Raw genomic sequence first — 56,784 nt, 5'->3', positions numbered from 1 at the left:
GAACCCGTCGGTCACGATGACGTCGAAGTTGCCCGCAAGGATGTCGGTGCCCTCGGCATTGCCAACGAACCAACCCTCGGAGGCCGCAGCCTCGGCTAGGACGCCATGCAGCTCGACGACGGCCTCGGAGCCCTTGGTCTCCTCGGAGCCGTTGGAGAGAAGCGCGACCTTGGGGTCGTCGACTCCCAGCGTAACGCGCGAGTATGCGCGGCCCATACGCGCGAACTGGACGATCATCTCGGGACGGACGTCGGCATTGGCACCCATGTCACAGAAGACGGTGCGGCGGCCGCTGGTGCCGGGAACGGAGCTGGCAATGCAGGGGCGTTTGATGCCGCGGATGCGACCGATGCCCAGCGTGGCGGCAGCGAAGATAGCTCCAGTTGAGCCGGCCGAGAAGAAGCCGTCGGCCTCACCGGCGCGCACGGCGGCGCAACCCCTCACGATGGAGGAGTCCTTCTTGCTGCGTACAGCATCGACGGGGTGCTCCTCCATACCGATGACCTCGGTGGTCAACAGCGCACGCGCGCGCTCGTGCTGCGCGCAGAAAGGCTCGACCACCTCGGAGTTGCCGGCGACGAGCACCTCGAGCTCGACGTCGGCGGCCAGGGCCTGGGCGATACCCTCGAGCACGACCTCGGAGGGCCTGTCCCCTCCCATGGCGTCAACGCAAATGGTTGTCATTTCTTCTCCCCTTGCTCAGTTTCCCCGTCTGGGCTGCACGAAGGCACGCAATGCCCCAGCGCAACAAAAAAGAGACCGACCCCCAGAGGGACCGGCCTCCTAGGCCACTTGATGCGAGATGACTACTCGGTGACAACGACCTCGCGGTCCTTGTAGTAGCCACAGTTGGGGCACACGTGATGCGGAAGCTTAGGAGCACCGCACTGGGGGCAAACGGAGCGTGCCGAAGCGGCGAGCTTGCTGTTGGCCGAGCGACGAGTGTGCGTAGCGCCGCGACCCTTTTTCTGCTTAGGAACTGCCATCTTGAACCTCTCTTAGACTCACTTATTGCCAGGCTACAGGCCTGAGCGGTCTTTCCATAAACACACAAGAAGAGACTATACCACGCAAGGGGACGCACTGGCACGAAATGGTGCCTCTTCACGCCAAGTTCTTTTTTTGAACCTCACGTAAGCTCCGCAAACGCAACTGCAGAGAAGTGCCTGCAACCTGATCCCAAGGCACCCCGTCCGGCCAAGCACCCGATCGGGCTAGTCGCCCAGCTCGAGATTCTTAAGCACGGCAAACGGGCTCGCATCGAGCCTGTCCTGCTCGCACCTGGCCTCGATCTGCGCGGCGTGACCGCAGTCCTCCTTGTTCAGGTTGGCGCCACAGACCGGGCAGAGGCCCGCGCAGTCCTCCCGACAGAGCACCACGTAGGGCGTCTCCATCAAGAGTGCCGAAGCGAGCGCCTCGGTCAGGTCGATCGTGTGGTCGTCCCCAACCAAAGCGTAGTCGACCTCGTCCTCGTCGTCGCCAAGCTCAATCGGCTGGTCAGGCTCCTTGAACAGGAAGTACTCATCCACCTCGCCACTGATGTCGAACTCAGCGGGATCGAGGCAGCGGTCGCAGGTGCCCACCACGTGGCCCGAAATCATGCCCGTTGCCAAGATGCCCTCGCCCGCATTCGTGAGGACCAGATCGTAGTCGAGCCCCTCGGGCAGGTCAAAGTGGTGACCACCGAGGTCGTAGCCTTTCTCGTCCAGATGGCCAGCTAGGGGCAGCGTGTCGCCGGCGTTCGCCAGACGCTCGTCCAGTATCGCAATTACGCTCTGCATGGCCGCTACCAGGGGACGTTGTTGGTCTGGTTGCGAGGACCGGAGTTCTCGTCCAGCGTCTGGCGCACGCGCGAGACCGAGTTGGTCAGGCTCTTGAGGTTGTCCTCGAGGTGAGCGAGCACCGTGTCAGCATACTCCTCGGCGTTGTAGCGGGTGTCGCGCTCGTACTGGGCGGCCTTGTCGCGAATGTCATCGGCCTGCTGCTGGGCAAGGCGCACGACCTCCTGGTCGCCGGCCAGGATCATGGCCTGCTGCTGGGCGTCCGCGATGATGGCGTCAGCCTGCATCTGGGCACGCTCGAGCGTCTCGTTCTCCTCCTTCACGATGCGACGGGCATCCGCGAACTCCTGCGGAAAGACGCGACGAATCTCGTCGAGAATCTCGTAGATCTCCTGTGCGTCGACGATCTTCTTCTGGGCACCACCCGTGAACGGGGTCTTGCCCTCGCTCACGATCTGCTCGAGTTCGCCGACCAGGCTCTCGATTTCCTCACCCGGCTGCATACGGGGCTCCTTTCATGTAAAGCTTGCGGGCCTTGCCGCGACTATGCTTTGTTTTCAGACCGCATTGCCAGCGTACGCACGGTATTAAGCCAGCATCTAGCTAATACTATCAGTTTATCTAGATAAAACCATACGCTGCGCACAACGCCTACGACGCATGCGCCAACGGTAACAATCCGGTGACTGGCCGCAGCCTTTTCCACGTCAAGCCGAGAAGTGCCTGGCAAGCTCGGCCGCAACGTTCTTGGGGACCAGAAAGGAGACGTCGGAGCCCAGGGATGCAAGCTCGCGTACGATCGAGGACGAGACGTAGCCGTACTTGGGGTTCGACATGACGAAGATCGACTCCATCTGCGGCGCGAGCTGGCTGTTGAGGTCGGCCTGCTGGAGCTCGTACTCGAAGTCCGTCATGGCACGCAGGCCCTTGACCACACCACCAGCCCCCACCTCTTGGCAGAAGGCTACCAGAAGGCCGCTGAACGGGCGTACGTCCACGCGCTCGGAGATGCCCTCGAGCTCGAGCGCCTCGAGCAGCATGCGCACGCGCTCGTCGAGCGAGAAGGTCGGCCCCACGCCGTTCTTTCCCACCGAGGCCGCTACGCCCACGGTCACGCGCGGGAACAGCCTGCGCGCCCTGCGAATGACATCCAGGTGTCCGAAGGTCACCGGGTCAAAGGTTCCCGGAACCACCACGTGCTCGATAACGCTATCGGCCATTCTCGGCCTCCCCTTCCACTTGGCCAGCGACAACGTCCTTGCCGTCAACGGCGGCGTCCTCGGCAGCGAACGCATCGGCCTCGGCCAAGGCGGCATTGCGCCTCAGGAGCTCGACGGTGGTGATGCCGTGGCTCTTCTCCTTGATCTGGGTGAAGTCGGCGACGTCCAGCCCCGGCGCGTGAGAGTCGTGCTCGTAGAGGACGAGCGCGCCCTCCCGGAGCATGCCGCGCTCAGCCAGGCTCGCGACGAGCGAGCTCACGCGTTCGGCATCAACGGCATAGGGCGGGTCGAGCACCACAAGCCGGAAGGGTGCGCCGGCAAGCGAGCCGCGCTCGGCCAGGCCGAACACGTCGCCGGACATGACGTGCGCCTCGGCGACGCTCGCGCCCAAAGACTTCGCGTTCCTGCGCACGCGCGCGACGGCGCCGCGGTCGCGGTCGACGAAGGTCGCCGAGGCCGCCCCGCGCGACAGGAGCTCAAGGCCGATAGCACCTGAGCCGGCGAAGGCGTCGAGGAGCGATACGTCCGAAAGGTCCAGCCCGAAGGCCGAGAGTACCATCGACGCGATGGACTCGCGCGTCCTGTCGGTCGTCGGCCGCGTCACGTCGCGGCCCTCGGGAGCCTCGAGGGGATGGCCCCTCCACTTGCCGCCTACTATCCTCACGTGCGCTCTACCTCCTCGAAATAAGCGCCAAACCTGTCTTGCACCTCGCGTGCCAGCGGACGCAGCTCTGCCGAGGCGAGCTCGGGGTCGCGTCGCGCGAGCTCGAGAGCATCCTCATGTGCGAGCTCGACCAGGTCGGCGTCGCCCACCAGGTCAGATATCTTCAGCTCAGGACCGCCGCCATGCTGCCGGTAGCCAAGCACTTCTCCCTCGTGGCGCAGTCTGAGGTCCAGCTCGGCGAGCTCGAACCCATCCGACGTGCGCTCGAGGGCCGCAAGGCGCTCACGGGCGGGCGAGCCCTTCTTGGCGGCGCAGGACAGGAACACCTGCCCCTCGCAGTCGCCACGACCGACGCGGCCGCGCAGCTGGTGAAGCGTGGCGAGGCCGAAGCGGTCGGCATCATACACTAGCATGACCGTCGCGTTGGGGACGTCGACGCCCACCTCGATCACGGTCGTGCTCACCAGGACGTCGACCTTACCGGAGCGGAACCGCTCCATCACCTCGTCCTTATGGGCAGCGGGCATGCGACCGGTGAGCAGCTCGAGGCGAAGCCCCCTGAGCGCGCCCCTCGACAGCTCGCGCAGGCTTGAGGCGGCGGAGCGCACGTTCTGGGAGCGCGATACCTCGGCCTCGGGCACGTCGTCCAGCTCTTCTCCCTCGTCGGCGTCGTCCGCCAGGGGGCAGACGACGTAGGCCTGCCGCCCGGCGTCGACCGCCTCGCGAATGGCCCCGTAGGCAAGGTCGAGCCGCTCGATCGGGAGGCAGGTGGTCCGCACGCCGGCGCCGGGATGGGGACGATGGCGGATGACGGAGCGCTGGACGTCGCCGTAGAGCGAGAGCGCCAGAGTGCGCGGGATGGGCGTCGCGGTCATTGCAAGAAGGTCGGCGCCGGGCCCCTTGCGCCGCAGCGCCGCGCGCTGGTCGACGCCGAAGCGGTGCTGCTCGTCGATCACGACGACGCTCAGCTTGTCGAAGGCGACGTCGTCCGAGAGGACCGCCGTGGTGCCAAAGACGACGGTCGTCTGGCCCAAAGCCAGGGCCGTGCAGGACGCCTCGCGCTCGGCGGGTGCGGTGGCACCTGTGATGAGCGCCCAGCTGACGCCGGCCTCGTCCAGCAGCGGGCCCAGCTTCTGGGCGTACTGGCGCGCCAGGACGGAGGTCGGGGCCATCATCGCGGCCTGGCTGCCGCTGTCTGCAGCCGCGGCCAGGGCGAAGGCCGCAACGGCCGTCTTGCCCGTGCCGACGTCACCCAGCAGCAGACGGTTCATGACCTGGTCAGACGCCATGTCGCGCAAAATCTCCTCGACCGCGCGTCCCTGCTCGTCGGTGAGCGAGAAGGGCAAGGCCGCGCGAAGGGCGGCGACATGCGGGCCGTTCACAACATGGACCCGCGGCTCGACGCCAGCGAGCTGGATGTTCTGGCGGCAGCGCAGGGCAAGCTGCAGGCAGAGCAGCTCGTCGAAGGCCAAGCGGCGGCGGGCGCGCTCCTTTGCGGCAAGCGACGAGGGGAAGTGCACCTCGCGCAGGGCGCGACCGAGCGACATGAGGCCGCGCTCGCACACGAGCGAGGCAGGCAGAAAGTCGCAGACGTCGCCCGCGTCCTCGAGTGCGGACGACACGATGCGGCGCACCCATGCGACGGAGAGTCCCTCGCACACGTGATAGACGGGCAGGATGCGCGCATAATCAGTGCTCTCGCCCGCCGAGGCGAGCCGCTCGTGGAACGGCGCCTTCATGCGCTTGAAGCCGTACTCGAAGGTAACCTTGCCCGAGACGGCCAGGGTGTCGCCCCGCTTGATCTGCTCGGCGAGCCAAGGCTGGCGGAAGAACGTGACCTCGATCACGCCGGTGTCATCCAGCAGGAAGATCTCGACGATGGCCATGCGCGGCCGCGGGCGCTTAAGGGTCACCTTGTCGACCGTGCCGACCACTGTGACCTCGCTGCCCACGTCGGCGTGGGCGATGTCCACGCGCGACGTATAGTCGAGGTAGCGACTGGGAACGTGGAGAAGGACATCGCGCACCCGGTCGAGGCCGAGCCTGCCCAAAGAAACGCGTCTCGCGCCCGAGGCATAGCGCAGGCGCGAGACGTCATCAGTAAGAGAAACGGTGCGCGAGAGACGCTCGCCCACCTCTGTTACGGTAGGGGTTTCGCCCACGAGCGCGAAGGCCTCCTACTCGATGGAGAAGACAACCGGGTAGAGGGGCTGCTCGCCGCGGTGGGAGTCGATCTCGAGGTCAGGCTGGGCCTCCTCGATGGCATCGACCAGTTTCTGGAAGGCATCGTCGTCCAAGTCAGAGCCGGCGAGGATGGTGAGCGTGTCGCCCTCCTCTTCCTCCTGCATGCGGTTGATCACCTCGAGGGTGACATCCTGGACGCTGGAGCCGACGACCTCGATGGAGCCGCCCATAATGCCCATGACGTCACCAGAGTGGATGGGCGTTCCGTCGGCCGCGGCGGAGTCGCGGACCGCAGAGGTGACCTCGCCGTCGCGAATCTCGCCGATGGCGTCGGTCATCTCCTCGACGTTGGCGTCGAGGTCGCCCTCGGGGTCGGCGACGAACATCGCGGCGAAGGCCTGCAGAACCGTCTTGGTGGGAACGACGGCGCAGTCGCAGCTGTCGCACGCGTTGGCAGCGGCCTCGGCGGCCATGCGGATGTTGCCGTTGTTGGGAAGGACGATAACGGACTCGGCGTTGCACTTCTCGATGGCATCGAGAATGTCGGCGGTCGAGGGGTTCATGGTCTGGCCACCAGAGACGATGACGTCGACGCCCAGAGACTTCAGGATGTCTGCCTGGCCGGAGCCGGCCGCCACGGCGACGAAGCCCAGGGGCTTCTTCTGACCCGCAACCGCCTCGGCCTTGTCCTCGCGGATGGACTCGGTGCGCTCCTCGGCCTCGAGGTCCATGTTGTGGACGTAGACCTTAAAGATCTGGCCGCGGTGCAGCATGTGGCGCAGGACGCGGTCGGGCCTGTTGGTGTGGACATGGATCTTGTAGTCGGGGTTGGAGCCGACCAGGAGCTCGCAGTCTCCCATGGTGGACAGGTACTTGAGGTTGGCCTCCTCGTCGAAGTTGGGATCCTCGGCGTGGAAGAGGAACTCGGTGCAGTAGCGGAACTCGGAGCCCTCCCAGTCGTCGTTAAGCTCGATGTCGACGACGTCGGAGACGTGGGCCTTGGCACCCTCGGAGTCGACGGTCGTCTTGAACTCGGAGACCTCGCCAGCCTTGCCGTTGTAGGCGTTCACGAAGGCCTCGATGAAGGTGGCCAGACCGAAGGCTCCCGAGTCGACGACGCCGTTCTCCTTCAGAACGGGAAGGAGGTCGGGCGTGCGGGCCACGGACTCGTAGGCCTCGACGACGATGGCGTCGAGCGCCTCCTTGGCGGAGACATTGGCCTTCTCGAGCTGGTCCGCCTTGGCCGAGATGTCCTTCAGGACGGTGAGGATAGTGCCCTCGACGGGCTTTCGGACGGCCTTGAAGGCCACCTTGACGCCGTTGCGCAGCGCAAAGGCAATGTCGGCGGCGGTGGCGGAGTCGCCCTTGGCGGCGGTCAGACCCTCGGCGACGCCGCGCAGGATCTGGCTGGTTATGACGCCAGAGTTGCCGCGCGCGCCCATGAGGGAGCCGTGGGTGATGGCCTTGGCGATGTCGTCCATGGAGGCGTTGGCGGGAAGCGCCTGGACCTCCTTGACGACGGTGCCCAGGGTGAGCGACATGTTGGTGCCCGTGTCTCCGTCGGGGACGGGGAAGACGTTGAGCTTGTTGATCTCATCGGCCTTGTCAGCGACGACCTGGGCCGCAACGGGGAAACAGTTTCGAACGACGTTGGCGATCATTTCTGGAGAACCTCGGTTCCTACTCTATATATGGAAGCGTTCAGTTGTGCCAGCAGACGCTAGCGGGTGCGGATGCCCTCGATATGGACGCGCACCTCGACGTCGTCCAGCTCGGCAATCTGCTTGAGGATAAACTTGACGGAGCTGACAAGGTTATCAGAGACGGAGGACATGTTGACCCCCTGCTCGACGACGACGTGGAGGTCGACCTTGACGCCCCCATCCACGGCCGTGACGCCGATTCCCTTCCTCAGGCGACGGGCGGGAAGCAGAACAGTGACGCCATCCTGCTCGTCGGTGACGGCCATGCCCACAACGCCGTAACACTCGAGCGCGGCATAACCGGCAAGGTCCGCGATGCAGTCGTTGGATACCCGGAGTTCGCCGGGAACGACAGATGCCATATCTTCTCCTCTCGCTTGCCCCCAAGGACTCGGGGACTCAGCATGAATATGCCAACTATAGCGCAGAGAAGTGCCGCAAGAGCCCGCATCGTGGCGCGCAGCCACATGACAAACGAAATTCCCCATACGTCAGGGCGCGCAGGCAAGCGTGCCCAAGGCGTCCCCGCGCAGGAATAGGCAAGGGGGCGCCGCCGCGCCAAGCGGTCAAAAGCATCCAGAAAGATGCAAATCGCACGTATCTGACTACAAAACCACCACAAGAACGCACTTCTGGGGCTTGCGCAACACATCGGCTGTGCTATATTTGGACGGCTTTGGAAATTGCGGGGCATCCGCGCCGCCCTTTGGAGGTCGTAACAATGTCGAAGGTTTGTGATATCTGCGGTAAGCACGCCGTTGCTGGTCGCTCCATCAGCCACTCCCACCGCACCGTCAACCGTACGTTTAAGCCCAACATCCAGCGCGTCACCGTCTTCGAGGACGGCAAGGCAGTCAAGAAGAACGTCTGCACGCGCTGCCTCAAGAGCGGCAAGGTTGCTCGCTCTGCTGAGCAGGCATAAGTATCAGCACGCATAGCGCTTAAGCAAGGGAGCCCCTCGGGGCTCCTTTTCTTATACTCCAGCCCCTTCCAACGCAGGCAACCGCCGGAGGCGACTGCAGAGGTGGTGGTCCACCCCGTGCGAAAAGATTTACGTTATAGCAGAAACGCCATGACGGCGCCCTCGTGACAGTGGATGTGCGCTCCCCCTTCGGCAACGACGTTGGACACGCCCTCGTCAGAAAGGGCCGGAAGGGTGCGGCGATCCAGGTTCCAGCGCATGCCCGACTCCGAGACGATCGAGTCGCGCAGGGCAATGAGCGAGAAGGTCCTCCCCTTGGCGTCGCCGCCCAGACCCCACTCGTCAGCGCCCTCGGGACAGAGAACCCGGGCCTCGAAGCCGTCCTCAACCAGACGGGGCCTAGCGTCGGCGGCGCCGAGCAGCTGGCCCATCACGGCAAGCGCGTGGTCGGGACGGCCTCCCGTGGCGCAGGTGACGTCGAGTGCGAGCGGACGGCCCTGGCGAGCGGCCTCGTTTCGGGCGCAGGCGATGGCGTAGGCGAGGTCGGTCGCGTACTTCTCGCGGGGAAGCTCGTAGCTAACGCGAGACACGGAGCGAGCCCAGTCGCCGGCAGTAGGCTCGACCGAGTCGCAGTCCCCGCAGAACGCGTCGGGCACGACACCGGCCTCCCTTAGGACCATGGCGCCCGCGTCGGCTGCGATCACGTAGTCGGCATCCCGTGCCAGGGAACGAACCAGCCCGGCAGAGCTCGGTTCTGGGGATCCATCGACGACGAGCGCCCGTAGGGGCGCGGCGTCGGGAGACGGATCGGAGCCGGACCCGAAGCCGGGAACCGGAAGCGCATAGTCTTCGAGCAGGGCGAACGAGAGCTCTGGGTAGCCATGGGCGAGGATGTCGCCGAGGCGGGAGCACTCGTCGATGTCGCGGTCCCCGTGGGGGCTGAACAGACAGACGGTGTGAAGGCCCGCCTGGCGGGCGCTTCTCATGCCAAAGGGCGCATCCTCGAAGACCCAGGTCTCTCCCGCTGCGGTCCCCAACGAGGCGAGGCCCTTCTCCCAGACGTCGGGATACTCCTTGCTGCGGACGGAACCACCCGTCGAGATGACGTCCTGGAAGAACCCGCGAATGCCCTGGGCCTCGAGCGCGAGCTCGACCTCGGGGACGGAAGTGGACGAGCAGACCGCCATGCGAACGCCGTGGGCGGAAAGGTCCCCCAGGAACTCCCGACAGCCCGGAAGGAGCTCGACGCGGTGCGCATAGGCGTCGCGAACGCGAACCATGAGCTCCTCGAAAAGGGCGTCCTCGGTTGAGTCGACGCCGAAGTCGTCGCAGAAGCTCGCACACATCTCGTGCAGAGGGAGCGGTTCGGTCTTGGCGAAGACGTTCTCGGGGTCGTCGACGTCATGCGCGGCGAGAAGCTCGACCGTCACCCGATGCCACATGGGCATGGAGTCGATCAGGGTTCCGTCACAGTCAAAGAGCGCGCCGCGAATTGCCATGCTTCCTCCCAAGAGCCGCAGCCGTCGCCGCGGGCACAGTGCCAAAGAGCAGATTCCATGATAACAGGGGCATTCCCGAAAGCTCGTGGTAGATTCGTACGTCGAAGGGTAAGAACGAAGACGGCCAGGGGCGAGGACGCCCCGCACAGCCGAAAGGTTAGTTTCGTCCGGAGGTTCCAACAATGGCTCGTTATGACTACAAGTGCCCCGAGTGCGACAACACGTTTGAGGTCGAGCACCCCATGAACGCGCACCCCGAGGTTGACTGCCCCAAGTGCGGTGCCCAGGCGTGCCGCGTCTTCTCCGCGTCTGGCATCGTCTTCTCGGGCTCGGGCTTCTACAACACCGACCAGAAGGGCAAGAAATAGGCTCCGGAAGAGGTGCCGTGGGGCCGAAAGGCCGCCTTCAGGAATAATTAGACAGGCAGACGGGCCCGAAAGGGCCCGTTATTTTATATCTATCTCAAGCTCCTGTAAGGCTAAACTCAAGGCTTACTATAGGGTAAGACTAGCAGCATAAAGCGTTACTTTATGGTTATGAAATACCTGCTAGATACCTATAAAATGAACAAAGGCTGAACCAGAGGCGTCAATCAAAAAAATGGTCCCTGGCAGAGCCGGGGACCGGAATCCAGGAACTCGTATAGGCGAGGACGCACATTATCAAGGTTCCGTGCCTCCGGTACGAACCAGACGGGCAAGGAAGTGTCCGTCGCAGTCGATGCCGAAGAGCGTGCCTCTCGAGGAGCGAAACATTCCGTCGGCAGAGACCATGTGCCCGAGAAGATCAGCCTCTTCTGGCCTGAGTCCAGAGGCGATGGGTGCGTCCGTAACGCTCGCAAGTCTGAAATCGGAACCCTTCTCGCTATTGAGGAATGCTTGGACGACCTCGACGTCCTCGCTGACAAGGATGGAACAGGTAGAGTAGAGCAGCTCGCCGCCCGGAGCGACGCGAGAGGCCGCCGCCGCGAGGATCTCAAGCTGCAGGGCGGGAAGGCTCCCTGCATGACGCACGGCATCCCGAGACAGTGACCAGGCGATCTCGGGGTGCCGCCTGAGCGTGCCCGAACCGGAGCACGGTGCGTCGACGAAGACGACGTCGAACGGCTCTTGCAGAGGCATGGGCATGTCGTCGTCGGAAAGGGACGTGGCGTCGAGGGCGAACGACTTGCAGCGATCGGCCACGGCCGCAGCGCGAAGGCGCTCGCAAGCAAGCCTGACCTTGGACTCCTCCAACTCGACGGAGCAGATATCTAACGTGCGCGCCCAGCTTTGCGCGGCACCGGCCATGAGAATGGTCTTGGTCGCCCTCCCCTGCCCGACCTCGAGCAGTCGGGCAGGCCGGTCGGCCGTGCCGCACGCGCAAGACGCCGCCGTCCAGGCGACCACCTGGGCGGCAAGATCACAGGGCAGCACCTTTGCCGCGCGCACGAGACCCGAGCGCGCAAGCCCGGCCTGCCGACCAAGCCGATATGCACCGGGCCACGGGAGCGGAGACTCGTCAAGAGCGGCTGCGGACAGGGCCTCGAGCGACAGCCCCTCGCCGAGCGAGGGGTTGACGGCAACGGTCGCGGCAGGCGGCTCAAGTGCCCGCAGGGCAAGCGAGGCACCGAGTGCGGGTCCTAAGGAAGCGACAACCTCCTCCGCGAGCCACTGCGGAAGGCAGCCCGCGAGAGAGATGTCAGCCACAAGAGCAGACGAGGGCTCGGAGGCACCGGCCGACGAAAAGCGACCATCTGAGAGCCCATATTTGCCCGTAGGTTCGACGCCTTCGATATGTTGGTCATTCTCGAGCGAAACGAGTGCCTGAAGACGTTCTCGTGCCTCGCCGATCCGTGGAAGGTCCTCGGCCGCAACGCGGCGCAGGATTGCGTTCGCGAGGCCGCGGGCGCGGGGTGCGACGGATGCCGCGAGGCTTACGCCCTGGCTGACGGACACCTGTGCGGGCGTGTCGAGAAACAGGATCTCGAACGTCGAGACGCGAAGCGCGTCGGCAAGGCGCGGCTCCAGATGCCCGCGCGTCACATGGGACCGAACGATCCCGTCGAGGGTTCCGGAGGCGCGAACGGCACCGACGGCGAGGCGCGTCGTCAGGGCACGGTCACGCGGGTCGAGGGCCTCGACCTCGCCGGAGCAGCGAAGGATGTCACGGACGCGCCCCCTGCGGCGGCGAACCTCGCAGACGACATCGAGAGCCGCGGCACGCGCGGAAGACAACGCTCCCACTACAGACGCCCCCATGTAAGGCCGTCCGCATGCAGGCCCTGGGCCCAGGCGGAGGCGTCCATCTCCTTCTTGCCGTCAGGCTTGACGCGCAGCAGCTCGAGCGAGCCGTCGGCGCAGCCCAGGAACACGCGGCCCTTGCGGACAAGCGCCCGGCCGGCGCCAAGCGGCTCGGAGGAGACGGTTGCGAGAAGGACGCGCACGCCCCTCTCGCCCACCTTGAGGCGGGCCGGCGCGGCGTCGGTCGAGGCCTGGATGCGACGGGCGTTCTTGGCGACGTCGTCGGCGGGATCAAGGCGCATCTCGGCCTTGCTGATCTTCTTGGCGTACGTGACCTGGGACTCGTCCTGCTCGACCCAGCGGGCCTCTCCCGTCTCCATCTGGCCGAGCGCGGCAAGTAGCTCGTCGGCACCCAGCTGCGCGACCTCGGACATCAACTGCGTGCAGGTCTTCTGTCCCACGGCGATGGTGGCCTGGCGGCAGTAGGCCCCGGCATCGAGGTCGTGGACCACGCGCATGATCGAGACGCCCACCTCGTCGTCCCCCTCGAGGACGCCACGCTGGATGGGGGCGGCGCCGCGCCAGCGCGGCAGGGGCGAGCCGTGCACGTTGACGCATCCCAGGCGCGCGACGTCGAGAACTTCGTCGGGAAGGATACAGCCATACGCGGCCACGCAGATGACGTCGGGCGTCTCGGCCCTGATGCGGTCGAGCACCTCAGGGGTTATCTTGTTGGTCTCGATGACTGGAACCCCCAGCTCGAGGGCGGCCGCCTTGACGGCGGAAGGCTCGAGGCGCTTGCCACGGCCGCGCACCGCGTCGGGGCGCGTGAGAGCGAGCGTCACGTCGTGACGCTCGACAAGCAGCCTGAGGGACGGAACGGCAAAGTCGGGCGTTCCCATGAAGACGACGCGCATGTGGCCTCCCTAGTCGACGGAAGTCTCGCCAGGCCTGGCTCCGGCGGCGACGGCCTGCTGGTAGTCGCGCATGGCGGCGACGCGCTGGCCGGGAGTCAGGTGGTCGACCATCGTGATGCCGTGCAGATGGTCGATCTCGTGCTGGAGGCAGACGGCCAGAAGATTGTCCTGGGCCTCGTACTGCATGAGGTCGCCTTCGAGGTCGAGCGCCTGGACCACGACGTGGCTGGGACGGCTGACCTCGACGCTGATGCCGGGGTACGAGAGGCAGCCCTCGCTGAAGGGGCGCTCGGGGCCGTCGGCCTTGACGATCTTCGGGTTGATGAGGACGTAGGGGTTGCGGTCGTGAGCGCCGCTGTAGTCGACGTCGATGACGACCAACTGGACGAGCTCGCCCACCTGCGGTGCGGCGAGGCCGCAGCCGTCGGACTCGTACATGTCCTCGAGCATGCGCTTCGCGAGCGCCTTCACGCCGTCGTCGATCTTTTGGATGGGCGCGCACTCGGTCTTGAGCCTGTCGTCGGGTGCGCAGACGATGTCCTTCTCTGCACTCATGTAACTCTCCTTGCAATAGATTGCCAGCACCTCAAGCTTACCCTCACGCGGCCCCCGCAGGCACGTGGGCGCGCAAACACGAGAAACCCGCATCAGCCCGAGCCGGGGGCGAGTGCCCCTCGCAAGGCGCGGCGGGCGCGCCGACTACATCATGTCGTAGGCGTCCACGTCGACGGCGACGTTCACGCCGCGCGGTTTGTCCTGCTCGCGGACGCAGGCGTCGAGAAGGGCGCCAAGCTCCTCCCCCACGGGCGCCTTCACCAGGATGTGCCTGCGGAACCGGTCCTTCACGCGCGACTTGAGGCAGTCGGCCGGGCCCAGCACCTCCCAGCCGCGTCGCCCCTCGATGCGCGCGCGCAGCGTGGAGGCGACGCCGTCCAGAACGCGGCGGACCTCGGACTCGTTGCGACCCCAGCACAGCACGTTGGCCAGACGCGAGTAAGGCGGGTAGTTGCCATCGCGGCGCTCCTCGAGCTCGGAGCTCATGAAGAGGTCACGGTCGTGGGCGGCGACGGCCTGGATGGCGGGATGGCTCGCCCAGTAGGTCTGGATGATGACCTCGCCAGGGCGCTCGCCGCGGCCCGCGCGACCGGCAACCTGCTCGAGGAGATCGTAGGTGCGCTCGGCCGCCCTGAAGTCGGGCATCTTGAGCGTGGTGTCAGCGTTGATGACCCCGACGAGCGTGACCTGGGGAAAGTCGAGCCCCTTGGCGATCATCTGGGTGCCGACGAGCACGGCGCACTCGGCCGCGTCGAACTCCTCCAGGCGCCTCTGGTGCTCGCCCTTGCCGCGCGTCGTGTCGGCATCCATGCGGACGATGGTGACGCCCTTTCCCGCAAGCTCGTCCGCGAGCGTGGTCTCGACCTGCTGCGTCCCGATGCCGTAGGCGCCCAGGTAGGGACTGCCGCACACGGGACAGCGCATCGGCGCGCCGGGCGTGCCGATGGCCCAGGAGCGGTCGCAGCTGTGGCACACCAGCGTGTGGGTCCGCTCGTGGTAGGTGAGCGAGGTCGAGCAGTGCGGGCACTCGGGGACCGCGCCGCACTCGCGGCACATCAGGAAGTTCGCGAAGCCCCTTCGGTTAAGGAGCAGGACAGCCTTCTCGCGCCGCTCGGCAACGCCCTGCAGCGCGTCGGCGAGCGGCTTCGAGAACATGTGCTTGCGGCCGAGCGCAAACTGCTCGGTCATGTCGACCACGCGCACCTTGGGAAGCCTGGCCGAGCCCGGTCGCTCGGGCATGCACGCGCGCGTCCAGCTCACGCCGCCCCATGACTTCGCACGGCAGCGTTCGAGACTCTCGAGCGAGGGGGTGGCGGAGCCCAGAACCAGGGCGCAGCCGCGCTCGCGCGCGATTCGGGCCGCCACCTCGCGCGCATGGTAGCGCGGCGCGGAGTCCTGCTTGTAGCTGGCCTCGTGCTCCTCGTCAATGATCACGAGCCCCAAGTCGCGCAGTGGCGCGAACAGGGCCGAACGAGCGCCCACGACGACATGCGCCTCTCCCCTGCGGGCGAGGTCCCACTGGTCGAAGCGTTCGCCGGCCGAAAGGCGCGAGTGGAGGATGGCCACGTCGTCTCCGAAACGCGACCTGAAGCGACCCACGGTCTGCGCGGTGAGCGAGATTTCGGGCACTAGCACGAGAGCGCTCTTGCCAGACTTGCGGACGCGCTCGATAGCCTCGAGGTAGACCTCGGTCTTGCCCGATCCGGTGACGCCGTCGACGACCACGACGTCGCCGCGGGCCGCCGCGCAGGCGGCGGCGACGGCCTCGAGTGCGCCGACCTGCCCCTTCGTAAGGTGCTCGGGACGGCTGGCGGTCGCACTCGAAAGCGTGGTCCCCTCTCCCCCTCGCACGTGCCTGCGGCGCTCTACCGAGACGACGCCGCGCTTCTGGAGCGCCGCGACCGTTGCCGAGCAGCCCGGCAGCATAGCGGAAAGCTCGGCCATGCGCACGGTGCCTTGCGAAAGCGCCCCGAGCACCGCGCGCTGCTTGCTGGCGTTGGCGCGCGGTTCGAAGTCCGCGGCGGACTCGGTCAGAGAGACCCAGCGCTCGTCGACGGGACCGCTCTTCTCGCACACGAGCTCCCAGGGGCTCGAGTCGTCGGCGCGACGGACCTTAACGGTCTGCCCGGGCGCCAGAAAAGGCCTGATGGCCTCGCACAGGGGGCAGCTGTACTCGCGCGCGATCCAGCGAGCAACTCGCGCCGACGGCTCGTCAAAGGCGCTGGAGGCCAAGATGCGGGCGATGGGAAGGATGCGGGCGGGGTCGATTCCCGCAGGCGCCTCGTCAAAGGTGGCCACGACGTAGCCGACGACTTGCCTGTGCGAGAAAGGCACGAGCACGGTGCAGCCAATGAGCCCTCCGGAGCAGCCCACACCGTCGCCCTCGGCCCGTGCGCGAACCTCGTCGGGAACGGCGTAGTCGAAGGCGGCGTCCAGGGCTCGCGTAGGGATGTCCAAGACCACAGAGGCAAAGCGCACCAAACCAACTCGTTTCTAACCGGCAGTTCTAAACAAGCTCGTTTCTCACCATGAACGCGTAGGCATTCTGGAAGAAGATATCATCAGCGAGCTCCGCGCCGAAACGCGCGGCCACCTGATTGTAGAAGGAAGGGAGCGCGTCGACGCTCGAGAGCCACGAGGGAAGCCGCGCTCCGTCAAAGTCTCCACCAAGGCAGAGGCACTTCTCGCCGCCAAGGTCGAGGAAGCGCTCGTAGTGGGCCATAAGCTCGTCGAAGGTGACGTCGGTCCCGGTGGTGCGCTTGGTGATGAACTCGGTGCAGCAGCTGACGCCGACGATGCCACCGTCGTCGACGACGGCCCTGAACATGTCGTCGGTCATGTTGCGGGGCACGTCGCAGACGCTGCGCGAGAGCGCGTGGCTCACCATGACGGGCCTGCGGCGCAGTTTCATGAGCTCCCAGAACGAGCGGTCGCAAAGGTGGGCGCCGTCGAGCGCGACCTTGCGGTCCTCGAAGCGCTCGATCGCCCTGCGACCCAGGTCAGAGATGCCGACATCGGACTTGGCGCCGCCGGCGAGCGCGTTCTGACCGTTCCAGGTGAGACCCACGCACTTCACGCCGTCATCGGCCATCTCGTCGACCACGTTGAGGTCGTCCTTCACGGCCGCGGCGCTCTCGACGGTCAAGAAGGCGCAGCTCTTGTCCTGGGCGAGGACGTCCGGTATGTCCTGCGCATCCTTCACCTGGACAACGGAGTCGGAATAGGTCTGCATCTGCGACTTGAACCAGTCGCGCGCCTGACGGTAGAAGCCCAGCGGGTCGTCGACCGCGTCGGGCAGCCATATGGCATAGCCCTGCACGTGCGCGATCTGCCCCATGCGATCGAGGGAAACGTCGCCGTTGTTGCTCATGAGGTCACCCTGGCGCGAGAGGGCGGGCGTCGAGAGGTAGGGCTCCCAGCTTGACATCGACAGAACGTCGACCGTGTCGCAGTGCATGTCGAAGGTCTTAAGCCTGCCGACATCGCCGACCATGTCCACCTGCATGGATCGCGCAAGCTCTACAGGGTTGGCCGAGCCCTCGACCACAGTGGCGACCGGTTCGGCCTCGTCGGCGACGTGCGCGCCCGAGCACCCTGAGCTCAGGGCTGCGGCACCGAGCGCTCCCAAGCCACCGATGGCGCGCAGGAGGGCGCGGCGAGACAGAGGGAGCCCGCCCGCGCATGCGCGGGCGGGCTCCCCTGAATTGCGATCTTCACGTCCCGATGAGGTCATCGTCACTCCAGACTTGGGGCGCCGCAGGCACAAACGGTCTCGACGCGAATAATTCTAGCCAAGGACGAGACCCCCTAGGAGTTCGCCTTGCCCAGCGCATCGGCCTGAACGATGGCGGCGTAGAGCTCGTCGGGTGTGACGTCGCCGGCGAGGTTGTGAATCGTCTCGCCGGGCACGCAGGCGTTCTTCGCGATGGTGTGGATCTGCTCGTCGGTCGTGATCCCGAGCTCGGCGAGCGTCGTGGGCAGGCCGACCTCGCGGCAGAAGCCCTGAACGTCCTCGAACTCCTCCTTGGTCGCACCCTCGAGCACAAGCTGGACGAGGGTGCCGAAGGCGACGCAGCTGCCGTGGGGCGCGCTGTGTCCGCCGAGCGAGGTGAGGCCGTTGTAGAAGGAGTGGGCCGCGGCGCAGTTGACGTTGTCCGCACCGACCCCGGAAAGGTACACGTTGGCCTCGATGATGGCGTCGAGTGCCGGCGTGACCACGTTGTTCTCGCACGCGGCGATGGCCTGAGAGCCGTAGTTGCGCAGCGTCTCGTAGCAGAGCTTGGCCAGCGCCATGCCAGCGCGCGTGATGCCGGTGCCCTCGAGGCTGGGAGACTCGGTCCTGATGGAGGCGCGACCCTCGAAGTAGGTGCCCAGGGCGTCGCCCATGCCGGCGACGAGGAAGCTCACGGGGGCCTCGGCGATGACCTGGCTGTCGACCATGACGGCGTCGGGGTTGGTGGGATAGAAGAGGTACTTGTCAAAGCTGCCGTCGTCGTTGTAGATGACGGAGAGGCCCGTGCACGGCGCGTCGGTCGCGGCGACGGTCGGGATTACCACGACGTGCTTGCCGGCGTAGAACGCGGTGGCCTTCGCGGTGTCGACGGCAGAGCCGCCACCCACCGCCACGACCGCGTCGATTGCGTCCTTCTCCACGATCTCCTGCATCTTGGCGATCTCGCCCTTGCTCGAGATTCCGCCGAAGATCTCGTAGCGGCGGTAGCTGTCCGAGTCGCCGAAGCTCTGCTCGATCTTGTCGTGGCAGGCCTTGTAGCCGCTGTTGGAGCAGACGAAGAGCCAGCGCTTGCCCATGTAGCCCATTTCCTCCTCGAACTTGAGGAGGGCGCCCTTGCCCTGGACGTACTTCAGTGGCTCTCTCATTGCGCGCAGAAGTTTCATGACAGACCTCTCTCTTTGGACAAGCTCGCGGGAATCTACACCTGCTGAGCAGCATTTATTGTGCGAAAGACCGATTTGCCGACGCACCGTGAAACGTTATATCCGCAACTGCGGCCAACGGTCGCGAGGCGCCGCGTGGCGGCAGCAGATGCGTCCGTGAACGGTAGGTCGACTGACGCAAACGGACAGGCGTCACAGGAGCCGAATAGTCCCGGCAGCCCGGCCATGGGATACCATGTCAACAAAGCAAGCGAGAAGCGCCCGCGCCACCGCCAGAGGGCTGCGGCGCGACGCGGGGAAACGGAGAGCTGATGGAGAGAACCGAGCGGGCGGTAGGACTCAAGCACGACAGGAACAACTGCTGTCAGGCGGTGGTTCGCGCGTTTGTCGACGTATGCGACCTGCCGGAAGAGACCCTGAGCGCGATGGGCGCGCCGTTCGGGTCGGGCATGGGCAACATGGAGGGAACCTGCGGCGCGCTCGTCGGCGCCGAGATGGCGCTTGGCCTGGCGCGCGCCGACGGCCGCGCGTGCCACCGCGATGCGGCGGAGCTCCTCGAGGGCTTCCGAAGGCGCTGCGGATCGACCATATGCTCCGAGCTCAAGGGACGCGACACGGGCGTCATCCTCTGCCCGTGCGACGACTGTGTGCGCAACGCGGTGCTCGAGCTCGAGCGCATGCTCGGCGAGTAGCCGCCAAGACAGCGTGAACGAGGATGGAGCCGCCGGTGCGCTTGCCCCGGCGGCTCCATCCAAGAGGAGTGATGCTTGCAGTCCAAGCCGGTCAGGCCTGATCCGCCTCGGCGGCCCCTACCTCAGGGAGTCGACGGCGGCCTTGAGCTCGTCGACGCGGTCGGTGCTCTCCCAGGTGAAGTCGGGGTCCTTGCGGCCAAAGTGGCCGTAGGCGGCCGTCTTCCTGAAGATGGGGCGACGGAGCCTCAGGTCCCGGATGATGGCGCCGGGACGGAGGTCAAAGACCTTCTCGACGGCCCTCTCGATGACGTCGTCGGATACCGCGCCCGTGCCAAAGGTGTCGACCATGATGGAGAGCGGGTGGCTCACGCCGATGGCATAGGCCAGCTGGACCTCGCACTTGTGGGCCAGTCCGGCCGCGACGACGTTCTTGGCGACCCAACGTGCCGCATAGGCGCCGGAGCGGTCGACCTTGGTGCAGTCCTTGCCGCTGAAGGCGCCGCCGCCGTGGCGGCCCATCCCGCCGTAGGTGTCGACGATGATCTTACGACCGGTCAGGCCCGTGTCGCCCATGGGGCCGCCCACGACGAATCGGCCGGTGGGGTTGACGTAGATGTCGGCGTGCTTCCAGCTGATGCCCTGCTCCTCCATGACCGGCTTGATGACGTGATCGATCATGTCCTCGCGGATCTGGGAGCCCTCGACGGAGGCCGCGTGCTGGGTGCTGACGACGATGGCCGTCACCTCGACGGGCCTATCGCCCTCGTAGCGGACGGTGACCTGCGTCTTGCCATCCGGTCGCAGGTAGGCAAGCGATCCGTTCTTACGCACGTCGGCCAGGCGCCTGGACAGGCGCTGCGCGAGGTAGATGGGCATGGGCATGAGCACGTCGGTCTCGTCGGAGGCGTAACCGAACATCATGCCCTGGTCGCCGGCGCCGATCTTGTCCAGCGGGTCCTCGTCGGTAGCGCGGGCGAAGGTGCCGTCGACGCCCTGGGCGATGTCGGGCGACTGCTCGTGGATGAGGTTCATGACGCCGCAGGTGCTCGCGTCGAACCCGTACTTGGCGCGGGTGTAGCCGATTTCGCGGACGGTGTCGCGGACGATCTGCTGTACGTCGACGTAGGCCTCGGTGCGGACCTCGCCCATGACGACGATGGTGCCGGTGGTGGTGAAGGTTTCGATGGCACAGCGGACGTTATCGACGTCTGCACCCTCAACGCCCGCGGCCTGGAGCCGCGCCTCCTTCTCGAGGATGGCGTCCAGGATGGCGTCCGAGATCTGGTCGCAGATCTTATCGGGGTGGCCCTCGGTAACAGACTCAGAGGTGAACAGGTAGCTCTTGCGTGCCATCACACGCTCCTTTCCGGCGATAACGCGCCAACAAGGAACCAAAAAGGTCCCCACCAACAAAGGGGACCCGTGTCTGGCAACACCATGTTCCCCCGTCTTCCAGGCATTGAGGCCTGCCGAGAATTGGCACCATACCAACTGGCTGGTTGCCGGAGCTTCAAAGGGCTCGGTCCCTCAGCTCTATGCACCCACGCGGGTGCCTCTTGACGAGCAAGCTATAGCCTATGACTTGACTTGAGGATTGTAAACAGGTTCATCACTTGAGCGCATCGACGGCCAGTCGACGCACACTGGGGCAAGCCATCGCGCCTCAGAGCGGGCGCGGGACGCGCCCCTCGCCCCTTACGCACCCTCTCGGGCACCTATGCCGTTCATAACGACGTCAAGCAGATCACGCGTCATGACGGCGGCGATGGCATCAGTGGAGCGCCCCAATGATTCGCCGGCGGAGACGAGCGAGGAAACCAGGTAGCCGCCCAAAACGCCCACCGAGACCTGGTCCGAGTTCACGCTCTTTCTGATGATGCCCTCGGCCTTGCCCCTCTCGAGCTGCGCCGAGACGATGCGGGCGATCCTCATGAAGTGGGTGGTCATGCCACCCGAGACGTCTCCGTTCGACGACGCCAGCTCGCGCGTGAGGGCCAGGGCGAGCGGACTCCCCGCGCTGACGCGCCGGCTGACCTCGGCACACAGGCTCACGAGCGACTCGCTGGCCGTCGAGGCCCGGGCCACGACGCCCTCGACGGCGACGACGAGGTCGTCGCAGGCCGACTCGTAGATGGCGTCGACCAGCTCGTCCTTGTCGGCAAAGTAGTAGTAGAGGGAACCCTTAGACATGCGACAGCGCGCGGAGACCTCGCTCATCTGAAAGTCCCCGTTGCCGCGTTCGACCATGATCTCGCTCGCGGCGGTCATGATGCGCTCGCGGGTCCTCGCGCTCTTGCGCGTCTTGCTCGAAGAGCGGGCGCGGGCCCTGCCCTTGGCGGCGGCGCCCTCGACGACCCCCTGGGCCGCTCGCAGCGCGGCATCGTGCGCGGCGTGGCGGACGGCCGCCATGCCCCCGGCAATCTCGGAGGCAACCTCGAGGTTCGCCTTTGCAAGTCCAACGCGAACCGACGACCGTCTGTCCTCGACCGGCGCCGTGGCCTCACTTGGCAACGCGTCGACGGCTGACGGCGCGCCTCGCTTCGCTCCCGTCGTCAGCGTCTCCGTCCCTGTAATGTCCCCGTCGCCCGACTGCACCATGACCGCCTCTTCCCTCTTGTCTCGAGACCATCATAGCGCTCGACACAGATTTTTGAACCAAGCTCAAAACGCCTGCGTCGACACATCATGGAGCGCCCATATCTTTGGCAGGGAAGCACGTGAAACGATTTTTGAATCAGATTCGAATTTTTAGAGTTAACTCGGCGAGGCATCTGCCGGAGGGATATCATTTTGAATGCTGAAACCGCACGATTCACGGAGCGTTACATGCACAACGTACTCACCATCTTCCGCCGAGACCTCAGGCGAATCTTCAGGAACCCCGTAGCCGCCATCGTCACCGTGGGCGTCTGCATCCTCCCCTCCCTCTACGCCTGGATCAACATCGCGGCAAACTGGGACCCGTACAAGAACACCAGCACCGTCGCCGTCGCCATCGTGAACGAGGACGAGGGCACCTACAACGAGAAGCTCGGCCAGATCAACGTGGGCGACATGGTGGTCGAGAAGCTCGAGCAGAACAATCAGCTCGGCTGGCAGTTTGTGGGCGAGCAGGAAGGACTCGAGGGCGTCGCCTCGGGAAGGTACTACGCTACCATCGAGATACCAAAGGACTTCTCGTCGGACCTCGTGAGCGTGCTATCTGGGGACCTCAAGACGCCCAAGCTCAAGTACTACGTGAACGAGAAGGTCAACGCCGTCGCCCCGAAGGTCACCGACACGGGGGCCTCGACGGTCGAGCAGCAGATCAACGACAACTTCGTCTCGACGGTCGCAGGCGTGCTCACGACCAAGGCGCAGGACACGGGCGCGAAGCTCGGGAGTCAGACCGACAAGCTGGGCGACACCGTCCTCGCGGACATCCGCGACGCCCAGTCGACCCTCGACGACGTGAGCACTCAGCTCGAGGGTGCAAAGGGCACCGTGGGCAAGACCCGCGATGCCATCCGGCAGGCGCGAGACGTCCTCGCATCGCTCTCGTCGATAACCGGCAGCTCGCAGAGGACGCTTAGGGACGCGTTAGGCGAGCTGGGAGGTGCCCGCAGCGACGCGCAGTCTCTCGCCTCGCGCCTGGACAGCGCCGTCAGCGTCGGCACCGCGCGCCTTGACGAGGCGGCCACGCGCGCCTCGACAGCGCTCGGCGGCTTCGCGGGCATGGCCGAGCACGCAAGCGCCACGGCGCAGTCCGGGGCGAAGGCCGCGCACAAGCTCAGCGAGGTCAACCGCAAGGCAATAACGTCGCTCAACGATGCGAAGGCCCAGATTCAGGCCTCCTCGATGCTGAGCGACCAGCAGAAGCAGGAGCTCTGCAGCAAGATCGACGCGCTCGTCTCGCAGCTCCAGAAGAAGGCCGACACGGCCGACTCCATCGCCTCCCAGCTTGACGGCCTCAAGTTCGACGCGCAGGACATCAGCGACGGCGCCCAGCAGCTCGAGGGCTCCATAAAGGACGCGACGTCCGGCATCTCGGATGCCAAGAACGACGTCTCGCAGAACGTGCTGCCAGCCCTTTCAAGCTCGCTCGACTCCTTCGCGCTCGCCGGCGGCGACCTGCAGGGAATCCTCGACGGCGTTTCCCCCACCGTCCAGCAGGCCTCGGGCACGCTGGATCAGCTTGACAGCACGCTGCGCGAGGCTCAGGACGTGATCGACCAGACGCAGGACGCGCTGGGCGGCCTGAGGGGGTCGCTCGGCTCGCTTGCGACCGACATCGAGGCAATCCGCGCATCGCAGAACTTCCAGCTGCTCCAGAACGTCATGGACATGAACTCCGACCAGGTGAAGGAATTCATGACCTCGCCGGTCGAGCTCAGCGAGCAGGACGTCTTCCCCGTCGCAAACTACGGCTCGGGCGTCGCGCCCTTCTACACTAATCTGGCCATCTGGGTCGGCGGCTTCGTACTGATCGCCATCTACAAGCTCGAGGTCGACGAAGAGGAGGTCGGCCCCTACCGAGCCTGGCAGGGCTACCTGGGCAGATACCTGTTGCTTCTGGTCCTCGGACTCGCGCAGGCACTCATCTGCTGCGTAGGCGACCTCGTCATGGGCGTCCAGTGCCTGCACCCCGTCGCGTTCATCTGCGCCGGCCTGGTGCAGTCATTCGCCTACGTCAACATCATCTACGCGCTCTCGGTGGCGTTCAAGCACATCGGCAAGGCGCTCTGCGTCGTCCTCGTCATCCTGCAGATCCCCGGCTCCTCGGGCGTCTATCCCATCGAGATGATGCCGGGCTTCTTCCGCGCCATCAACCCATGGCTGCCCTTCACCTACGGGATCAACGCCATGCGCGAAACCATCGCGGGCTACTGGGGCTCCTGCTACGTGCAGAACCTCCTGACGCTGCTAGCGTTCGTGGTTCCCGCGCTGGCCATCGGCATGGGAGCCCGCAGGCACCTCATCAACATCAACACGCTCTTCGACAAGAAGCTCGCCGAGACCGACCTCATGATCTGCGAGCACGACGGCATGACGCGCGAGAACTTCAAGCTGTCGACCATAATCAAGGCGCTCCTCTCCTCCGAGGACTACAAGCACGTCCTGCTCGAAGAGGCGGCGAACTTCGAGGCAAAATACCCCGGCATGGTCAAGCGTGGCTTCGCTCTGGTGCTTGTGGTACCGCTGGTGCTGCTGGCGCTCGTCTTCGCAACGCCGGCGAAGCTGCCGATCCTCATCGTGTGGATCGTCTCGCTCGTCGCCATCTGCGCGGGTCTCATCGTGATCGAGTACCTGCACGAGCGCGTCTGGCAGAAGACGACCCTCGCGGAGCTCAGCCGCGACGAGATCTACAAACTGCTTGACCGGGAGCTCGACGAGCAATGGGAGTACAAGCTGCCGTTCCGCAAGATAGCAGGCAGCCTGCGCAGCCGCATCAGGGGCACGAGGGACGCCGCCGGCGCAGAGCCGCGCGACGCGGGCGAGAAGGACGCGACAGGCGCGACTCGGCCCCCCTACCCCCAGCACTCCATACCCGACCCGCGGCCCGACGCCCAGGACGGCGCCATGTTGGACTACCGCGCCGAAGACTATCGCAAGCACGTTGGCGAAGGGGAGCCTGACCACCACAAGACGGACGGAAGCGATGCGAAGGGAGGCGAGCGCCGATGAGCACCATCATCAAGATCTTCAGGCGTGACTGCAAAAACGCCACGCGCAACGTCATCGCACTGGTCGTGTGCATCGGGCTGGTCGTCATCCCCTCGCTGTACGCATGGTTCAACATCGCAGGCGGCTGGGACCCCTACGGCGCGACCGGCCAGCTCAAGATCGCCGTGGCGAACTCCGACAGGGGGTACACCTCGCAGACCATGCCGATGGAGATCAACATCGGCCAGCGCGTGGAGGCGACGCTGAGGGAGAACCAGAAGTTCGATTGGGTGTTCACCACCGAGCAGGACGCAATCGACGGCGTGAGCTCAGGCGAGTACTACGCCGCCATCGTGGTCCCGGAGGACTTCACGAGCGACATCATGTCGGTCTTCTCGACCAGCACGCGCCACGCCGAGCTGCGCTACTACGTCAACCAGAAGGAGAACGCAATCGCGCCGATCGTCACCCAAAAGGGCGCCTCGTGGCTCAAGAACGAAATCGACCGCCAGTTTGCCCAGACCGTAACCGGCGTGGGCGCGGCCGTCATGACCGACCTCGGAAACTACCTGGACGACGACCAGATCCTCTCAGTCGCCTCGGCGCTCGACCGCGCGCTCACGAGCGGCTCGAAGGACATCAGGCGGGTCTCCACCCACGTGGGCTCCTACGCGTCGCTCTTGAGCTCGGCCTCGTCGCTCGTGAGCTCGTCCAACGACCTGCTTAAGACCACCGGCTCGTCGGCCAGCTCCCTCAAGTCGCTGCTGAACGACACGGGCAACAGCGTCGCTTCGGTCAGGCAGGGCCTCGACTCGAGCAGGGACGCCATCTCGGGTGCCGTCGACAAGAGCTCGCAGAGCATCGACTCGCTGGGGTCGGCCGTGGACGACGCCTTCGATGTCGCGGCAAACCACACCGGCGAGGCCCGCAAGAAGCTCAGCAACGCGGCCAGTCTCACCTCGCACGTCGCAGGTGACTACGGCAGCCTCGCCGAACAGCTCGACAGCCTGGCGGGGACCATCAGCGACGCATCCGCACAGGCGCACGTCAAGGCAGCCGCGACCCACGCCCGAACGACGCAGGCGACGCTCTTCGGCATTTCCAACGCCCTCTCCACGGCCGCCGACGAACTCACCACGGACAACGTCGAGGCGAAGCGCCGCGAGGTAAAGGAGAAAATCGACGCTGGCAAGACCGAGATCGAGGCCCTCAAGAGCAACTACTCCGGCAAGCTCGACCAGAAGCTCACCAGCCTCTCCGACGCCATCTCCAGCACGTCCTCCGCGACCTCGGACGTCGCGAACAAGCTCGACGACGCGATCGGGTCCCTCCAGAGCGCGACGGGTTCCGCCAAGGCCGACCTCGAGGCCATGCAGGACTCCCTCTCGGACGCGCAGGGAAAGCTCGGCGGCATGGCCGACAAGATCGACGACACGCACGCGAGGCTCAAGGCGGCGCTCAGCTCCGGAGATGCGAAGACGATTCGCACCATACTCTCGTCGGACCCCGACGCACTCGCGTCGTGGATCGCGTCGCCCGTGCAGCTCGACCGCGAGGCCATCTACCCCGTCGAGAACAACGGCTCCGCCATGGCGCCGTACTACACGACGCTCGCTCTCTGGGTCGGAGCGACCGTACTCGCGGCGATGCTCAAGACACCGCTCTCGGAAGAGGCCCTGCGCGAGGCGGGAGGCGCCCGCCCGTACCAGCGCTACTTCGGACGCCTGGGCATCTACCTGGTGCTCTCGTTCCTCCAGGCGACCCTCGCCATGCTCGGTGACCTCTTCTTCCTTGGCGTTCAGGCGAGTGACCCGATTCAGATGATGGTCTGCGCGTGGGTGGCCTCGTTCGTCTTCATGAACGTCATCTACGCGCTGGTGGCCTCCTTCGGCGACGTCGGCAAGGCCGTGGCGGTCTTCCTGCTTGTCATCCAGGTGGCCGGCTCGGGCGGCAGCTTCCCCAAGGAGATGCTCCCTCCCCTGTTCCAGGCATTCAACCCGTTCCTGCCCTTCGTCCCCATCATGAACGGTATGCGGGCCGCCATCGCCGGCTCGTACGGGGCCGAGTTCTGGGTCTGCATGGGTCACGCGCTTCTCTTCCTCGCGCCCGCCCTCGCGCTCGGGCTGGTGCTGCGCGTGCCCGTCATCCGCGTGAACGACTGGTTCGCCGAGAAGCTCGAGGACACCAAGATCATGTAGCCCACGGGAACTCAAGCCCACTCAGGGTTCAAGAGCCGCAGATTCTGCAGTATCGCGGGCGCGCCGAGGCGCGTCCGCTAGCGTACGGTCTATACTGACCAAGTTTTAATGAAGGCATCGACTAGCTAGAAGAGGTTCGACAGTGAGCTCTACTGACAACAGGCCGGTCCGCGTCCGCTTCGCCCCGTCTCCCACGGGCAAGCTGCACGTAGGCGGCGCGCGCACCGCAATCTACAACTGGGCGTTCGCCCGTGCGAACGGCGGTACGTTCATCCTGAGGATCGACGACACCGACCCCACCCGCTCCACCGAGGAGAACACCCAAATCATTCTGCGTGCCATGCGCTGGCTGGGACTCGACTGGGACGAGGGCCCCGAGGTCGGCGGCGACTTTGGCCCCTACTGGCAAACCGAGCGCCTGGACATCTACCGCAAGGAGGCCATGAGGCTCGTGGCCGAGGGCAAGGCGTACTACTGCTTCTGCACGCCCGAGAAGCTCGAGGCCGACCGCAAGGCTGCCCAGGAGCGCAAGGACGCGTTCCAGGGCTACCAGCGCACCTGCCGCGACATCGACCCTGCCGAGGCCCAGCGCCGCGTTGACGCCGGCGAGCCCTACACCATCCGCATCAAGGTCCCCCTAGACCGCGGCGACGTCGTCGTCCACGACGCCGTCCACGGCGACGTGACCTTCAACGCGAAGGAGCTCGACGACTTCATCATCTTCCGCTCCGATGGCACCCCCACCTACAACTTCGCGACCGTCGTCGACGATGCGCAGATGGGCATCACGCACATCATCCGTGGCGACGACCATCTGTCCAATACCCCGCGCCAGATCATGGTCTACGAGGCCATGGGCGCGCCGACGCCGACCTTTGCCCACATCAGCATGATCCTGGGTCCCGACGGCAAGAAGCTTTCCAAGCGCCACGGCGCGACCTCTGTCGAGGAGTACAAGGCCGCCGGCTACGACTCCGACGCCTTCGTCAACTACCTGGCGCTTCTGGGCTGGGCGCTCGACGGTGACACGACCATCGTCCCGCGCGACGTCCTGGCCAGCAAGTTCTCGCTCGACCACGTCTCCAAGAACCCTGCAACCTTCGACTTCAAGAAGCTCGACTGGATCAACGGCCAGTACCTCCAGGCGATGGGCGACGAGGAGTTCTCCAAGACCCAGCTCGTCCCACAGCTCATGGCCGCCGGCCTCGAGCAGGACGACGACGTCGACGCGGCCTACGCCGCCAAGCCGGAGTGGTTCGACCTTCTTTCCAGCATCCTGAAGCCGCGCACCACGCTTGCCCCCGAGGTCGTCGAGAAGAGCCGCTTCCTCTATATGGGCGAGGACGTCGAGTTCGACGAGAAGAGCGTCAAGAAGAACCTCGCCAAGGAGGGCGCGCGCTCCTACCTCGAGGCGGCGAGGGCCGCACTCGAGGCCATTGGTGCGGACCAGTGGAAGGCGGCCTCGATCGACGCGGCGCTCGAACCCCTGCCCGAGCAGCTCGAGACCAACAAGCGCAAGTTCTACGGCGCCGTTCGCGTGGCAGAGTGCGGAAATCAGGTCTCTCCCCCGCTCGGCGAGTCCCTCGAGCTCCTAGGTCGTAACGTCACCCTGGCGCGTCTCGAGAAGGCCCTGCCGCTCGCGGAGTAGTCGGCGCAGCCGAACGCAAGCGGCGCGATACTAGCTCCTGCCCATGTTTGGGGGCCGTTGTAGCCATTAGGATACGACGGCCCTTTTTCTGTGCACGAAGGTGGCGAGAGTGCCACAATGGCGAAAACGCGTGACACCCCCGGAGCCGAAGCGGCAATCCGCCCGAGGCCCCGCCGCGCCGGACGCCCAAACGAAAGGGAAGATCGCACATGATGAACACCTCAGCGTTCGAGATTCTGGGCCCCGTCATGGTCGGCCCGTCCTCGTCGCACACCGCGGGCGCGCTGCGCATCGCACTGGTCGCGCGCTCCCTGGGCCCGAAGCCCCTCAAGAGCGTTGACTTTAAGCTCTACAACTCCTTCGCCCACACCTACCACGGGCACGGCAGCGACCGTGCGCTCGTCGCGGGCATCCTGGGCATGGCGCCCGACGACATCCGCGTGCGCAACTCGTTCGAGCTTGCGAAGGAGGAGGGGCTGGAGTTCTCGTTCACCGAGGCCTCCGACAAGGAGGGCACCGCCCTTCATCCCAACACCGTCGCGGTCAACATGGTTGGCCAGGACGGCATGCAGATGTCGGTCACCGGCGAGTCCCTGGGCGGCGGCAAGGTCCGCATCAGCTCTATCGACGGCATCGCGGTCGAGATGACCGGCGACTACCCCACCCTCTTCGTGGCACACCAGGACCGCCCCGGCGTCCTGGCGGCCCTCACCAGCGGACTTTCGGCCTCCTCCGTCAACATCGCAACGATGCGCACCTTCCGCGAGAGCCGCGGCGGCCGCGCCTACACGGTCTTCGAGGTCGACGACGGCCTAGACCAGAGCGTGCTCGAGTACCTCTCGCGCGGGCCGAGCATCTCGTTCGCGAGCCTCGTGAACATCCCCGGCGCCTCGCAGGCGGCGCCCGACGCGGTGCTGCCGCACGGCTTCGAGACAGGCGCCCAGCTGCTGCGCGCCTGCGCCACCGAGGACCTCTCCATCGGCCAGATCATGCGCGAGCGCGAGCTGGAGCTCGAGCCCTCGGCGGACGTCGACGCTCGCATGGCCAAGATCATCGAGGTCATGCGGGAGGAGACCGCGCGTCCCATCGAGAAGCCCGAGCCCTCCCTGGGAGGCCTCCTGGGCGGGCAGGCAAAGGCCGTGGCCGACGGCGCCGAGCGTATCTCGAACGTCCTCCTGGGCTCGACGCTCAGCAAGGCGACCGCCTACGCCATGGCGGTCCTCGAGCGCTCTGCGACCATGGGCGTCATCGTCGCCGCACCGACCGCAGGCTCCGCCGGCGTCATCCCCGGCTCGGTGCTCGCCACGGCCGAGGCCGCGGGCGCGACGGACGACCAGATTGCCGCAGCGCTCTGGAATGCCTGCGCCGTGGGTGCCATAGTGGCCCGCAACGCCTCCGTCGCGGGCGCGGAGGGTGGATGCCAGGCCGAGGTCGGCACGGCGGCCGCAATGGCGGCAAGCGCCCTCACGGAGCTTCTGGGCGGAAGCCCCGAGGCCTGCCTCTCCGCGGCCTCAACGGCGATCGCCAACCTCCTGGGACTCGTATGCGACCCCGTGCGAGGCCTCGTCGAGTACCCCTGCCAGAACCGAAACGCCATCGGCGTGGCAAACGCCATCAGCGCGGCTCAGCTCGCGCTATCCGGCGTGCTCGACCCCATCCCCTTCGACGAGGTCGTGGCCGCCATGAAGGCAGTCGGCGACTCGCTGCCGGCAGCGCTGAGGGAGACGGCCCTGGGCGGCCTCGCCGCAGCGCCATCCGCATGCGGCGCCTGCCGACGCTGCGCCCTGTAGCACCCGGTCCGGAACACCGCGAAGGCCAGGGGCAACCGCCGGTCGCCCTTCCGGCCCGAAGCGGAGCCAGGCGGAGCAAGAGAGAGGGCGAGAAGTGCGCACGCATGCGCTTCTCGCCCTCTTCGCATGCCTGGGAAACGGCGTCCGACGCCCCCTACTCCTTCTTGTCGTGCGCGTGGGCGGCAGTCCTCTTGGCCTGCTTCGATCCCATGGGAACGCGAATGCCGCCGTTGGTGGCCACGGGACCGCCCTTCCGCGCGCCGGAGGTGCGGGCGGTCTTGCCCTTGGCCTTCGCGGCAATCTGGCTGCCCTTGAGGGTCGCGACCTTGGGCGCCGCCGAGGCCGCAGAGCCCCTGCCGAGGCGTGCCATGATGCGCTGCACGCGGTTGTAGATGCTCATGCCGCCGTTCGACCTCAGTCCAAGGAGGGGCGCGGCAAGAATCGTGGGCGCGAAGAAGGTGACGATGCGCCAGATCAGGAAGCCGGCGCTCGTGGCAGCGCCGAACATGTGCTGGTAGAACATGTAGAAGCCACCCTCGGCGCCGCCGGTTCCGCCGGGAAGGGGCACGGCAGAGGCGACCATCTGGACCATGGACCCGGCCGCGAGGCACTCGATGAAGTCGCCCTCGACGCCGAATGCGCGCAGCACGAACCAGGGAATCATGTACAGGCACGCCAGCTGCGCCATCGTGACCAGAAGCGTGAGCCCCATGGAGGGAAGGTCCTGAGAGGCACGCTTGAACGCGTTTGAAAACTCCATCACCTGAACGTTGACCATCTCGTCCCAGTACTCGCGGTTCTTGAGCCAGCCGCGCTTCGACGCGAGGTTGATCGCCCAGTTGCCCAGGCGCATGACCAGACGCGGGCACAGACAGACCACGAAGAGGCCCGCGAGCTCCAGGAAGTGCACGCCGAACACGACGAGGTTCAGGATGATGATGTCGCCGTAGGTCTCGAAGAAGTACTCGAGCTTGGCGAAGAGCATGATGGCCGCGAACAGGACCACGCCGAACTGGAACATGATGAAGCGCGTGAACTGCGTGGCACTCGCCTCGCCCACGTCAAGCCCCGTGCGCGTCAGGCGATAGATCTGCGAGGGAACGGCGCCCGCCATCATGGGGGTAAGGTTGCCGAAGAAGACGCCGGAGGCCTCGACGCTCATGAGGTCGCGCACGCCGACGGGAGAGTCGTGGTCGAGGTACACGGCGATGACGTAGGCGATCACGCCGAAGACGAAGTAGAAGGCGTAGGCGACGCAGGCCCACAGGACCCACCCGGTGTCGACGGACGAGAGAGCGTCCAGGAACTCCCCCATCTGCCCCGACACGATCAGGTAGACAATATATATGCCGACGACCGCAGCAAGGAAGAGCGCGCCCTTGCGGGCCTTGGCGTTGTTCTCCTCGAGCTCCTCGGTCTCCACGCCGCCACCAACGGAGACGTGGGGCGCCGAAACCTTGAGCGAGACCTTGCCTTTGGTGCGCTTTGTGTCCTTAGGCTCTGCCATCAGGCTCCCATGGTCGCCACGCCGAGAACTGCTCGACGCATCTTAGTGTCTACAACACTCTTATGATAGCGCAGACGGCATGGCTCCCGCGAAGGCCTGGCGCAGCCAACACCAAGAATGGGCAAGTCGCCCGGCGCACGGCGGGAGAGCAGGGGGTCTCTGCGCCTGCGGGAGGGCAGCCCCTTCTTAGGATGCGGACTAATCCAGAAATTGTGAAGACGCAGATGGCATCAGCACGTCAGCTAGAAGAAAGAGAAGTGCCAGCTCAGACGCTTGAAGTACCACATTTTGCCCCAGCGGCAGCGAATGCGGGAACAATTTTTGAGATTTCCCCTTGCATGGCCCCCGCCTATCGCGTATATTCTTTTCTCGCGCCGAGGCGCACAGAGGACACCGATTGGGACGTCGTCTAACGGTAGGACAACGGATTCTGGTTCCGTCAGTGGGAGTTCGATTCTCTCCGTCCCAGCCAAGTGTGCCTGACAATTGCATGGCCCGTTCGTCTAGCGGTTTAGGACGCCGCCCTCTCAAGGCGGAGATCACCAGTTCGAATCTGGTACGGGCTACCAACTGTTATCGGGCGCAGGAGTTGCAAGATGGTTCCTGCGCCCGTATTTACAGCCTCGCGCCTTCATATGGCCCGTTCGTCTAGCGGTTTAGGACGCCGCCCTCTCAAGGCGGAGATCACCAGTTCGAATCTGGTACGGGCTACCAAGAATGAGCAGACCGTCGGGCGATCTCGGCGGTCTGATTTGTTATGGCCTTATAGCCCCTCGCGTACCCGACTTCGCGCGGGGCGAGGACCTGCCGAGAAGCACGTAGCATGCCCAGCGAACGGCACCCGGCACATCTAAATCTGCAGGCTGCGGAGAAGCTCTTCTCGCTCGTTGGGAAGATCGCCGTTCACGACGGCACTCAGGAGCCCCTGGAGTATGAGACCGACGCCCGGCCCGGGCTTGATGCCCGTGGCAGAAATCACGTCCGACCCGTTCACGGCAAGGTCACCCATACGATACGTTGCGCCACGCTCGAGCTCGCGCCGCAAGGCCAGCTCGATGCCATCAAGCTCGATGGCGTAACCCGCGACCCAGTCGACCTTCGAGACGGCGTCGGCCCGCTTGAGATCAAGCAGGTCGAAGGCCAGGCGTGGCGCGCGACCGGGACAGGCCTTGTCGAACTTCATGAGGGTGCGGCGCATGGAACGCGACGTGGGTGACACGACATGGTCATGCAGCCTCACCAGCGAGCGAACGGGGATGATGAGGTCGTGCGGAAGCGCAAGCCGACGCATCAGGAGCTCGCACACGCGCGCGCCGACCTTGGGGTGGTCGAAGAAGTGGCCGCGACCCGTCTCGTCCTGGGTGAAGGTTATGGGCTTCGCGACGTCGTGCATGAGGGCGGCCCAACGCAGCTCGCGCGAGGCATTGCCGCCCGTGAACTCCTCGACGGCACGGCAGACGCGCATGGTGTGCTCGAGCACGTCATAGGCGTGATAGGGACTTCGCTGGTCGAAGGCCACCAGAGGCTTGAGCTCGGGAACCGCGACGCCGAGGACGGGCATCTCGTGAGCGAGGGCCCAGGCAACGGCGCCGGTGCAGACGATGCCGTCGAGCTCCTGCCCGATGCGCTCGTTGGCGATGTCCTCGAGACCGTCGGCACAGCGCGCCAGGGCCTCCTGCGTCCGTGGCTCGACGTCAAAGCCGAGGCGGCAGGCAAAGCGCACCGCGCGCAGGACTCGCAGCGCATCCTCAGAGAAGCGAAGGCGCGGGTCGCCGACTGCCCTGATCAGCCCCAGGTCAAGGTCATCTCGGCCGCCATGCGGGTCAAGCAGGCCACGCTCGGGATGGTAGGCCATCGCGTTGATCGTGAAGTCCCTGCGCTTTAGGTCCTCGCGCACGTCGTCCACGAAGACGACGTCATCGGGGTGGCGGTGGTCGGTGTAGGAGCTCTCGACGCGGTAGGTGGTCACCTCGACCGGCTTGCCCCCCACGATTGCCGTAACGGTGCCATGGGCGGTGCCCGTCTCGCGAACGGCGATGCCGCAGGAGTCGAGCACGCGCTCGGCGTCACGCCAGTGGGCCGAGGTTGTGATGTCGACGTCGTGGCAGGGTGCGCCCAGAAGCGCATCGCGAACCCAGCCTCCCACGACCCAGGCCTCGAAGCCAGCCGCCTCCAAGGCGCGCAGGACGCTCAGGGCATAGTCGGGCACCCCATATGCAACGTCCCTCAAGGCTCGGGCCATGTCTCCCCCATCACATGTTTTCACTTTTTAAGATAGTAGCATTCGCGCGTCAGGCTGCGGTGAGTCAATCGCGAGAGGGCCGAAGGCCAAGACGCATCCCAAACTTCCGAGCAGACGCTCGTGCCCACGTGGCGGCACCCGCCTCACGAGGTGACGACGTGACAGGGCGATGCGCCGCGGTGGTGCTAGACTGAAAAAGTTTGCCAACACTAAAACATGTCCCGCCTCCCGGCACAGGCCGGGAGGCGGGACACAGGAACGAGGGAGTAAGCATGAAGCAGGCGACAGCCATCGACCCGAGCTGGGCCACGAGCAAGAACAAGTCCTTCTCGGCAGATAGGGCCAACCGCGTGGCCAGAAACGCGGTGACCTCCGCGGGCGTCATGGCCGCAGCGCGCGACATCAGCGTCATGCGCGGCTACAGCGACACCTATGGGGTGATGGTCCCCAAGACTGCCAAGGTCTGCAACCAGAGGCAGAGCGGCCGCTGCTGGATGTTCAGCGCGTTTAACGTGGCGCGCCATGCCACGATGGAGCTCCTGGACGTCGACAGCTTCGAGTTCAGCCAGAGCTTCGGGATGTTCTACGACAAGCTCGAGAAGGCCAACGCCATGTTCGAGCGAATCATCCGGACCGCGCACCTGCCCTTCGACTCCCGTGAGGTGTGCGAGCTGCTGGACGAGGGCGTGGGCGACGGCGGCTACTACCCCTTCGCCATGAACCTGATCGCCAAGTGGGGCCTCGTCCCCAAGGCCGCCATGCCCGAGACCGCGTGCTCCCGCAACTCCTCCGAGATGGATGCCCAGCTGGAGCGGCTCTGCCGCAAGGGAGCCTGCGAGCTGCGCTCGATGGCGGCGGACGGCGCAAGCGCGTCGGAGCTCCGCGCGCACAAGGAGGAGCTGCTGGCGAACGTCCACGGCATGCTCGCAGTCTGCCTGGGAGAGCCGCCCGTGACCTTCGACCTCGAAATCCAGGTCGGAAAGAAGTGCAAGGCCGACCCTGCCAAGGTCTTCGCGGTGGAGGGCAAGGCAAAGGGCGCCGCCAAGAAGGACTCAGGCGACGAGAACGGAAAGGACGACGAAAGCGAGCGCTTCGTGCTGCGTGACGCGGGAATCACCCCGCGCGAGTTCGCCGAGCGCTACGTGCCATTCGACCCCAACGACTACGTCACGCTCGTCTCGATGCCCGGGAAGACCCGCCCCTTCGGCCACGCCTACCACCTCACGCTGACCGACTCGGTCGTGGGTGGCACGCCGAACCGCATGCTCAACGTCGAGCCCGAGGTTCTGGACGCGGCTGCGGTCGCCAGCCTCAAGGCCGGCGTGCCCGTGGGAATGGCCTGCGACGTCATGCAGCAGTTCCCTCGCTACATCGACGACTACAAGTACGTGCTCTCGACCAACGGTGAGGACGTCGAGGCGCTCTTTGGCTGCGACCTAGCGATGGAGCGCGCCGACATGATCGACATGCGAGAGACCTGCCTGACCCACGCGATGACCTTCCAGGGCGTCCAGCTCGACGGGGACGGAAGACCCCGGGCCTGGCGTGTCGAGAACAGCTGGGGCGAGAAGCAGGGCAAGGACGGCTACCTGGTCATGAGCGCCGACTGGTTCCACCTCTACGGCGGAGAGGTGGATGTCAGGCGCGAGTTCGTGCCCGCAGAGACCCTCAGGCAGTGGGACGAGGCTCCCGTCGAGGACGTCACGCCTTGGAGCGGCCTCGCGACAGCCCTGGGACGCGGACGACAGAGGTAGCGAGAAGTACCTAGAACTCCTGGAAGGTGGGCTCGCCCACCACGCAGAGGTCCTCTCCGGAAGCCAGCTCGCGAAGGGCAGCGACGAAGGGGACCTCTTTTCCCGTCAGAAAGGCGCAGTTCATCTGGACGTCCTCGGAGAAGATAGTGTCGCGGACCTTTCCGCCATAGTCGCTCACCATGCGTTCGACCCTGCCGTAGGCGGAGTACGGGATCGTGGCCGTGACGCGCGTGACCATGGTCATCTGAACGACGTTGCCGGCCGCCTCGGCGGCGGCGAGGGCCTCCTGTGCCGCGGCCGTGTAGGCACGCACGAGGCCGCCGGGGCCCAGCAGCGCGCCGCCGAAGTAGCGCGTCACCACGCAGCAGACGTCCGCCAGGCCGGCCCCGCGCAGGACCTCGAGGGTGGGCATGCCGGAGGTGCGCTGGGGCTCTCCGTCGTCGGAGCAGCGTTCGCGACCGTCCGCCAGAATCCATGCGGGGACGTTGTGGCGGGCGTCATGGTGGCGGCTGCGCACGGTGGCGATGAACTCCTCGGCCTCGGCCTCGGAGCTCACATGGCAAAGCTGCGCGATGAAGCGGCTCTTGCGGTCCACGAACTCCCCCGTGGCCTCGGTGCCGCCCGCGATGGTCCTGTAGCTATCGAGCAAGGCCGCCCGCTCCTCTCCCCCCGCGCTCGCGCACCGGAATACGAATGGTTGCCGGGAGTCTCCCGGACACAAGAAATGGTAGCGCAAACAAACGCGGGGCCCGGACGAACCGAGCCCCGCAACAAATACGCTAGAGAGTGGGTCGACCACCCGTCATACCGCTCGCAAGCACATGTCGAATGGCGCGGGCCGCCTCGGCCTCGTCACGGCCGGCGCAGCGAACGATTACCTCGTCCCCCGAGCCCGCCTCGAGCGCCATGAGCCCCATGAGGTCGGATGCGGAGACCGTGGCGTCAGCAAAGGAAATCGTGGCCTTGCACGAGAAGTCGGCCGCCACGCTCGCCAGCGCGACGCAGGTGCGCGCATGCAGTCCCCTGGGATCCGCGACCCTGCAAGAGAGTTCCAACATGGCAGGCGTGACTACTGGGTGACGACGACCGCAACCTCGCCGGCGTTGATGTGCTGCGGCGAGACGGGCGAGACGTTGGGAAGGTCGTCCGTGTTGGTGACGACCATGATCACGTGGTCCTCCTTGCCCGCCTTGGCGATCTTGTCCATGTCGAAGGTCATGAGGGCCTGGCCGGCCTTGACCGTGTCGCCCCTGCCGACGAAGCCGGTGAAGCCGTCGCCCTTCATCTCGACCGTGTCGATGCCGACGTGGATGAGGATCTCGACGCCGTTGTCGCCCATGATGCCGAGGGCGTGGAGGGTACCGGTGGTGACGGTGACCTCACCGTCGACAGGCGAGTAGATGATGCCCTGCTCGGGCTTGATGACGATGCCCTTGCCCATGGCGCCGGAGGCGAAGACGGGATCGGGCACGTCCTCCATGTTCATGGCCTCACCCGAGACAGGGGCGTAGATGTTGGCGGGAACGGACTCGACCTTGATGTCCTCGGGCTTCGCGGGCGCGGCCGGCTTCTTGAACATATCGAACAGACCCATGCTTGCTTCTCCTTCATGGTGGTGCGGACCTATGGTACAGATTGTACCAACAAGCGGGCAAAATGCATGCGATTATGCCGATTGAGTCGCATTAAGGGCATGATTGGAGCGCCTCTTCGCCAGAGTGCCCCTCGCACATGCGCGACCGGATCCCACAAGAGCGTCCGAGGGGACGGTCGGGGACGAGAGCGGGGTCGGGCTATCGTTGGGGGGTGTTCCCATAGTTTTGTCAAGCGGAACGCCCCCCACAACGACGATGCGCCGACGGCACTGGCATGGGGGCGGCAGGGCGTGTGCCGTGGCTATTATTATCTGACTCGGATTGGTTGATTTAATCCGACGATCGGATCGGGCATTGCGTTCTCGCGCTATTGAACTCCTTGACGCTGCGCCCCATCCGAATGCATTGGCTTTCACTATGAGCGACAGCGATATACACCAGCTGACCCATTGGCAATGCCATGCGATGGCAAGAAAACGGCGGTTAGGCTATGTCCCGGCCAGACTGCGTAGACGAGAGCCCGACCCCTGTGGTGGTTGTTCTCGCCAACCACCATCACAACCAAGACCAACCTTCTATACCGACTCTCCGAACTGTTTGCTCTGTTCGGTGGTCCCCAGAATGACGACATGTATTCGGAAGGCATTCAGATTGACGAGAGGCATCGCCCCATCGTTCGCACCAACAAGGGGCCGTTAAGAATTGCGTGCGCCGGCAGTGCCTTTCGCGCAACCTACCCAGAATCGCCATCGGATGCATCAACACGGCGCCCATCGACGGACGCGGCCGGGGGGGAATGCCTCATCAGTTGCGTAGCGGGAAACAAAAGAACAAGACAGGCACACCTCTCGCGGCGTCCAGGTGCCCACCCACCCACACCAGTGCAACGCTTGCCCCCCCGACCCACCCCACGGCAGAGAAGAAGCAGGGAGCTGAATTAGCGCCCCTTCTCGGAGCCGTCATAGACTTCGCCAACGCCGGGCTCGCTCATGTCCTCGGGCAGACACTCAATCCGTGCAAATCCCTGCGCGAGCATCAGGAGCGTGACGTTGAACTCGAGGTTCATTGGCTGCTGTTCGAACACCAGAAGGAACGAGAAAAAGCAGATGATGCCAATCATGACGGGGTCGACGTCACGGCCACGCCAGCTCAGCACCGCACGCGCGAACAAGAGTGCCGCTGCGGCGGAGAAGCCAAGGCCCCAGACCATTGTCATGTTGGCGTACGCACCCAGCTCGAAGCCGGCGCCGTATAGCGTGCGCATGTCGCCCACCAGGCAGAACAGCACGGCTGGAAGGACCGCCACCACCCAAAGGGTCAAGTCTCGACGTGCAACGCGCGCGAGTGCCTCGCCCCGCAACACGTCAGCCACGATCAGTGCCGCAAGCAGCAGAAAAAGCACCCCACAGCGTTTAGCGTGCAGGGGCGCAGCTGAAAGGGCGGCAAACGCCACGCACAGGACGGCAAGCCCCACCCGCGCCTTGCGTACGCGTACGAACAGGCACGCAGCGGAGACGATGGAGAAGAGCAGGCACGACAGCGCGCCAGGGTACCCAAACACGTAGCGCCCAAACACGACGTTCCTCAACGAGAACGACGGATCGAGCGAATAAACCCACCCAGTAAGCGCAAGCGCCGCCACAAGGGCAACCATGGCCCCCGTCGCATAGGCCCTCGCAAGCCGCCTCAGGTCAATTCCCTGGACGCAGACCGCGAACAGCGCAAGCACCAGCGTGTGCGGGTCACGCGACTTGCCCCACACCAGCAGCGCGAAGAACAGCAGCGGGAACATCAGCGCAACGTCGCGCACGCCAAGCCTGAAGCGCTTCGAGGCCAGCACCGCCACAAGGCAGCCCACCACCAGCGCCTGCACGTACTGCACCGGGCGGTTCGCCACGCACCAGAGGGCCTGCGCGAACGTGGAGTGCTCGAAGAGGATCTCGCCAAAGGTCCACAGCGCAAGCGTCGCGCCCAGGATGGTCTCGAGCGCGCGCTCGCTCACGGGCGCGGAAAGTCTCTCTCGTACGGTTTGCGTCATGTGACACACGCCCTTCATGCGAATCGTTGGTCCCATTCGCGCCGCCGCACGTCCAAGGCGCGCCGCGGCACTCCCCTAGTTCGTCAGCGACAGACCCTCGTCCGTCTTCGACCAGCGCCACGCCACAGAGCTCTGCTCGAGCGTCTTGCGCTGCGCGGTCATGGCGTTCATCTCCGGCGCGTAGCCGTAGAGCGCCGTCCCGTCGGCGCGGGCAAACACCCAGTCGCTTCGGACGTTACCCTCAACCTCCCCGTCGTCGGGATACGAGAAGTACAGCATCCACGTCCCGGAAAGGTCGCCCTCAAGCCCCGAGCGCGGCATGCGGACGAGAAGGACGGCCCCCTTGGGATCGAGGTTGTTCTCGAGCGTCATATCCTTCATCACGTAGAGGACCGAGTCGGTGTCAGCGCCGTCGAGCCTGAGCTTGCCGTGCATGGTGTGGCCCAGGTAGTTGACGGTCGCGTCCTTGTTCTCGTCCACGTCGATGGTGGCGAGCCACGTGTCGCCAACGGAAATGGACACGTGGCCCTTGACCACGCTCTGGTCCACCTTGCCATAGCGCAGCCCGTACATAGTCGCCATGAGCATTGCCACGAGCAGCAGGCCCGACAGCGCATAGAGCAGCGGGTCCTCGCGCACGGCAGCGGCCACGCGCGCGCCCAGCCCCTTGCGCTCCTCTTGGTCACTCTTCTTAGCGGGCATCCGCAGCTCCCGGATTCACTCGTCGTCTGTCTTAGGTGACCCGCGCGACCTCACGCGAGCCCTCTAGCAAGTATAGGCCATGCACGAAAGGCCACGGCCGCAGGCACGGCCCTACGCCGCGCCCTCGCCCTCCCGGCTCTCTCGCCTCAGGCGGCTCACCTGCCTATACAGCAGCCCCGTCAGCACCAGCTCCGAGGCCAAAGGCGCCCATGCGGCACCGTCGCCGCCAAACAGCCAGATCAGCACCAGGTTGAGCACGAGCGTCGCCGCCACGCCAATCTGGAAGCACGTGCTGTACTCCTTGTCGTGGCCGCTGCCCAAGAGCACCTGGATGCCAAAGAAGTTGTTGTTGATGCCCGCGAGCAGCCACCCCAGAAGCGGGATGGTCCAGTAGAAGTCGCGGCCGTATTCGGGGCCAAAGGCAAGCGTCACGATGAAGTGCGAGAAGAGCGCGATCACGAGGCACGCCGCGCCAAAGGTCAGAAGCGCGTAGCGCCTGACCCTCATCACGAAGGCGTAGCCCGCGGAAAACGACTGGCTCAGACGCCTGCTCGCGATGGGATAGAGCACCTGGCTCACGGGCGCCCAAAGCATCATCATCATCGTCGGGATCTTCTGGATGGCAGCAAACGACCCCACCACCTCGGGCACGCAGAACACGCCCAGGATCGTGACGCCGATGGCGCCGAACACCTTCGAGCTCAGCTGCGTCGTGAACACGAAGAAGCCGTCCTTGAGCTCGGCCAGCACGTCACCCACGCCCACGCGGATGACCTTGAGCGCATAGGCGCGCTTCGCCACGATGAGCCCGGCAAAGCCGCTGATGATCGGCGAGACGGAGTACAGCAGGCAGTACAGGTACAGGTCGTCGGCGCGCTTCACCAACAGAAAGATGAGCACGGTCGAGACCGTGCGCCCCACGATGTTCACGATCGAGATGAACTTCATGTCCTGCATGCCCTGGAACAACCAGTTCTGCTGCACGCAGTAGCCCAGGATCGACGAGAACATCACCGCCAGGCACGTGCACTGCACCACGAGCGACGTGTTGAACAGGCAGTAGACGGCCGTCACGGCAAAGCATGCGACCGTCAGCGCCACGCGCGCGAACAGCACGCACGAGAAGGTCCGCTCCAGCAGGTCGTGGTCGTCGCCGGCCCGCACGGCCACCTTGCGCGTGGCCGACATACCAAAGCCGTACTCCACGACCACCTGCAAATAGCCCACGAAGTTGAGCGCGATCGAGAAGAGCCCGTATCCGTCGCGGCCAAGGATGCGCGTGACGTAGGGCAGCGTGAGCAGCGGGATGACCGTGTTGAACAGCTGCAGAAGGTACATCCACATGCCGTTCTTCACACTCGGGCGCTCGATGAGGCCGCGAATCTTCTCGGGGGAAATCGGTCCCATGCGCTAGTTGCTCCCGTCGCAGAGGATCTGCGCGATGCGTTCGCTCGCATGGCCGTCGCCGTAGGGATTGGCCGCATGCGACATCTCGCGATAGACGGTCTCGTTATCCAGAAGTTCCGAGAACGCCTCGTAGATGGGCGTCTCGTCGGTGCCCACGAGGCGCAGGGTGCCGGCCGCCACGCCCTCGGGGCGCTCGGTCGTGTCGCGCATCACGAGCACGGGCTTGCCCAGGCTCGGCGCCTCCTCCTGGATGCCACCGGAGTCGGTCAGGATCATGTGGCTGCGAGCCATGAAGTTGTGGAAGTCCACGACCTCCAGCGGGTCGATGACGTGCAGCCTCTCCTCGCCGGAGAGCTCCTCGGCCGCGACCGACCTGACGCGCGGGTTCATGTGGATGGGATAGATCGCGCGTACGTCCTCGTGCTCGTCGAGCACGCGCCTTATCGCGCGGAACATGTGACGCATTGGGTCGCCCAGGTTCTCGCGGCGGTGCGCGGTGATCAAGATGAGGCGGTGGCCCTCGGCCCACGCGAGCTCCTCGTGCGCGTAGTCGTCACGCACGGTGTAGGCAAGCGCGTCGATGCCGGTGTTGCCGGTGACCCAGATGCGCGCGTCGTCCTTCCCCTCGCGAAGCAGGTTCTCGCGTGCGGTCTCCGTCGGAGCGAAGTACCACTGGCTGAACACGTCCACGGCCTGGCGGTTGAACTCCTCGGGCCAGGGGCTGTAGAGGTTGTTGGTACGCAGGCCCGCCTCGACGTGGCCCACGGGAATGCGCTCGTAGAACGCGGCGAGCCCGGCGGCGAACGACGTGGTGGTGTCACCGTGCACGAGCACCACGTCCGGCTGCTCCTTCTGCAGCACGTCGCGCATGCCGGCAAGCACGTCCGCGGTGATGGTGGTCAGCGTCTGGTCTGCCCGCATGACGTTGAGGTCGTACTGAGGCACAACGCCAAAGGTGGAGAGCACCTGGTCGAGCATCTGGCGATGCTGGCCCGTGACGCAGACCACGACGTCGAGCTCCTCCTTGCGCTCGGCAAGCGCGAGCACGAGGGGGCACATCTTGATGGCCTCCGGGCGCGTGCCGAACACGACCATTACCTTTTGCTTCATGTTCTCTCCGACCGCGGGGCATCGCGCCCCGCCTCATCCGAGCCGCCTGGCGGGCGACATGACTTAATCAACTACCAAATGATAGTCCATGCCCCATCGCCCTACGCCGCCAGCGGCACAAACGCACCAAGCCCCCACCATCGGCGTCGCACCACCAAAAGCGCATGGCTGCACAACGCCTTTGCTAGACTGTCTTGTGGCGCGCGATTCCGCTGCGCCACGACTCAATCGACAAGGCGAAGGGAAGTGAGCGATGCAGCCCGCCGCAGCATGCAACACGAGCGTCACGGCTCGGGGCGGACGCACTTGCGCCGTCCAACGCCTCGCCGCGCATATCTCGGGCGCGACGCTTGCGCGGGCGGCCCTCGTCCTCTACGTCGTCACCCAGATCGTCACTCAGACCAGCACGCTCGGCACGAGCCTGCCCCAGCTTCCCTGGGCGTCCATCGACGTCGCATGTCAGGGTACCTGCGCAGCGCTTGCGCTTCTGGCCATCGCATCGCGGAGAAGGGCGCTCGGGCTCGGGCAGTCAGTCCTCCTTGCAGCCACGACCTTCGCGCTCGCCTGCTCGGCCGCCCGCGCCGTCGACTTCCGTCTCGTCGTCAGCTTCGTCGTGATCGTCTCACTTGCAGATGAGGACCCGCGCGAGGCCTGCCGTCTCCACTGCCACGCGACCCTCTTCGCCGTCGCGGCCCTCATGGTCGCGTCGCTTGCAAACGTGACGGCCAATAGCGACTTCATCCCCAACGGACGGCTTGTCTTTGGCTACGGCTTCAGGCACCCCAACACCCTCGGCGCAATCCTCTTCAGCGCCGCCGGCTCGCTCACCTGCTACAGATGGGGTAAGGGCGCGTCGGTACTGCCGCTTCTCGTCTCGGTCGCCTGCACCGCCTTTGCCTACGTCGCCCTGAGCTCGAACGCTGCGGCCGCCCTCTGTGCTGCGCTCACCGCGATCAACCTCGCGGGCATCGTCGTTCCCCCGCTTCGCCGCGCGAAGCTGCCCGCATGGGCCGCACGTGCGGCGCTCCTCGTGGTTCCGGCGGCGCTGCTCGCCGTGATGCTCTCGACCACGGCACACTTCGACGGAGCGAACCCCCAGCACGCCTGGCTCAACGAGGCCGTGCACAGCCGTCCCTACTATGCGCACGAGTACTACGTCGAGGCGGGTGGCTTCAGCGTGATGGGCAGCCCCGCCATCGTCTGCAACGAGCATCACACAGGCGGCGCCTTCTGGGGAATCGACAGTGGCTTCAGCCAGCTGGGCCTCGTCTACGGCCTCTCCGCCACCTGCATGCTCGTGGCCACCTACGCCGTAGCGGCATGGCGCGCGTCTGGACGCAGGATAGGCCTCGCCTTTGTCGCGATACCGCTGCTGTGCGCGCTCTACCTCGTGGTCGAGCCGTTCTCGCTCTACCTCTACTCCAACTTCGCCACACTACTGCTCGCGGCTGCGTTCGCGGGCAACGCAAATGCGCAGGACACTGGCGACGAGACCATGCGAAACTAGCGCAGACTACTCGCTCAGGATGTCCGCCACGATCGCGTCGAAGTCCACGCTGTCGTAGTAAGTGCGCGAGTTCTTCGCCATCTCATCGTGGCGCGCGTCAATGTCCTCGATGGCTCGGACAATCGTGGCCTCGTCGCCGGCGTCGACCACGCAACCAAAGTCGCCGCTCTCGAGCGCCAGCCTGATGCCAGGCACGTCCGAGGCGATAACCGGCAGCCCGAAGCGCGTGTACTCCCAGATCTTGTTGGGGGCGCAGTACAGCGCGTTGAAGGGAGAGTAGCGGTTGTTCCACGTCGGCGTGTACGGCATGAGACCGGCCCACGCATGACGGGCGAACTCCAGATGGTGCGGCGGCTCCACGAAGCCCAAGAAGGTGACGCACGAGAACTCGTCGCACAGGTGCCTCACGTACTCCTGGCTCTCGGGCGTGCTCGTCGGCCCCATGAGGTAGAGCGCGAAGTCGTCGCCCATCTTCTCGATCGCGCGCGCATACGGGGCGACGTCGCGGTCGGGACCGAAGACCCCCTGGTAGAGGACGACCTTGCGCGGGTCGGCAGCCATCGCGTCAACCTTGTCCTGGTACGGGTTCTCCCCCGCCTCGCCGCCCTCGCGCTGGTAGGCCGGCTTGTTCGGCAGCACGCGCGGCACTTTGGGAAGGTTCCAGTAGACCTGCTGCATGTAGGCGCGGTTGTACTCGGGAACCACCACGCGCCACGCGCGCCTTGCGATCTCGCTCACGGCGTTCGTGTGGAGCGGCATGCGGTTGAACAGCAGCGGCACGGTCTCCACGAGCTCCATCAGCTGCACCACGTAGCGATAGCGGAACAGCTCCGGCCCCGCCTCACGCGCCGAGATGTCGGTGGTCGTCCAGACCAGGTCGTACTCGCCGACCCCACGCCTCAGCTCGTCGCGGATCGCCTTGCGCGCGCGGAAGATGTCCGCCTTGCGCGCAAAGAACCCGCTCGGCCGGTCGCCGTACGCGACCACGTGGTCGACGACGATCCCCAGCCGCTCGATGGCCGAGCCGTCGCGGGTGATCAGCGTGGTCGTGTGGCCCAAGCGCTTGAGGCTGGCCAGCAGGCTCAGTACGGGCGGGAGCAGCTCGACCTGCTCCTCGCAGACAACGGCGATGTTCATGCGACAACTCCAAAACAATCAGTCAAGATGAGCCGACGCCCTTCCGGCGCCATGCCCCCTAACGGTAGCGGTGTGACCCAAACCGAAGGTACCCCACGCGCGAGCGGAACGCAACGCAGGGGTGCGAGCGCCACCCTGCAACGCGTCAGCGCTTTGCGGCTCCCTTCAGGCGCACGAGCGCGCGTACCCATCTCGCCGCCGCGCGCACGCGTCCTGCGGCAAGAAGCCTGAGCGAGGTGGCGCGCTCGGCTCTCTGCCCGTCCGTTCCCACGACACCCATGGCCTCGACGAAGAGCGGCTCGGCTGCTATCTGCTCGAGACAAGCGGCAAGCTCGGCCACTCCCCTGTCCTGTGCAAGTGCCTCCATGTCGTGCGCCCAAGCGCTCAGCAGAAGGCGGTACTGCCCGTCGCGAGAGCCCACCGCCCCTCCAAGGCGCTCCCACACGACGCGCTCCACATACGCCTGCTGATCACAGTAGTCCAACTCGAAGCGAGCGTGCGTCGTGGACGCCTCGTTGGGCCGGTAGTAGTAGAGATCGCGATCGAGCAGGCAGAAACTCTCGGCCCGCGCGAGCGCGCCCGAGACCTCAAGGCGGTCCTCGCACATCTTGAGCCTGCGCTTCGGCTCGTCGCCGTCTGCCCCCACAAGCTCACGTCTGAGCGCCTTGGTGGCAAGATTGTTCAGCGCGTAGCTCGAGAGGAACGCCTCGACGAAGGCACCCTTGTCCACCGCACCCTCCGCAAGGCCGAGCGCGCCATAGTCGACGATGGAGTCTCCCCCATCCACGCACGCACTCATGTTGAACATAAGCACGTCGGGACTCTCGCGCTCGATGGCCTCCGCCATGAGCGCAAGTGCGTCGCTGCCAATCAGCTCGTCGTCAGAGTCGAGGCAGATCACGTAGCGCCCACGCGCGAGAGAGAAGGCCTTCCTTCTCGCGCGGAAGGGCCCTCCGTTCTCGTCGAAGCGATAGTACGTCAGCCTCTCTGCGCAAATGACGTCCTGTCCCGCGCACCACTGGTCAAGCGAGTCGGTCGAGGCGTCGTCGACCACGATCGCCTCCCAGCTCTCGCACGACTGTCGCGCGAGGCTCGCAAGGCACTCCCCGATCACGCCAGTCGCGTTGTGCGCAGGAATGCAGATGCTGAAGAGGGGTGCCTGTTCCATGCCTTGGCTCACTAGCACCGCACCCCTACTCGTCGTCCACGGCCATCTCGGGCACGGGTTCAGGCTCGGGCTCGGCCACGGCCCCGGCGCGTCTAGCACGCACCTTCTCGAAGAGCGCCATCGCAAGAACGATGTAGACCGGATACGCCATCGACGGGTACGTGAACGAGTTCATGAAGAACGAGAACGCGACCACCATCGACATGAGCGCAAAGCCGATCGTCTCCACGCGCGTGCCCTTGAGGATGTGACGCGCAAGGCGAAGCAGCCCCATCTGGATCACGAAGCCAACGTAGATGCCCGCGACCCCCATGAAGCAGAAGTAGTCGCTCCAGATGGAGGACACCGTGAAGTAGTTCACCTGAAGGGTGACGTGCGGCGTCACGTAGAACGGCAGCCTCTTGGCGATAGCCATCGGCATGAACGAGTACAGGAAGTTGAGAACGTCCACGCCGTGCGAGCCGTTCGACACGTTGAAGTTGAGGCACGCCAGGGGCGACGTAACGTACGAGTACGCCCAGAGGAACTGACGCGGCACAAACGAGGGCAGCGCCTCGGTGTAGCGCCCGATCCTGAAGATGTAGAAGGAGTTCGACCACGAAGCCCCGTAGCGCATGTTGCCCATGACACCAAAGAGCCACAGGCCGGCCAGAACGGCCACGACCATGATCAGGATGCCCAGCACAGAAATGCGACCGCGCCTCGCCACGAACAGCACGAGCATCACGAAGAGCGTGATCGCGATGGCGCTGCGGATGTACTGGAGCATGAGCAGGCCAAAGCAGAAGAACACCTTCACGAGGCTGCGCGCACGACTCTCATCGAGAAACGCCTTGAAGCAGAACGAGGCATAGAGAATGCAGCCCACGATGCAGGCCGGCGCGACGAAGGGAACGGGATCGGTCAGAAGAGACTCATAGTCGAGCGCCTTGTTGAACACCGCAACGAGCGGCACGAAGCCCTGCGCCACGAAGAGGATGGCGAACAACGCGGCAAGCGCGATCATGGGACCCCACTCCGCACCAAAGCGGTAGAGCGGAATCATCTTGGCCCCAAAACGCTCCTCCACCATTCCCAGGGTCCTACCGGCCGCACCGCGAAGAGAATTGGGCCTATAGGCAAACTCCTTGCGGCACTGGTAGCCCCTGATCACGCAGAAGGCGATGCTAAGGACGAAGAATGCAATGAGCGACGGGTCGAGGGGCGCGTTGAGCTTCGACCAATGGAGTGCGTACAGCCCGCACACCCCTGTCCAGAGCCCGGCATAGATGTAGTAGTAGTTCAGCATGGCGCTCCCGATAGCGTTTTCAGTAACCCCCAGTGTATCCTACCGACCCCGGCCGGCGGGCCTGCCCACAGCATCAACGGGTCTCGAAATGACGCACGCGCTAGAGAAAGCGCAGTGAACGGTATCTCAGAGCCAGCTTGATGCGACGCATGGCGAGCATCGCGCGGCAATACGCAGCCTTCGAAGGCGAGCCCGAGTAGAAGGCTCTCGCGTCGCGAGAGAAGATCTCGAGCCGCGCCAGGGCCCCTTCCGCGTCGTCGGACTCAAGCGAGTAGCTTTGCGCCAGCCTTGGGCCCTCGAGGTAGACGACGAGGCATCCCCGCGCACGCGCGTCCTGCAGGAAGCGATGGTCGATCAGGTCCAGAAACAGGTCCTCGCAGTAGCGCACCCTCGAGTAGACCTCGCGCCTCGCAGCCATGCCACTGTTGATGCCGCTGAGCCCCTCGGCGCCGGCGATCTCGCCCACGTCTGAGAAGGGTCTCGACCTAAGCCCATCGAAGGTGCTGGGCGAGAGGATGGCCTCCCCCGCCATGACGAGCGGCAGTGCGATGTCCCACGCCTCAGGCGACTTCTCGAGCGCGGCGACCGCCTCGAAGTAGTCGGCCCCGACGACCGTGTCGTCGTCGAACACGCAGACCACGTCACCGTCGCAGCGCTCCACGCCCTTGTTGTAGGCGACCGAGAGGCCGGCGTTTCCACCCATCGAGACATAGGTCACGCCACGCTCGGCTGCACGCGCCTCATTGTCGTTGGCGATCGTACTGTTGTCACACACCACGACCTGGCTCACCTGGGGCGCAGCTAGGGCAACATCGAGACAGGCGATGTCGTCGAGCGACTGGTTGTAGAGGACCACGAGAACGGAGATGCTCACCCTCTCAGCTCCCTCCGCCTCATCGCGAGTGCCTTCAGAAGGTTGAACCTCTGGCGCGCAATCACGCCCAGCGCACGCCTGCTCGTGGTGACGTTGTCGCCATGCAGGCGGTGCCTCAGATACACGTCGTCCATGAACGTGACCGAACCCAGCGCCTCGCACACCATGCCGACCCAATGGTCGTAGTTGATGACGTCCTCCGGCATGGGCATGATCAGGCGCTTGGACGCCTGCGGGAACGCCATGCAGCAGCCACTGTAGCGGGGCGCCGCAAAGTTGCGCAGAAGCCCGGGCCTGATTCCGTACTCCTCGAACAGCGGCTTGGAGATGACCTTGCCCTCTGCGTCGATGTGCACCACGTTGTGGATGAGGAGGTCGGCACCGGTCTCGTTGAGCCGCGCGATGACGGCGTCGCGCTTGCCGGGAACCCACACGTCGTCCTGGTCGCAAATGAACACGACGTCCTTCACGCACGCAGCAATCGCATTGTTGAAGTTTCCCACGATGCCATGATTGTCGTTTGCCAGCACGCGCACGCGCGAGTCGCGCGCAGCATAGCCCTCGAGGATCTCGAACGTCCCATCGCTCGATGGGTCGCAGGAGACCACGAGCTCATCATCGGACCCAAGCTGATCCAGCACGGAGTCAATCTGCTGGGCGATGAACCTCTCGCCGTTGTAGGCCGCCATGGCCACGGAAGCGGTGTGAAGCACTATCTCACCCTCTCCCATGCGCGGCTCTCTTCGTTCCAGCGACGAATCGCACGGGCAGGCGCGCCAGCGACCACAGTGTTTGCAGGGACGGACTTCGTCACCACGGAGTTCGCGCCAATCGTGCACCCGTCGCCAATGGTGACGCCGGGCATGATGCACACGCCCTCGCCCACCCAGACGTTGCTGCCAATCGTCGTGGGCTTGGTCACCAGTGGACGGTCGTCCGGCGCGACATCAGGGGCGGAGGCATCTTCCATAAAGCTGCCGTGGCTCGTATCCGAGATGAAGATGTTCGATGCCATGAGCACGCCGTCGCCAATGCGCACGGACTCGTGCGCCACGATGTGCACGCGGTCGTTCATCTTGCAGTCATCGCCGATCTCGAGCACCACGCCCTCGCCCGCAAGGTCGAACCTGCAGCCGTAGCCAACCGTGAGCCCACGGCCATAGCGCAGGCGCGCCTTACCGCCCCTCAGGTAGAACGGCAGGCGCACGAGACGCGCCCCGGGAAAGCGCAGCTTCGTGTAAGCAAGGTAGACGCAGTTGCCCAGAAACTCGCCAAGCCCGTACTGGCTACGCATCGCGTCCCTCCCGACGGGCAAGGATGGCCTGGATCTTGGAGTTATCGCCCCAAATGGCAGGCGAGTCGTACGGACGGTCGGGATAGCGCCCATACGCAAGGCTGATGCCCAGGTCGTTCTCCTTGATGAAGCCCTCGATGTACTCGCCAAGCGCAACGGGCTCTCCAGAGCAGATGTTGATGATCCCGTCGACGTCCGTCTGCTCGACCGCGGCAACGACCTGCGCGCAGAACTGGTCATAGGGAAGGAAGTCGTACTTGCACGTGCCGCTCGTGAACGGGAACTCGGCCTTGCCCTCGCGCGCGGCCTGGACGATCTTCGCGAAGATCGACGAGCCCCTGCCATCATTCGAGACGAGGTAGAACCCCCTCAGCCACTGGAACGTCACGTCATGCTGGCGGCACAGCTCCTGGCAGAGCTGGCGCAGCGCGTTCTTCGAGACGCCATAGGGCGTCGTGGGTCGACACGGCGTGTCCTCGCAGACCACGCCCTCGTGATAGCCCACCTCGTGCATGGACCCCATCACGGCAACGTGGCGCACGCCGGCCTCCACGCATCGCTTGATGAACGCATAGTGCTTAGGGAGGTCATCGAGGTGCGACATGTCGTTGTGCACGAAGCCGTTGCGCCAAGCAAGATGAAGCAGGGCATCGGGCAGGTCAGCGCCCTCGAGCTCAAGCTCGAAGACATCGCCCACGTGTTCGCTCAACAGCGGATGCGAGAGCCCGCACGGCAGAAGCCCCCAGGCGTCCACCTCGACCCCGTCATCCAGCAGTCGCTGAACCACGCCCCTGCCGATGTACCCATCGGCGCCAGTTACCAAGACCCTCATCGGCCACCCTTCTCATATCCGGAATAGGGCTCACCCTCGCCCACCAGACTTCGGACAAACGATGCTATCGAGTAACCATCGTATATCTCTTTGGGCAGCTCTTGGTAAGGCTCCGAGAAAAACGCAGCGTCAATGCCGCGACTCTCGTCCCAGACGGCAACGTTGCCGTACTTGTAGAAGTCGTAGTTGCGAACGTCCGCATTCGCAGTAATGAGCTTCCTCTTCGCGCCCAGGGTCTCAAGCGTGCGCATGGTAAGTCCGCGCTGGTGCGCCTGAGGCGAGTCGATGATCGCCACCGAGCGCGCGTAGATGTCGGACACCTTCTCGGCCGAGATCGACTCATGCTCGAACGTCACGCCACGATACGCCGGGTTAGTCGCCTTCCTCAACAGCTCGGCGGACGTCGAGGGCATGTAGAAATACGAGAAGATCCTCATCCCGCTCTCTCTGAGCGACTGACAGATAGACGAAACCGCTTCGAACTTGCTGGGCTGGTGCACGCTTCCAATGAAGCACGCGTCATAGTCGAAGGACGCCTCGTCCCCCACCGGCAGCCCTTGGTACGCGTCGCCGTAAAACAGAGGTCTGAGCGAAATCTCCCCCGACTCGCAGTCCCCTGGCTCGAAGGACATGACCTCGTCAAACAGATCGGCACACTCAGCGAATCTCTGGCAGTTTGATAGCGCGTCCCAGAGGTAAGCGACGAAGCGCATGCCACGCGCCTCCCCCGCCTCGCGAATGCGGGCGAACTGCTCCCTGGTGAAACAGAACGACATGCCACCCATATACAAGAACTGGTCGTATGCACCGCCTTGAATCTGCTCACGAACTCGCGTGGCATGCACTTCAACCAAACCGTCGACGAGGCCATAGCTGATTCGCCCCAATGACTTAAACACCACGCCCTCGCTAGGCCTGTCATCGATGCAATCAACGTGATGGCCCTGTTTAACCAGCTCATCGCTCACCCGCTGACGATAGCCAAAGAAGGAAGGGGCGGAGAGGAGGATTCTAGCCATTGGAATACCTACATTCAGGAATGAAACAGCGTCAATTCTTGCACTTCAGTCGTACCGCTTAAGGGGTCAAAACCCATAGCTCATCCTTACAGCCAATGGAGCCCCAAACCAACTCATCACTCATCCTTCGACGATGGCCAAAGAAAGATGCTGCTCAGCGAACGCCACGATTGCAACAATGACCAATATACTGTTAACGATTATCGTTCCCAGTCTTGCATCTCCGGAGGGTATTACATGGCCATGAAACTAACAAGGGCTTACCTAAAACCCCTTATCACACGCTCCAATAAACATATGCTGGATTCATCGAAAGTTCTTCAGATTCGCCACAAGATTAACCATAGAGAATCAACGAAGATTGGAAGACTTCTATTAAATAGAAAATACAACTCTCTATGCATAAAATATGGCTGTTTCTTGCCCTTGAGCGCGCGTATCGGTAAAAACATAACGTTCCCGCATGGGCTATTCGGCATCTTCATATCCCAGAAAGCGATAATTGGTGACAATTGTTGCATATTTCAACATGTAACGATTGGTAGTAACAACTTAAACGGCTCGCAAGGTGCAGGCGCCCCCACAATAGGAGACAACGTATACATTGGAGCGGGCGCCAAGATTATCGGGCGCTGCAGTATAGGGGATAACGTCAGAATTGGAGCCAACGCAGTTGTCACAAAGGACGTACCCGATAACGTTACCGTTGTCGGACAAGGCCTTAGGATTATCCAGCACTCAAGCACGCTAGACAATACCTTTATCCCAATATAACGACGAGGGATCGTTCATCCCGATTTGTTGGCTCGATTGCCCTCGCCACCTCATCCTTGACAAGCTATAGCCAAGTCGGAATACCTATAAACGCTCAATTTATTTAGTAAGGACGCTTGGGCAGCTCGAATAGACCTCCAAGAGCTTCATCTGTCTCTGGCGGATCCCAGTCACAGTACCCACCCATCGAAGTGAAAGTCATTTCGCCGAAAACAATGCGACCGTCCGACATACGGTAAAAATCTACGCGAACATGAGGGAATCCAGCTGCCAACGCCTCGGCCGCCTCTATCATCTCGTCAAGATTCTCGGGCTTTGCTATCTCGCGCTCGTTACGCGGATAGCTATAGACGAACGGCGTCTTCTCCCACTCCCTATTAAAGAAAGCCATCTCGAGACCAGTTGCACGATTAGAGAGAAACTGTACGAAGTGACATCTCCCCCCAAAACACCAGAACTTATAATCCCAAAGATCGTCGCCCGACCCGTCGGATAGACTCCCGTTCGTCAGATACTCCTCAGCTATTATCCTCGGCTCACAGAACCGATAGTGCAGTTCATAATCAGAAATGAAAGCGTAATCAAGCTTGAGCCACCGCGCCAGTCTCCGGCGCGTCACCCTCTCATCCAGCTTCGTTTTGTCAGGAACTATGACATTCCACTGGCAGCCATGGGTTGCCTTGAGTACAAAACTCTGTGGCAAACTGGAAAAATCGATTTCATCTGCGCTGTCCCAAACTCCATACAGCTTTGACAGATATTTTTCACCGATTCGATCCGCAACGAAATTCCGAACGAGATACTTGTCAGCAAGCCTCCCGTATTCCGGCGTCGAATGATACGCCTTCATCCACTGGATCTTTTCGTTGTAGGTGTGCGGATGAGCTAAGTCAAGCGACGCGCTCGTACGCTCCTCATAAAGCCTCGTTATCTCGTCCGGCATTTTCGAGGAATCGAGCGCTTTCCTTTTTCTGATCTTGTTCCTCGTCTTCGCGTACACAACGGCCTCAACCATGCCAGCCGGCAGATTCTCCTTCAGGAATTCTCTCGCAGTCATTATTGAAACCCTCACTATTCTTATGAACAACCCGACGAGCGCAGTCATGACAGGTGCAAGGCCAAGGAAACAATAACACTAGCTCAATCTCACCGACCAAAACCGCTTCCCGGGAGGGACGGTTTAAGGCCGAGACGCTTCAAGAGCGCCAGCGCGTTTTGCCGCATATCCGGCTGTACAACGACGAATCCCAGGTAAATAACAACCGAGCACACGGCAGAAGCAGCTGCAACCGCTGGGGAACCAGAAACACTTGTAATCACAACTCCCGGTATCATTGCAGCTGCGGAAGCCACAAAGACCCATCGCATATTCCCCAACATACGCAGAGGCCCAATGCGTGCGACCTTCCATAAGATAGGCATCTGTATAACCACCAAACACAACTTAGTGGCAGGCATAGCCCACGTGACGGCATCGTAGCCCACCGACGCGCTCCACCACATAACAGGCAAGAACGGCACAAGGAACGCCACCTGAACGAAAGCGCAAAGCTCCGGCCGCCCAAGGGCGCGATACGCTTCAGAGCACATGAAGCCAATTACAACCACGAGAGCGCTGGCAGCAGTCCACAGGCCAAAGAAGAGCGCGGTCTCCGACCATTGGGATCCAAGAAGCAGCAACGTAGTCAGATCACGGTAGACAAGTACTCCGAACGTAAGGGGAACAACGCCGAGGGCAAGATAACCCTGCATACGCAGAAATACATGTCGAAAGCGAGACGGGTCATTCTGGACTTCGGAGAGCGCAACAAACACAACAGGCAACACAGCAGAAGTAACCAGTGTAATGATAGAGTTTGACATCGAGGTTGAAGTCTTATAGAACCCGACGTGAGTCTGATCCATCAGGCGACCTATGATAAATGTGCCTGCCCACATGTTGACCCACGTGGCCGCCGCTTCACCGAGGATCCAGAGGCCGTAAGAAAGCATATGCCGCAGTACCCAAAAACTATATCGGAGCGTAGGCTTCCAGGGGGAATTAGCCGTAAGCCAAAAGGCTAGAAACAGATTCGAAGTGAGGGTACCCACGACCATCGACCACGGGCCGAGACCAAATGCCGCAAGCGGTACGGACACAGCGAGAATTAGCAGGCTCGAGCCCACCCGCGAGCCAAACAGCGTACGGAAGTCAAACCTACGTTGATAGAGAGCCGTTTGGACACTGGAGAGAGAGGTAAGCGGTAGAGACAATGAGGCCACTGCAAGCAAGTCTCCCCAACCATCACTCCCAACTAATGTAGCTAGCCATTGTCTAGAGAGAATCACAAAGAATGCAATGACGACCGAGACGGCAAGGTTCGTCCAGAACGCAACGCATGCCGAAAGAGAGAGTTCGTCATCACTCGAAAACCGGTGTTGTATCAAGTAGCGTTGGAAGCCGGAGTCTGAAATCGTATCTGCAAGAGACGTTATCATCGTTGCGCTGGCGACAACGCCAAACGCAGCGGGAGAGAGTAGGCGTGCGAGCACCATAGTGGTGACAGGCGATATAAGCTTGGACACTACCTGCGTAAAAACGGACCACTTCGCTGCGCCCGCGACCCGCGACCCAAGGCTATCTTCCGTACCGTCAGTATTACTTTTTTCACTTATCATTAGGTATCACAATCAGTACACGCACGGAAAAGCGCATAGAAGGAAACCGTGCACGACGCCCGTTAAATGCTCGCGCTCATCTGCAACACAACCGCTGAAAAGAACAGTTGTTACACTTCACGCGCCCTTTTCCATACGAGCAGGATGATACATCGCACATAGCCCACAAGGCGCAATCGCCAAAAAATACAATATCAATCACCACACTTGCCAGACACGCCGCCCCAGCAGAACTATCCATTAACCCCTGTCGGTGAGCGCCGGATCTCGGTAGGGCGGCTCAGGGCAGTCCTACCGAGACCCGCCAATAGCAGGAGCGTAAAATTCGAGTGCAGATACATTGGATAGCCTTCTACCACCCCGTATACAACGTAGATGAGGATTGCGGCGACGGCAAATGGATGAACCCGTTTCCCTCGCGATCGAACCACCAAGACAACGTAAGCCACGAAACAAGCCAGCAGAGCGACCATTCCATTGACGAGCGACATGTATGAATAAGAACTGTCCACGGCAGCGAATCCTAAGCCGTTGTGATACGTAGACGAATGAACGTATGGCCTGCCGAAGAGCGTAAAGCCACCATTTGCGACATAGTACTGATTCGCAAAAGACGGACGGAGATGCGTAAGTCTATCCACTATATCCGCAAGGATGCCATACCCTCCATGATTTGCAGTGAGCAGAAGCATGATCAAGCCAAGGACCGTGGGTGCAAGGATTAACAACGGCACCCACATCCGTCGTAAGCGTGCGACAACCGACCTGGTGGCGTCAATATGCCCCACGAAACATGCGAACGCGACAATGACGAGTAACGCGGCCGCAGAATTGGAGCTAAGCGTTACCTTCGCGAAAACCGCGGCAACAACCGCAAGCACGAAGGAAATGGCCCAGTGCCTGGAATCCCAGTAGACATACATAAGCGCACCCAACGCGCTAAGCAGAAGGCCGCCAAGAGTATTTGGGTGGCCGAAGCCATAAGCAAAGACAAGCCGCCCATTTGGAATAAACTCACGCATTATAATGGCCCCCGTCATCGAGAGCAGCATCACAATGACAATCGAGATGAGCGCTACGATTGCATACGTCTTGCACAGTCTACGCGGCTCAACAAATGACACCGTGAATACCACTAGCAAGTCAATCATCAAGCTATCGCTGTGAGACAGTTCGGCCGACAAGTACATTACCGTTACGCCCAAAGCAAGAACAAGACAGCCGATAACCCCCCATCGCCCGGCACGCACGAAAAGAATAAGGATACATACGGCCATTACGAGAGCATCTGACAGATAACAAAGCTTCAGCGCAGATAGTTCCGGACTCGCCGTCGCAATAGGA

General features: G+C 63.9%; 48 protein-coding genes, 3 tRNA genes and 1 riboswitch (1 of these 52 cut by a window edge). Of the genes, 13 read left to right on the top strand and 38 right to left on the bottom strand.

Translation table 11 applies throughout. From position 1 onward, the window contains the following. The 9 genes from plsX to BMY31_RS02620 form a co-directional block, all read right to left on the bottom strand. A protein-coding gene (gene plsX, locus BMY31_RS02660; protein WP_091007994.1) for a phosphate acyltransferase PlsX crosses the window boundary here: on the bottom strand, positions 1–684 show its 5' portion. It extends 312 nt beyond the left edge of the window; 684 of the gene's 996 nt are visible here — the first part of the coding sequence; its start codon is at positions 682–684; its stop codon lies beyond the left edge, outside the window. Between the two features lie 122 nt (positions 685–806). Continuing rightward, positions 807–986, bottom strand: coding sequence for a 50S ribosomal protein L32 (gene rpmF / locus BMY31_RS02655; protein ID WP_013251914.1), 180 nt, complete (start codon positions 984–986; stop codon positions 807–809). A gap of 228 nt (positions 987–1,214) precedes the next feature. Next, positions 1,215–1,781, bottom strand: coding sequence for a YceD family protein (locus BMY31_RS02650; protein WP_091007991.1), 567 nt, complete (start codon positions 1,779–1,781; stop codon positions 1,215–1,217). Between the two features lie 5 nt (positions 1,782–1,786). Continuing rightward, positions 1,787–2,284 carry an ATPase gene (locus BMY31_RS02645; protein WP_078687876.1) on the bottom strand — a complete coding sequence of 166 codons (498 nt, stop codon included), beginning with the start codon at positions 2,282–2,284 and terminating at the stop codon, positions 1,787–1,789. Between the two features lie 204 nt (positions 2,285–2,488). Beyond that, positions 2,489–3,001, bottom strand: coding sequence for a pantetheine-phosphate adenylyltransferase (gene coaD / locus BMY31_RS02640; protein ID WP_078687875.1), 513 nt, complete (start codon positions 2,999–3,001; stop codon positions 2,489–2,491). Beyond that, positions 2,991–3,665 (bottom strand): 16S rRNA (guanine(966)-N(2))-methyltransferase RsmD, encoded by a 675-nt coding sequence (gene rsmD / locus BMY31_RS02635; RefSeq protein WP_078687874.1) that lies wholly within the window; start codon positions 3,663–3,665, stop codon positions 2,991–2,993. Before rsmD ends, coaD begins: the two co-directional genes overlap by 11 nt. Continuing rightward, positions 3,662–5,827: an ATP-dependent DNA helicase RecG gene (gene recG, locus BMY31_RS02630; protein ID WP_091007989.1), complete on the bottom strand. Its 2,166-nt coding sequence runs from the start codon at positions 5,825–5,827 to the stop codon at positions 3,662–3,664. Before recG ends, rsmD begins: the two co-directional genes overlap by 4 nt. Positions 5,828–5,842: 15 nt before the next feature. Continuing rightward, positions 5,843–7,510 (bottom strand): DAK2 domain-containing protein, encoded by a 1,668-nt coding sequence (locus BMY31_RS02625; protein ID WP_078687872.1) that lies wholly within the window; start codon positions 7,508–7,510, stop codon positions 5,843–5,845. Positions 7,511–7,569: 59 nt separating this feature from the next. After that, positions 7,570–7,914 carry an Asp23/Gls24 family envelope stress response protein gene (locus BMY31_RS02620; protein ID WP_078687871.1) on the bottom strand — a complete coding sequence of 115 codons (345 nt, stop codon included), beginning with the start codon at positions 7,912–7,914 and terminating at the stop codon, positions 7,570–7,572. 359 nt (positions 7,915–8,273) lie between these two features. On the opposite strand from BMY31_RS02620, the gene rpmB reads away from it, so the two are divergent. Continuing rightward, positions 8,274–8,474 (top strand): 50S ribosomal protein L28, encoded by a 201-nt coding sequence (gene rpmB, locus BMY31_RS02615; RefSeq protein WP_078687870.1) that lies wholly within the window; start codon positions 8,274–8,276, stop codon positions 8,472–8,474. Between the two features lie 134 nt (positions 8,475–8,608). On the opposite strand, the gene BMY31_RS02610 is transcribed toward rpmB, so the two are convergent. Continuing rightward, complete coding sequence (locus tag BMY31_RS02610; protein ID WP_091007987.1) at positions 8,609–9,973, bottom strand: thiamine diphosphokinase; 1,365 nt, start codon at positions 9,971–9,973, stop codon at positions 8,609–8,611. Between the two features lie 182 nt (positions 9,974–10,155). Between BMY31_RS02610 and BMY31_RS02605 the strand changes: the two genes are divergently transcribed. Further along, positions 10,156–10,341 (top strand): FmdB family zinc ribbon protein, encoded by a 186-nt coding sequence (locus tag BMY31_RS02605; RefSeq protein ID WP_091007983.1) that lies wholly within the window; start codon positions 10,156–10,158, stop codon positions 10,339–10,341. 294 nt (positions 10,342–10,635) lie between these two features. On the opposite strand, the gene BMY31_RS02600 is transcribed toward BMY31_RS02605, so the two are convergent. From BMY31_RS02600 to BMY31_RS02575, 6 genes are all read right to left on the bottom strand, one after another. Next, positions 10,636–12,198: a transcription antitermination factor NusB gene (locus BMY31_RS02600; protein WP_180371334.1), complete on the bottom strand. Its 1,563-nt coding sequence runs from the start codon at positions 12,196–12,198 to the stop codon at positions 10,636–10,638. Beyond that, positions 12,198–13,112, bottom strand: coding sequence for a methionyl-tRNA formyltransferase (gene fmt, locus BMY31_RS02595; RefSeq protein ID WP_091007978.1), 915 nt, complete (start codon positions 13,110–13,112; stop codon positions 12,198–12,200). The genes BMY31_RS02600 and fmt overlap by 1 nt, the downstream gene beginning before the upstream one ends. Before the next feature lie 9 nt (positions 13,113–13,121). Beyond that, a complete protein-coding gene (def, locus tag BMY31_RS02590) occupies positions 13,122–13,667 on the bottom strand; it encodes a peptide deformylase (protein WP_091007976.1) in 546 nt (181 codons plus the stop codon). A 144-nt stretch (positions 13,668–13,811) separates the two neighbouring features. After that, entirely contained in the window at positions 13,812–16,145 is a 2,334-nt protein-coding gene (gene priA, locus BMY31_RS02585) for a replication restart helicase PriA (RefSeq protein WP_091008099.1), read from the bottom strand. Positions 16,146–16,173: 28 nt separating this feature from the next. Beyond that, positions 16,174–17,400 carry a dipeptidase gene (locus BMY31_RS02580; protein WP_078687864.1) on the bottom strand — a complete coding sequence of 409 codons (1,227 nt, stop codon included), beginning with the start codon at positions 17,398–17,400 and terminating at the stop codon, positions 16,174–16,176. Positions 17,401–17,474: 74 nt separating this feature from the next. After that, positions 17,475–18,545, bottom strand: a complete 1,071-nt coding sequence (locus BMY31_RS02575; RefSeq protein ID WP_234970845.1) for a glycerol dehydrogenase — start codon at positions 18,543–18,545, stop codon at positions 17,475–17,477. 329 nt (positions 18,546–18,874) lie between these two features. On the opposite strand from BMY31_RS02575, the gene BMY31_RS02570 reads away from it, so the two are divergent. Then, positions 18,875–19,255, top strand: a complete 381-nt coding sequence (locus BMY31_RS02570; protein ID WP_078687862.1) for a C-GCAxxG-C-C family protein — start codon at positions 18,875–18,877, stop codon at positions 19,253–19,255. Between the two features lie 117 nt (positions 19,256–19,372). Here the strand turns inward: BMY31_RS02570 and metK are convergent, their stop codons facing one another. Then, positions 19,373–20,608: a methionine adenosyltransferase gene (gene metK, locus BMY31_RS02565; RefSeq protein ID WP_078687861.1), complete on the bottom strand. Its 1,236-nt coding sequence runs from the start codon at positions 20,606–20,608 to the stop codon at positions 19,373–19,375. Between the two features lie 89 nt (positions 20,609–20,697). Further along, a riboswitch (SAM riboswitch) is annotated at positions 20,698–20,805 on the bottom strand. Between the two features lie 145 nt (positions 20,806–20,950). After that, a complete protein-coding gene (locus BMY31_RS02560; RefSeq protein WP_090991501.1) occupies positions 20,951–21,853 on the bottom strand; it encodes a TetR/AcrR family transcriptional regulator in 903 nt (300 codons plus the stop codon). Positions 21,854–22,081: 228 nt separating this feature from the next. Here BMY31_RS02560 and BMY31_RS02555 point away from each other — a divergent pair, with 228 nt between their 5' ends. The 4 genes from BMY31_RS02555 (at position 22,082) to sdaAA (ending at position 30,534) form a co-directional block, all read left to right on the top strand. Next, complete coding sequence (locus BMY31_RS02555) at positions 22,082–24,919, top strand: YhgE/Pip domain-containing protein (RefSeq protein WP_091007974.1); 2,838 nt, start codon at positions 22,082–22,084, stop codon at positions 24,917–24,919. Continuing rightward, on the top strand, positions 24,916–27,096 hold the full coding sequence (locus BMY31_RS02550) for a YhgE/Pip domain-containing protein (RefSeq protein ID WP_091007971.1): 2,181 nt from the start codon (positions 24,916–24,918) through the stop codon (positions 27,094–27,096). The genes BMY31_RS02555 and BMY31_RS02550 overlap by 4 nt, the downstream gene beginning before the upstream one ends. 142 nt (positions 27,097–27,238) lie before the next feature. Beyond that, complete coding sequence (gene gltX, locus BMY31_RS02545; protein WP_091007967.1) at positions 27,239–28,744, top strand: glutamate--tRNA ligase; 1,506 nt, start codon at positions 27,239–27,241, stop codon at positions 28,742–28,744. A 209-nt stretch (positions 28,745–28,953) separates the two neighbouring features. Continuing rightward, complete coding sequence (gene sdaAA, locus BMY31_RS02540) at positions 28,954–30,534, top strand: L-serine ammonia-lyase, iron-sulfur-dependent, subunit alpha (RefSeq protein ID WP_091007964.1); 1,581 nt, start codon at positions 28,954–28,956, stop codon at positions 30,532–30,534. A gap of 154 nt (positions 30,535–30,688) precedes the next feature. Here the strand turns inward: sdaAA and BMY31_RS02535 are convergent, their stop codons facing one another. Beyond that, entirely contained in the window at positions 30,689–32,041 is a 1,353-nt protein-coding gene (locus BMY31_RS02535; RefSeq protein ID WP_091007961.1) for a lysylphosphatidylglycerol synthase transmembrane domain-containing protein, read from the bottom strand. A 398-nt stretch (positions 32,042–32,439) separates the two neighbouring features. Here BMY31_RS02535 and BMY31_RS02530 point away from each other — a divergent pair. The 3 genes from BMY31_RS02530 to BMY31_RS02520 all read left to right on the top strand — a co-directional run bounded on the left by BMY31_RS02530 (position 32,440) and on the right by BMY31_RS02520 (position 32,755). Then, positions 32,440–32,513: transfer RNA gene (locus tag BMY31_RS02530), tRNA-Gln, on the top strand. Between the two features lie 20 nt (positions 32,514–32,533). Beyond that, positions 32,534–32,610, top strand: a tRNA-Glu gene (locus BMY31_RS02525). Between the two features lie 68 nt (positions 32,611–32,678). Beyond that, positions 32,679–32,755: transfer RNA gene (locus BMY31_RS02520), tRNA-Glu, on the top strand. A 136-nt stretch (positions 32,756–32,891) separates the two neighbouring features. On the opposite strand, the gene BMY31_RS02515 is transcribed toward BMY31_RS02520, so the two are convergent. Further along, complete coding sequence (locus BMY31_RS02515) at positions 32,892–34,283, bottom strand: CCA tRNA nucleotidyltransferase (protein WP_091007959.1); 1,392 nt, start codon at positions 34,281–34,283, stop codon at positions 32,892–32,894. Positions 34,284–34,555: 272 nt separating this feature from the next. Between BMY31_RS02515 and BMY31_RS02510 the strand changes: the two genes are divergently transcribed. After that, positions 34,556–36,037: an aminopeptidase C gene (locus tag BMY31_RS02510; RefSeq protein WP_091007954.1), complete on the top strand. Its 1,482-nt coding sequence runs from the start codon at positions 34,556–34,558 to the stop codon at positions 36,035–36,037. Between the two features lie 10 nt (positions 36,038–36,047). On the opposite strand, the gene BMY31_RS02505 is transcribed toward BMY31_RS02510, so the two are convergent. The 7 genes from BMY31_RS02505 to wecB form a co-directional block, all read right to left on the bottom strand. After that, positions 36,048–36,686, bottom strand: coding sequence for an IMPACT family protein (locus BMY31_RS02505; RefSeq protein WP_091007951.1), 639 nt, complete (start codon positions 36,684–36,686; stop codon positions 36,048–36,050). Between the two features lie 130 nt (positions 36,687–36,816). Further along, positions 36,817–37,095 carry an HPr family phosphocarrier protein gene (locus BMY31_RS02500; RefSeq protein WP_078687852.1) on the bottom strand — a complete coding sequence of 93 codons (279 nt, stop codon included), beginning with the start codon at positions 37,093–37,095 and terminating at the stop codon, positions 36,817–36,819. 11 nt (positions 37,096–37,106) lie between these two features. Beyond that, entirely contained in the window at positions 37,107–37,631 is a 525-nt protein-coding gene (locus BMY31_RS02495; RefSeq protein ID WP_091007948.1) for a PTS sugar transporter subunit IIA, read from the bottom strand. Between the two features lie 938 nt (positions 37,632–38,569). Further along, positions 38,570–39,670, bottom strand: coding sequence for a hypothetical protein (locus BMY31_RS02490; protein ID WP_091007944.1), 1,101 nt, complete (start codon positions 39,668–39,670; stop codon positions 38,570–38,572). A 75-nt stretch (positions 39,671–39,745) separates the two neighbouring features. After that, a complete protein-coding gene (locus BMY31_RS02485) occupies positions 39,746–40,372 on the bottom strand; it encodes a hypothetical protein (protein ID WP_091007942.1) in 627 nt (208 codons plus the stop codon). Between the two features lie 111 nt (positions 40,373–40,483). After that, positions 40,484–41,779, bottom strand: a complete 1,296-nt coding sequence (locus tag BMY31_RS02480) for a flippase (protein WP_091007939.1) — start codon at positions 41,777–41,779, stop codon at positions 40,484–40,486. Between the two features lie 3 nt (positions 41,780–41,782). Beyond that, positions 41,783–42,889, bottom strand: a complete 1,107-nt coding sequence (wecB, locus tag BMY31_RS02475) for a non-hydrolyzing UDP-N-acetylglucosamine 2-epimerase (protein ID WP_219334840.1) — start codon at positions 42,887–42,889, stop codon at positions 41,783–41,785. A gap of 253 nt (positions 42,890–43,142) precedes the next feature. Here wecB and BMY31_RS02470 point away from each other — a divergent pair, with 253 nt between their 5' ends. Beyond that, the gene (locus BMY31_RS02470; RefSeq protein WP_091007933.1) at positions 43,143–44,396 is read left to right on the top strand and encodes a hypothetical protein; all 1,254 of its coding nucleotides are present in this window, start codon (positions 43,143–43,145) and stop codon (positions 44,394–44,396) included. A 6-nt stretch (positions 44,397–44,402) separates the two neighbouring features. Here the strand turns inward: BMY31_RS02470 and BMY31_RS02465 are convergent, their stop codons facing one another. From BMY31_RS02465 to BMY31_RS02430, 8 genes are all read right to left on the bottom strand, one after another. Next, a complete protein-coding gene (locus BMY31_RS02465) occupies positions 44,403–45,533 on the bottom strand; it encodes a glycosyltransferase (RefSeq protein WP_091007930.1) in 1,131 nt (376 codons plus the stop codon). A gap of 145 nt (positions 45,534–45,678) precedes the next feature. Further along, the gene (locus BMY31_RS02460) at positions 45,679–46,701 is read right to left on the bottom strand and encodes a glycosyltransferase family 2 protein (RefSeq protein WP_091007927.1); all 1,023 of its coding nucleotides are present in this window, start codon (positions 46,699–46,701) and stop codon (positions 45,679–45,681) included. 25 nt (positions 46,702–46,726) lie between these two features. Further along, positions 46,727–47,989, bottom strand: a complete 1,263-nt coding sequence (locus BMY31_RS02455) for an oligosaccharide repeat unit polymerase (protein WP_091007924.1) — start codon at positions 47,987–47,989, stop codon at positions 46,727–46,729. A 100-nt stretch (positions 47,990–48,089) separates the two neighbouring features. After that, the gene (locus tag BMY31_RS08845) at positions 48,090–48,863 is read right to left on the bottom strand and encodes a glycosyltransferase (protein WP_180371333.1); all 774 of its coding nucleotides are present in this window, start codon (positions 48,861–48,863) and stop codon (positions 48,090–48,092) included. Then, complete coding sequence (locus tag BMY31_RS02445) at positions 48,860–49,594, bottom strand: glycosyltransferase (protein WP_091007921.1); 735 nt, start codon at positions 49,592–49,594, stop codon at positions 48,860–48,862. The genes BMY31_RS08845 and BMY31_RS02445 overlap by 4 nt, the downstream gene beginning before the upstream one ends. Beyond that, positions 49,576–50,157 carry a DapH/DapD/GlmU-related protein gene (locus tag BMY31_RS02440; protein ID WP_091007918.1) on the bottom strand — a complete coding sequence of 194 codons (582 nt, stop codon included), beginning with the start codon at positions 50,155–50,157 and terminating at the stop codon, positions 49,576–49,578. The genes BMY31_RS02445 and BMY31_RS02440 overlap by 19 nt, the downstream gene beginning before the upstream one ends. After that, complete coding sequence (locus tag BMY31_RS02435) at positions 50,150–50,989, bottom strand: NAD-dependent epimerase/dehydratase family protein (RefSeq protein ID WP_091007916.1); 840 nt, start codon at positions 50,987–50,989, stop codon at positions 50,150–50,152. Before BMY31_RS02435 ends, BMY31_RS02440 begins: the two co-directional genes overlap by 8 nt. Beyond that, positions 50,986–52,008 carry a hypothetical protein gene (locus BMY31_RS02430; RefSeq protein ID WP_091007913.1) on the bottom strand — a complete coding sequence of 341 codons (1,023 nt, stop codon included), beginning with the start codon at positions 52,006–52,008 and terminating at the stop codon, positions 50,986–50,988. The genes BMY31_RS02435 and BMY31_RS02430 overlap by 4 nt, the downstream gene beginning before the upstream one ends. Positions 52,009–52,155: 147 nt before the next feature. Between BMY31_RS02430 and BMY31_RS09025 the strand changes: the two genes are divergently transcribed. Then, a complete protein-coding gene (locus tag BMY31_RS09025; RefSeq protein WP_374057308.1) occupies positions 52,156–52,782 on the top strand; it encodes a serine acetyltransferase in 627 nt (208 codons plus the stop codon). Between the two features lie 103 nt (positions 52,783–52,885). Here the strand turns inward: BMY31_RS09025 and BMY31_RS02420 are convergent, their stop codons facing one another. From BMY31_RS02420 to BMY31_RS02410, 3 genes are all read right to left on the bottom strand, one after another. Then, positions 52,886–53,887: an ATP-grasp fold amidoligase family protein gene (locus tag BMY31_RS02420; protein WP_091007911.1), complete on the bottom strand. Its 1,002-nt coding sequence runs from the start codon at positions 53,885–53,887 to the stop codon at positions 52,886–52,888. A 41-nt stretch (positions 53,888–53,928) separates the two neighbouring features. Then, complete coding sequence (locus tag BMY31_RS09020) at positions 53,929–55,440, bottom strand: lipopolysaccharide biosynthesis protein (protein WP_091007908.1); 1,512 nt, start codon at positions 55,438–55,440, stop codon at positions 53,929–53,931. Between the two features lie 233 nt (positions 55,441–55,673). Beyond that, positions 55,674–56,591 (bottom strand): hypothetical protein, encoded by a 918-nt coding sequence (locus BMY31_RS02410; RefSeq protein WP_143802918.1) that lies wholly within the window; start codon positions 56,589–56,591, stop codon positions 55,674–55,676. Between the last annotated feature and the right edge of the window lie 193 nt (positions 56,592–56,784).

Source organism: Parafannyhessea umbonata (assembly GCF_900111255.1).
Taxonomy (GTDB): Bacteria; Actinomycetota; Coriobacteriia; order Coriobacteriales; family Atopobiaceae; genus Olsenella_J; species Olsenella_J umbonata_A.
The sequence above is the reverse complement of the archived record's forward strand: the minus strand, read 5'-3'. Positions and strand labels throughout refer to the sequence as shown.

What these genes read in the sequence shown, in the direction of transcription:
- BMY31_RS02575 (WP_234970845.1), bottom strand. Translation starts at nt 18,545, where the DNA reads ATGAGAGAGCCACTGAAGTACGTCCAGGGCAAGGGCGCCCTCCTCAAG.
- rpmB (WP_078687870.1), top strand. Translation starts at nt 8,274, where the DNA reads ATGTCGAAGGTTTGTGATATCTGCGGTAAGCACGCCGTTGCTGGTCGC.
- BMY31_RS02610 (WP_091007987.1), bottom strand. Translation starts at nt 9,973, where the DNA reads ATGGCAATTCGCGGCGCGCTCTTTGACTGTGACGGAACCCTGATCGAC.
- fmt (WP_091007978.1), bottom strand. Translation starts at nt 13,112, where the DNA reads ATGCGCGTCGTCTTCATGGGAACGCCCGACTTTGCCGTTCCGTCCCTC.
- BMY31_RS02510 (WP_091007954.1), top strand. Translation starts at nt 34,556, where the DNA reads ATGAAGCAGGCGACAGCCATCGACCCGAGCTGGGCCACGAGCAAGAAC.
- BMY31_RS09020 (WP_091007908.1), bottom strand. Translation starts at nt 55,440, where the DNA reads ATGATAAGTGAAAAAAGTAATACTGACGGTACGGAAGATAGCCTTGGG.
- wecB (WP_219334840.1), bottom strand. Translation starts at nt 42,889, where the DNA reads ATGAAGCAAAAGGTAATGGTCGTGTTCGGCACGCGCCCGGAGGCCATC.
- BMY31_RS02535 (WP_091007961.1), bottom strand. Translation starts at nt 32,041, where the DNA reads ATGGCAGAGCCTAAGGACACAAAGCGCACCAAAGGCAAGGTCTCGCTC.
- BMY31_RS02515 (WP_091007959.1), bottom strand. Translation starts at nt 34,283, where the DNA reads ATGGCCCGAGCCTTGAGGGACGTTGCATATGGGGTGCCCGACTATGCC.
- BMY31_RS02570 (WP_078687862.1), top strand. Translation starts at nt 18,875, where the DNA reads ATGGAGAGAACCGAGCGGGCGGTAGGACTCAAGCACGACAGGAACAAC.
- BMY31_RS02490 (WP_091007944.1), bottom strand. Translation starts at nt 39,670, where the DNA reads ATGACGCAAACCGTACGAGAGAGACTTTCCGCGCCCGTGAGCGAGCGC.
- BMY31_RS02620 (WP_078687871.1), bottom strand. Translation starts at nt 7,914, where the DNA reads ATGGCATCTGTCGTTCCCGGCGAACTCCGGGTATCCAACGACTGCATC.
- BMY31_RS02650 (WP_091007991.1), bottom strand. Translation starts at nt 1,781, where the DNA reads ATGCAGAGCGTAATTGCGATACTGGACGAGCGTCTGGCGAACGCCGGC.
- BMY31_RS09025 (WP_374057308.1), top strand. Translation starts at nt 52,156, where the DNA reads ATGCTGCTCAGCGAACGCCACGATTGCAACAATGACCAATATACTGTT.
- BMY31_RS02580 (WP_078687864.1), bottom strand. Translation starts at nt 17,400, where the DNA reads ATGACCTCATCGGGACGTGAAGATCGCAATTCAGGGGAGCCCGCCCGC.
- BMY31_RS02560 (WP_090991501.1), bottom strand. Translation starts at nt 21,853, where the DNA reads ATGGTGCAGTCGGGCGACGGGGACATTACAGGGACGGAGACGCTGACG.
- BMY31_RS02555 (WP_091007974.1), top strand. Translation starts at nt 22,082, where the DNA reads ATGCACAACGTACTCACCATCTTCCGCCGAGACCTCAGGCGAATCTTC.
- def (WP_091007976.1), bottom strand. Translation starts at nt 13,667, where the DNA reads ATGAGTGCAGAGAAGGACATCGTCTGCGCACCCGACGACAGGCTCAAG.
- BMY31_RS02500 (WP_078687852.1), bottom strand. Translation starts at nt 37,095, where the DNA reads ATGTTGGAACTCTCTTGCAGGGTCGCGGATCCCAGGGGACTGCATGCG.
- BMY31_RS02460 (WP_091007927.1), bottom strand. Translation starts at nt 46,701, where the DNA reads ATGGAACAGGCACCCCTCTTCAGCATCTGCATTCCTGCGCACAACGCG.
- BMY31_RS02645 (WP_078687876.1), bottom strand. Translation starts at nt 2,284, where the DNA reads ATGCAGCCGGGTGAGGAAATCGAGAGCCTGGTCGGCGAACTCGAGCAG.
- BMY31_RS02430 (WP_091007913.1), bottom strand. Translation starts at nt 52,008, where the DNA reads ATGGCTAGAATCCTCCTCTCCGCCCCTTCCTTCTTTGGCTATCGTCAG.
- sdaAA (WP_091007964.1), top strand. Translation starts at nt 28,954, where the DNA reads ATGATGAACACCTCAGCGTTCGAGATTCTGGGCCCCGTCATGGTCGGC.
- BMY31_RS02455 (WP_091007924.1), bottom strand. Translation starts at nt 47,989, where the DNA reads ATGCTGAACTACTACTACATCTATGCCGGGCTCTGGACAGGGGTGTGC.
- BMY31_RS02625 (WP_078687872.1), bottom strand. Translation starts at nt 7,510, where the DNA reads ATGATCGCCAACGTCGTTCGAAACTGTTTCCCCGTTGCGGCCCAGGTC.
- BMY31_RS02420 (WP_091007911.1), bottom strand. Translation starts at nt 53,887, where the DNA reads ATGACTGCGCTCGTCGGGTTGTTCATAAGAATAGTGAGGGTTTCAATA.
- BMY31_RS02410 (WP_143802918.1), bottom strand. Translation starts at nt 56,591, where the DNA reads ATGATTGACTTGCTAGTGGTATTCACGGTGTCATTTGTTGAGCCGCGT.
- BMY31_RS02435 (WP_091007916.1), bottom strand. Translation starts at nt 50,989, where the DNA reads ATGAGGGTCTTGGTAACTGGCGCCGATGGGTACATCGGCAGGGGCGTG.
- metK (WP_078687861.1), bottom strand. Translation starts at nt 20,608, where the DNA reads ATGGCACGCAAGAGCTACCTGTTCACCTCTGAGTCTGTTACCGAGGGC.
- BMY31_RS02605 (WP_091007983.1), top strand. Translation starts at nt 10,156, where the DNA reads ATGGCTCGTTATGACTACAAGTGCCCCGAGTGCGACAACACGTTTGAG.
- BMY31_RS02470 (WP_091007933.1), top strand. Translation starts at nt 43,143, where the DNA reads ATGCAGCCCGCCGCAGCATGCAACACGAGCGTCACGGCTCGGGGCGGA.
- BMY31_RS02465 (WP_091007930.1), bottom strand. Translation starts at nt 45,533, where the DNA reads ATGAACATCGCCGTTGTCTGCGAGGAGCAGGTCGAGCTGCTCCCGCCC.
- BMY31_RS02480 (WP_091007939.1), bottom strand. Translation starts at nt 41,779, where the DNA reads ATGGGACCGATTTCCCCCGAGAAGATTCGCGGCCTCATCGAGCGCCCG.
- BMY31_RS02485 (WP_091007942.1), bottom strand. Translation starts at nt 40,372, where the DNA reads ATGCCCGCTAAGAAGAGTGACCAAGAGGAGCGCAAGGGGCTGGGCGCG.
- rpmF (WP_013251914.1), bottom strand. Translation starts at nt 986, where the DNA reads ATGGCAGTTCCTAAGCAGAAAAAGGGTCGCGGCGCTACGCACACTCGT.
- BMY31_RS02550 (WP_091007971.1), top strand. Translation starts at nt 24,916, where the DNA reads ATGAGCACCATCATCAAGATCTTCAGGCGTGACTGCAAAAACGCCACG.
- coaD (WP_078687875.1), bottom strand. Translation starts at nt 3,001, where the DNA reads ATGGCCGATAGCGTTATCGAGCACGTGGTGGTTCCGGGAACCTTTGAC.
- BMY31_RS02445 (WP_091007921.1), bottom strand. Translation starts at nt 49,594, where the DNA reads ATGGGAGAGGGTGAGATAGTGCTTCACACCGCTTCCGTGGCCATGGCG.
- BMY31_RS02440 (WP_091007918.1), bottom strand. Translation starts at nt 50,157, where the DNA reads ATGCGTAGCCAGTACGGGCTTGGCGAGTTTCTGGGCAACTGCGTCTAC.
- BMY31_RS02495 (WP_091007948.1), bottom strand. Translation starts at nt 37,631, where the DNA reads ATGGGTCTGTTCGATATGTTCAAGAAGCCGGCCGCGCCCGCGAAGCCC.